Origin of the sequence: Pinisolibacter sp., assembly GCF_036782435.1 — a bacterium.
Lineage (GTDB): Bacteria > Pseudomonadota > Alphaproteobacteria > Rhizobiales > Ancalomicrobiaceae > CALBKH01.
Window position 1 is genome coordinate 1 of the sequence record NZ_DAIPZB010000041.1, and the last position, 43,213, is coordinate 43,213.

A 43,213-nucleotide genomic window follows, 5' to 3' on the forward strand; every position below is an offset into this window, starting at 1 on the left:
GTGAATCACGTCAGTAGACGGTCGTCGAGGGCTATCCGCGCACAGGTCTCATCACACGTGGATCTGCTGACCGAGCTCGACCACGCGGCCCGACGGTATGCGATAGAAGTCGGTCGCGTCGGAGGCCTCGCGGGCGAGACGGACGAAGAGGCGATCCTGCCACGCCGGCATGTCGGAGCGGGTCGAGGTCTTGAACGACCGCCGGCCGACGAAGAAGGTCGTCTTCATGATGTCGTACCTGAACCCCTCCTTGCGCAGCAGCATCAGCGCCAGCGGGATGTCGGGCGTCTCGGCGTAGCCGAAGGTCACCAGCACCAGCGTGAAGTCGTCGCTCAGCGGACGGATCTGCAGCCGCTCCTCGTCGGAGACGTAAGGGGTTCTGGCGGTGCGGACGTTGAGGACGAGATTGTGCCGGTGGAGCACCTGATTGTGTTTCAGATTGTGGAGCGCGGCTGTCGGCGCGGTCTCCGGGTCGAGGGTGAGGAAGACCGCCGTGCCCTCGGGCCGGAACGGATGGCTACGGCCGATCATGCGGACGAAATCGGTGAGCGGCACGCTCTCGCGACGGATCCGGTCGATGACGATGGCGCTGCCGCGCGACCAGGTCCACATCACCACCATCATCGTCGCCGCCAGACCGATCGGGAGCCAACCGCCGTCGACGAACTTGGTGAGATTGGCGACGAGGAAGACCGCCTCGATGGCGATGAACGGCAGGACGAGGGCGAGCGAGCCCAACCACGGCCAGTTCCAGACGTGGCGCAGCATGAAGAAGGCGAGCGCCGAGGTGGCGATCATCGAGCCGGTGACGGCGATGCCGTAGGCGGAAGCGAGGTCGGAGGAGGTGCGGAAGGTCACCACCAGCAGCACCACGCCGAAGAACAGCATGCGGTTGATACGCGGCATGTAGATCTGGCCGCGCTGGGTCTCGGAGGTGTGGCGCACCTCGAAACGCGGCAAGAGACCGAGGCGGATCGCCTGCCGGGTGAGAGAATATGCGCCGGAGATCACCGCCTGGGAGGCGATCACCGTGGCCAGCGTGGCCAGCACCACCATAGGCACCAGCGCCCAGGCCGGCATCATCAGGAACAGCGGATTGTCGATCGCCTGCGGGTTGGCGAGCAGGAAGGCGCCCTGTCCGAGATAGTGGACGGTGAGCGCCGGGAAGACGACGACGAGCCAGGCGAAGCGGATCGGCCGGCGACCGAAATGGCCCATGTCGGCGTAGAGCGCCTCGGCGCCGGTGACCGCCAGGAAGACCGAGCCGAGGACGATCAAGGCGAGGCCGCGGGCATCGGCGAGGAAGCGCAGGGCGAAGCGCGGATCGAGGGCATGGAGCACGCCGGGATCGTCGGCGAGGTGGACGATGCCGCTCACCGCCAGCACGACGAACCACACCGCGGTGATCGGCCCGAACCACGCCGCGACCGAGGCGGTGCCGCTCGCCTGCACCGAAAAGAGGACGGCGAGGACGAGGACCGTCACCGGGATCACCCAGGGGGTGACCGCCGGGGTCGCCACCTCGAGGCCCTCGACGGCCGACAGCACCGAGATCGCCGGGGTGATGATGGCGTCGCCGAAGAACATCGCCGCACCGGCGGCGGCGAGAGCGAAGACGAAGGGGGTGCGCCGGCCCATGGCGCCTTCGACGAGGGCGAGGAGCGACAGGGTGCCGCCCTCGCCGCGGTTGTCGGCGCGCAGCAGGAAGAGGACGTATTTGAGGGTGACGACGACGATCAGCGCCCAGATCAGCAGCGACACGACGCCGAGCACCTCGGGACGGTCGAAGCCGCCACCGTGGAGATGGCGCAGGGATTCGCGCAACGCATAGAGCGGCGAGGTGCCGATGTCGCCGTAGACGACGCCGATCGAGCCGAGGGTGAGGGCGAAGAAGCGACTCTGCTCCTGCGGTGCGGAGGGGTCGGCCGACGCCTGCGGCGCGGTGTCGCCCGTGGTCGGCTCTCGCATCCCACATGCCTCCGACCCGAGCGCCGGCCCGACGCCGGACGGCCCCGTCTTCCCGCGCATCGCTCATTGGTCGCGTGCGTCGAAGCGGCCTTCGAGCCGCGCCTCGTCTACGCGCACTTCGCCCGTCCCGAAAGTCGCACGAATGCGGATCGTGGTCCATCCAAGCTCGCAACCGAGACCGGCTCGGTCGGCCACATCTCCACCACGATCGGGGGCGAAGTGGACAGGCATCGCGGGAGGGCCTATCGCCGACGGATCCGATCCGCCCATCGATTCGGAGTGGAAGCACGATGAGAAGAACGACGGTGGCAGGCCTCGCGGCGAGCGCGATCACGGCGGGGCTGGTCGCAGCCTGTTCCGGTCCGACCGGCGACGGATTCCGCGCCGGGCCTTCCACCCGCGCCTTTCAGGCGACCGGCGACACCTTCCTCCAGATCACCGCCCAGGGCGCCGGGCCGATCTCGGCGGCGACGCCGTTCTCGTCGAAGGCGATCCTCGCCCAGATGCCGGGCTATACCACCGGCAACGTCACCATCGGGCTCGAGAACACCACCACCGACGCGACGGTGCTGTTCAAGGAGGCCTACGGCGGACGCATCCAGGTGCTGCACATCCTCGGCTCGGGCGGGCGCATCCAGCAGATCCACGGCGTCACCCACCATGTCGTCGGCCCGGCCGGCGAGCGACCGGGCATGAGCCTCGCCGAGACCGGCACCGATCCGTCGTCGTGCCGCATCGGCACCAACCTGTGGCTCGGCATGGCGATCTGCCGATCACGCGGCGCCGCCAACGTGACGCTGACCTTCTCGTTCCAGGGCGAAGCGGCGATGACCTCGAGCCTGCCGCCGCGCGACGTCCTCGCCAACGGCATGCTCCAGAGGATCATCTGGACTCCGCCGTCGTGACGGTGGCAAGACACGGCGGAACATCTCGGCGCGCCGTCCGGCGGTGGGCCGAGGCCGCGGAGCGCCGCCGATGACCCCTTCCCCCTTCAAAGACCCGACCGCCGGTCTCGCCCATGTCTCGGTCGATGCGGCCGGCGATCTTCCCGCCACTCCGCCGAGCGTCGCACCGCAGGTCGCTGCGGCGCGCGACGTGTCGATCGAGGATCTCGCGGCGAAGATCCGCGCCGGCGACCGCTCGACGCTCGCCCGCGCCATCACCCTCGTCGAATCGAAGAAGCCGGAGCATCAGGCCAAGGCGCGGGCGCTGGTTCAGGCGCTGTTGCCGGCGACCGGTGGAGCGCTGCGCGTCGGCATCACCGGCGTGCCCGGGGTGGGCAAGTCCACCACCATCGATCAGCTGGGCGCCAATCTCACTGCGGCGGGGCACAAGGTGGCGGTTCTCGCCGTCGATCCGTCGTCGACACGGACCGGCGGCTCGATCCTCGGCGACAAGACGCGCATGGCGCGGCTCGCGGTCGATCGCAACGCCTTCATCCGCCCCTCGCCGTCGTCGGGCACGCTCGGCGGCGTCGCCGCCAAGACGCGCGAGACGATGCTGCTCTGCGAGGCCGCCGGCTTCGACGTCATCCTGGTCGAGACCGTCGGCGTCGGCCAATCGGAGACCACCGTCGCCGGCATGGTCGACTTCTTCCTGGTGCTGATGCTGCCCGGCGCCGGCGACGAGCTGCAGGGCATCAAGAAGGGCGTGCTCGAGATCGCCGACATGATCGCCGTCAACAAGTCGGACGGCGACAACGCGGTACGCGCTCGGGCGGCGGCGTCCGAATATCGCGCGGCGCTCAACATCCTGACGGCGAAATCGTCGAGCTGGACACCGCCGGTGGTGCTGATCTCCGGCCTCGCCAACCAGGGCCTCGACGAGATGTGGCGGCAGGTCGAGACCCATCGCGAGAAACTCGGCGCCACCGGCGAATTCGCCGAGCGGCGGCGGGTGCAGCAGGTGGCGTGGATGTGGTCGATGCTGGAGGAGCGGCTGATGCAGGCGCTGCGCCACGACCCGCGCGTCGCCGATCGCCTCGCGACCCTCGAGAGCGGGGTGCGCGACGGCACGGTTTCGGCCTCGCTGGCGGTCGACGAGATCGCCGGGGCGCTGGGGATCTGACGACCGGGAGGCCGCGATGGTTCGGTACTCGACCGCATCCGGCCGCCCGTCCCGCCCGCGCCTGCTCCTCACCGGTTTCGGCCCTTTCCCGGGCGCGCCGCGCAATCCGACGGCGGAGGTGGTGGCGCGGCTCGCCGAACGCGGCGTCGGCGACCGGCTCGGCGTCGACATCGTGCCGCACGTCTTTTCGACCACCTGGAGCGCACTCGACGATCTCGCCGGACTTCTCGCCGAGGCGCGGCCGGACATCGTCCTCCATCTCGGGCTGAAACGACGAGCGAGGTCGATCGCGGTGGAGACCTTCGGCCGCAATCGCGTGTCGATGGCGGCGGTCGACGCCGAGGGACGGCGGCCGCGAGGGTCGGTGCTCGACGGCGATGCGCCGCCACGGCTCGCCTCGACCCTGCCGGTCCGACGGATCGCCATACGCATCGCCGGGCTCGGGTTGCCGGTCGAGGTCTCGACCGACGCCGGGCGCTATCTCTGCAACGGGCTGCTGTGGCGGTCGCTGCGGCTTTCCGGCGAACGCCCGACCGGGTTCCTGCACCTGCCGCCGACGCGCGAGACCACCGTGGTGGCGCAGGGCGTCTTCACCCTCGACGCGTTGACACGGGCGACCGCGGCGGCGATCAGCATCGCCGCGGGTCGCGGCGCGCTGCAACCATGACCGCGAGTTTTCCTCGCCTCGTGCCACCGCACCGGGCATGATCGGGCCTCGATCCTCCGAGAACCCGACCCATGCCCTCTCGCCGCACCTTTCTCGTCTCGTCCCTCGCCTTCGCCGTGATCCCGCCTGCGGCAGCGGCGGTCGTCGGGGCGGACCTCGAACCGGCGAACGGCGACCGCACGGAGGCGTTCCGGGCGGGGCTCGCCAAGGCGGTGGCGGAGAAGCGACCCTTCGTGCTGGCGCCGGGGGTCTATCGGATCGGCGCGATCGAGATTCCCGACGGGGCGCAGATCCACGGCACCGCCGGGATGACGACGCTGATCGCGGCGTGCGACGGATCCTTCATGACGGCGCGCAACGCCAAGCGCATCGTGCTCTCCGGCCTCGCTTTCGACGGCCAGAACCGCAAGGGCGACCCGACTGCGGCGATCCTCGTCCTCACCGACGTCGCCGATCTGCGTCTCGTCGATTGCGTCGTCGGCCGCGGCAGCGGGATGGGCGTGTATCTGGAGCGTTGCGGCGGGCGGATCGAGAAATGCACGATCGCCTCGATCGGCAGCTACGGCATTCTCGCCCGCGACAGCCGCGCCCTGACCATCGCCGACAACACCGTCGCGGACTGCGGCGAGGGCGGCATCCTGGTGCATCGTGGTGCGCCCGGCGAAGACGGTAGCGTGGTGCGTGGCAACCGCGTCGAGCGCATCCGCGCCACGTCGGGCGGCACCGGCCAGGTCGGCAACGGCATCAACATCCATCGCGCCCACGACGTCGCCATCGTCGACAACCGCATCACCGACTGCGCCTTTTCGGGCATCCGGGTGAACTCCGGCTCGAACGCCCGCATCATCGGCAACGAGATCCAGCGGTCGGGCGAAACGGCGCTCTACGTCGAATTCGAGTTCCAGGGCGCGGTGATCGCCAACAACCTGATCGACGGCGCCGCCAACGGCATCTCGGTGGTCAACTTCAACGACGGCGGGCGGCTGGCCACCGTCACCGGCAACGTCGTGCGCAACCTGCGACCGTCGCCGGCGACGGATCCGAACTTCCCCTCCTTCGGCCTCGCGGTCGAGGCCGACACCACCGTCACCGGCAACGTCGTCGAGGAGGGGGCGCAGATCGGCATGCTGGTCGGCTGGGGCGAATACCTGCGCAACGTCACCATCACCGGCAATGTCGTGCGCAAGGTCGGTGTGGGTATCGCCGTCACCGTCCAGGAGCGCGCCGGAACCACGGTGATCGCCTCGAACATCTTCCAGGCGACGGAGAAGGGCGCGATCGTCGGCTATCACCACACGCGACCGGTGACCGGCGACCTCGTCGCCGCCGACCGAGGAATCCCGGCGCATCTCCGGATCGAGGGAAATCGCGCGTCTCGCTGAAATGCCCAGGAAACATAGAATTAATTTTTACTGCAGATATTGCCCATGTCGGTTTTACGACGATTTTACGAGGCGAAGGGTAATGTGACCCGGTCGGAGTGGCGGCTCCTGCATCGGTAACCGATCGGACAGACGACATGGATCTCCGGATACAATCGCCAATTGCAACATTTCGTCGGATCAAGTCTCGATTGACCGACATCTTCGAGGACCGTTCGGGCAACATCGCGATCATCGCGGCACTCGGGGCCATTCCATTCGTTCTGGCGATCGGCATCGCGATCGACTACTCGCGCGCCTCCTCGGCGAAGTCCGATCTACAGGAAGCGGTCGATGCCGCGGTCCTCGCCGGTGCCCGCGACGGAACCTCGAGTTGGACGACCGTCGCGGCGAAGATGCTGTCGTCCTCGGTCAAGACCAAGGACTTCACCGTCGCCAGCTCGAGCTTCACCACCGATGCTTCGGGCAACTACGTCGGCACCGCCGCCGGATCGATCAAGACGACTTTCGCGAGCGTCGTTTCGGTGCAGTCCATTTCGATCGGCGCCACCGCGACGGTCGCGGTCAAGGCGGCGAGCGACAAGGCCTGCATCCTGCTGCTGAACACGTCGGCGTCGCCCGGCCTGCTGCTCAACAGCGGCGCCATCATCAACGCGCCGAACTGTCAGGTCCACATCAAGTCGACCGGCAACCCGGCGGCCACCTTCAATGCATCGACGACGTTGTCGACGAAGAAGATCTGCCTCGCCGGAACCAACGTGCTCGACAACGGCGGTACGCACCCCAACCTGACGAAGGGATGCACGACCGTCTCCGATCCCTTCGCGGGGACGCTACCGACGCCGTCGTCGTCGACCTGCACCTATTCGAACTACAACGTCAACAGTTCGACCACGCTGTCGCCCGGCGTCTATTGCGGCTGGACGAACTTCAACGGTTCGCCGACGGTGACACTGTCGGCCGGCGTCTACGTCATCAAAGGCGGTGGCTGGAACTTCTCCTGAACGCTGACCGGGACCGGCGTCACCTTCTACTTCCCCGACACGTCCTACATCCAGTTCAACGGCACCTCGAAGCTCAACCTGACGGCGCCGACCAGCGGCACCTATTCCGGTCTGCTGATGTACGAGGCGAGCGGGCTGTCGCAGAGCAGCTTCACCATGAACGCCACCGCCGGCGCCAACCTGACGGGGCTCATCTACCTGCCGAAACGCGGCCTGACGCTCAACAGCGGCGCCAGCGTCACCTCCAACAATCTCACCATGGTGCTCGACACGCTGATCGTGAACCAGGTGAACTGGACCCTCGACAGCGCCGACAAGTCGATCCCCGTCTCGGGCTCCTCCAGCGCGGCGGCCGGCGTCTATCTCAAGAAGTGACGCCGTCGGCGCCGCGACCGCGGCTCAGGCGGAAAGACCGTCCGCCCAGCCCGCCGCGGCGCGCAGGCCGCCGACGACCACGCCGTTCCAGTCGCGGATCGACGGCCCGAGGAACCGATCGAAGATCGGGTCGTCGCGGCGACGGAGGAGCCGGATCACGACTTCCGCCGTCACCACTTCCGCCGCCCGCGCGGCGCCGTCGTCGCATTTGACGGCGACGCCGAGACCGAGCGCGGGGATCGCCGCGCAGAACACCCCCTCGGCGCCGGTCTTGACGTAGACGTCGCCGCCGCAGGCCTCGATGAAGTCGGTGCAGAAGCGGCCGGTTCCGGCGATCATGAAGGGCTCGGCGATCGCCGCCGCGATCAGGCGCTTCGCCGCCGCGGCGCGGGTCGGAGAAAGCCCCTCCCCCGTCGCCAGACGGGCGAAGCCGCGCGCCATCGCCGAGACCGGGATCGCCCAGGTGGGGATCGAGCAGCCGTCCTGGCCACGCGGCGCGTGGGCGACGTCGGCGCCGGTGACGTCGGCGATCGCGGCGGCGATCTCGCGCTGAACCGGATGTTCGGGCGCGCCGTAATCGGTCGGATCGAGGCCCGCGTGAACGGCGAAACAGACGAAGCCGGCGTGTTTGCCCGAGCAGTTGTTGTGGAGACGAGTCGGCCGCAGGCCGCCGCGATGCAACTGGCCGCGGTCGTCTTCACGGCCCGGCCACTGGGCGCCGCAGACCAGACAGGTCTCGTCGCGGCCGGCCTTGGCCAACATGGCGCGGGCGCCGGCGACATGGACGGCCTCGCCGTTGTGGGAGGCGGTGGCGAGCGCCAGTTCCGCCTGTGAGAAGTCGTAGGCGTCGGCCGCCCCCGACTCCACCAGCGGCAGGGCCTGGATCACCTTGATCGCCGAACGGGGAAAGACCGGCCGCTCGACGTCGCCGAGGGAGAGGAGCAGGCGCCCGCACGCATCTGCGACGGCGACGGCGCCGCGATGGCGGCTCTCCACCGCACCTCCGCGCAGGACTTCGACCAGTAGGGGTTCGGCGTTCAAGGATACCTCCCGAGATGTTTCGCGGTCGTCGACGTATGTTATCCGACGGATCGAGACGTCATTCCGATCACATGGTAAAATATTCAACAACTAAAATATTTCCGGGAGGACGATCCATGATTTCCAAGGATGACATCCTCGACATGTGCGAACTCGACAGGGACGAGATCGAGGCGATCGCGGAGCACGAACACATCCCGGATGTCGCCGCTGCCGCCCTCGGTGACTATCTCGTTCATCAGGTCCACGGTGCAGAGACCGTGCGCGACATGATCATCGACGATATTCGTTCGGCGATCGATCGCAACGACGGGGCTCATGCGTCGACGCTCTACATGGCGCTTCGGCATTTCCTGACCGAGCATCCTTGTGCCTGAGATCTCGGTGGCGGTCCATCGCGCCGCAACGGCTCGCACACCGAAAACACGCCGACACCGATCGATTTCGAGCCGAAGCGGCCGCCCCACCGGGCGCGTTCGGCGACGAGCGGGGCATGCCGAACATTCGGGCGCTCATGGCCCGAAGAACCGGCAGCGCGGGGCGGACGCCCCGGCCCAGAACCTTGGTCCGAGACGCACCGCAACAGATCGCCGCATGGACCCCGCCGGCTCCCGCCGGTAGGGACAGCGTCGAGGGCCGGCCGATCGCCATCGACCGGCCGGTCGAATGCCGTTCGCCGAGGGACTCGGTCCTTCGTTTCAATCGATTGAAGGGCCACCTCCCGTGCCGCGCATCAAGAAGATTCTCGTCGCCAACCGTTCCGAGATCGCCATCCGGGTGTTCCGCGCCGCCAACGAGTTGGGGCTGGCGACGGTGGCGGTGTTCGCCGAGGAAGACAAGCTGGCGCTGCACCGCTTCAAGGCGGACGAGGCCTATCAGATCGGCAAGGGGATGGGACCGATCGAGGCCTATCTGTCGGTCGACGAGATCCTGCGCGTGGCGAAGCTCTCCGGTGCGGATGCGATCCATCCGGGCTACGGTTTCCTGTCGGAGAGCCCGGAATTCGCCGAAGCCTGCGCCGAAGCCGGCATCACCTTCATCGGTCCGTCGCCGGAGACGATGCGGCGGCTCGGCAACAAGGTGGCGGCGCGCAACCTCGCCATCTCCTGCGGCGTGCCGGTGATGCCGGCGACCGATCCGCTGCCCGACGACATGGCCGCGGTGAAGAGGCTCGCAGCGGCGATCGGCTATCCGGTGATGCTCAAGGCGTCGTGGGGCGGCGGCGGGCGCGGCATGCGGGTCATCCGCGACGAGGCGCAGTTGATGCGCGACGTCGTCGCGGCGAAGCGCGAGGCCAAGGCCGCCTTCGGCAAGGACGAGGTCTATCTGGAGAAGCTGGTGGAGCGCGCCCGTCACGTCGAGGTGCAGATCCTCGGCGACACCGAGGGCCGAGTCGTCCACCTGTTCGAGCGCGACTGCACGGTACAGCGGCGGCACCAGAAGGTGGTGGAGCGGGCGCCGGCCCCCTACCTCGACGAGGCGCGGCGGGCGGAACTGTGCGGCCACGCCGTGAAGATCGCGCGAGCCACGAACTACGTCGCCGCCGGCACGGTCGAGTTCCTGATGGATGCCGATACGGGCGCCTTCTACTTCATCGAAGTGAACCCGCGCATCCAGGTCGAGCACACCGTCACCGAGCAGGTGACCGGCATCGACATCGTCAAGGCGCAGATCCACCTGACCGAGGGCGCGGCGATCGGCTCGCCGGAGAGCGGCGTGCCGGCGCAAGGCGAGATCCGGCTCAACGGCCACGCTCTGCAATGCCGCATCACCACCGAGGATCCGGAGAACAACTTCGTTCCCGACTACGGCCGCATCACCGCCTATCGCGGCGCCATGGGCTTCGGCATCCGGCTCGACGGCGGCACCGCCTATTCCGGCGCGGTGATCACCCGCTGGTACGACCCGATGCTGGAGAAGGTGACCGCCTGGGCACCGACACCGACGGAAGCCATCCGGCGGATGGACCGAGCGCTGCGCGAATTCCGCATCCGTGGCGTGGCGACGAACCTGACCTTCCTCGAGAACGTCATCGGCCACCCCGATTTCCAGGACGCGAGCTACACCACGCGCTTCATCGACGAGACACCGGAGCTGTTCCGCGGGCAGAAGCGCAAGGACCGGGCGACCAAGCTCCTCACCTTCATCGCCGACGTCACCGTCAACGGCCATCCGGAGGTGCGCGGTCGCGCCGTGCCGCCGCCGGACGCGCCGAAGCCGGTGGTGCCGAAGTTCGCCGGACCGATCCTGCCGGGCACCAAGCAGATCCTCGACGAGAAGGGCCCGAAGGGTCTGGCGTCGTGGATGCTGGCGCAGCAACGGGTGCTGATCACCGACACGACCATGCGCGACGGCCACCAGTCGCTGCTCGCCACCCGCATGCGCACCCACGACATCGTCCGCATCGCCGACGCCTACGCCAAGGGTCTGCCGGACCTGTTCTCCCTCGAATGCTGGGGCGGCGCGACCTTCGACGTCGCCATGCGCTTCCTCACCGAGGATCCGTGGGAGCGCCTCGCGCTCGTCCGCGAGAAGGCGCCGAACATCCTGTTGCAGATGCTGCTGCGCGGCGCGAACGGCGTCGGTTACGCCAACTACCCCGACAACGTGGTGAAGTTCTTCGTGCGCGAAGCGGCTCGAGGAGGCGTCGACGTCTTCCGCATCTTCGATGCGCTCAACTGGATGGAGAACATCCGTCCGGCGATCGATGCGGTGGCGAGCGAGAACAAGGTGGCCGAGGCCGCCGTCTGCTACACCGGCGACATCCTCGATCCCGACCGGTCGAAGTACTCGCTGAAGTACTACGTCGATCTGGCCAAGGAGATGGAGAAGGCCGGCGCCCACGTGCTCGGCGTCAAGGACATGGCGGGGTTGTTGAAGCCCGCCGCCGCCAAGGCGCTGTTCGCGGCGCTGCGCCAGGAGATCGCCATCCCGATCCACTTCCACACCCACGACACCTCGGGCATTTCGGCGGCGAGCGTGCTGGCGGCGGTCGATGCCGGGGTGGACGCGGTCGACGGGGCGGTGGACGCCTTCTCCGGCCTCACCTCGCAGCCCTGCCTCGGGTCGATCGTCTCGGCGCTGAAGGGGACGGAGCGGGATTCGGGGCTCGATCCGGCGGTGATCCGCAAGCTGTCGTTCTATTGGGAGGCGGTGCGCACCCAATATCGCGCCTTCGAGAGCGACCTCAGGTCGGGCGCTTCGGAGGTCTATCTCCACGAGATGCCGGGCGGGCAGTTCACCAACCTCAAGGAACAGGCGCGAGCGCTCGGCCTCGAGGCGAAGTGGCACGAGGTCGCCCAGGCCTATTCGGACGTCAACCGGATGTTCGGCGACATCGTCAAGGTGACGCCGACCTCCAAGGTGGTCGGCGACATGGCTCTGGCCATGGTGGCGGCCGGCCTCACGGCGGCCGAGGTCGAGGATCCGGGAAAGGACGTCGCGTTCCCGGAATCCGTCGTCCAGCTCTTCCGCGGCGATCTCGGTCAGCCGCCGGGCGGCTGGCCGAAGGCGTTGCAGACGAAGATCCTCAAGGGCCAGGCGGCCTATACCGAACGGCCGGGGTCGCTGATGGCGCCGGCCGAGCTCGAGAGCGTCCGCGCCGATGCGGCCAAGAAGACCGGGCGCGAACCGGAGGAGATCGGCGACACCGACCTCGCCAGCTTCGTCATGTACCCCAAGGTCACCGCCGACTTCTTCCGCATGCAGGACCTCTACGGGCCGACCTCGGCGCTGCCCACCCCCACCTACTTCTACGGGCTCCAGCCCGGCGACGAGGTGATGGTGGAGATCGAGAAGGGCAAGACGCTGGTGATCCTCGCCCAGGCGATCGGCGAGACCGACGACGGCGGCATGGTCAAGGTATTCTTCGAGCTCAACGGCCAGCCGCGCATCGTCAAGGTGCCGAACCGCTCGGCCGCCGCCAAGGTCGTCGCCCGCCGCAAGGGCGAGGAGGGCAACGAAAACCACGTCGCCGCGCCGATGCCGGGCGTGGTCTCCACCGTGGTGGTCCGGGCCGGCCAGGAGGTCCGAGCCGGCGACGTGCTCTTGTCGATCGAGGCGATGAAGATGGAGACGGCGCTGCACGCCGAGCGCGACGGCACCATCGCCGAGGTGCTGGTGGCGACCGGTACGCCGATCGACGCCAAGGACCTGCTCGTCGTCTACGGCTGAGGCGACGACCGATCCGACGACGCGTGACGCGGAAACCGCGCGTCACGCCGCCGCCGACGGTGACGGAGCTTGCCACACTTTCGCCATCCCGCAGCCACATTCACGAGCCTCCCTTGACGCAGATGAGTTGCTCGACACGGCCGGCACGGTCCGTGGCGGGACCGCGGTCGGGGGGCACGCGGGCAGCTCGCCAAGGGAGCCGACCGTCCTGCGGTCGATCGTTCCGCCGACCGGTGGAGGTGCGTCGCCGGGACTCGGGTCATCCGCGAAGAAAGCACGAGGACACCATGATCCGCCGCCCCCATTGGCTTCCGTCTCTCATCTTCGCCGCCGCGATCGTCGCCGGCGCGCCCGCCGCTTCGGCGATGGATACGGCGGCCAAGAAGACCGAAATTCCGGCGCTCAAGACGCAGGCGCAGACTCAGGCGAACGGGCGGCTCCGGGTGGTGGTCGAGCTGAAGGTCGGCCCGCGGGCGTCACGGCGCGTGATCAACGGCATACAGCGCAGCGTCGTGGCCGGCGCCCTGGGAACCGCGGCATGGCGCCAGCGCGGCGACGGCACCGAGGTGCACGCCGTGCCGGAGATGACGGCCGCGCCGCTGTTCGTCGCCGACGTCACCCCGGCCGAGATCGACAAGCTGGCGGCCAATCCGCGGGTCAAGCGGATCGTCCCGGAGGCGACCTGGACGCCGAAGCCGAAGAAGGCCCGTCCGGCGGCGAAATGATCGGCGGCGCAGGGATCGGCGGAGGAATGACCGGGGTGCATCGAACGGTGCTTACCTCGAACGATTCCCTCTTTCCCAAAACGTGATCCTGCTCCAGTCTGCGGCAAACCCTCCCGACACCCCCGGGGCGGCGGCCGTCGACGTGCGCGCCGCGCCCGCCCGAGAAGGAAGCCTCGCATGAGCAACACGGTCGTCGTCGCCGGCGTCGGCATGACGCGCTTCTTCAAGCCGAGCGAGTCGCCGCGCTACACCGAACTCGGCGCCGACGCGGTGCGCATGGCGCTCGCCGACGCCCATCTCGACTACGCCGCGGTGCAACAGGCCTATGTCGGCTACGTCTACGGCGACAGTACCTGCGGCCAGCGCGCCCTCTACGGCGTCGGGATGAGCGGCATCCCGATCGTCAACGTCAACAACAACTGCTCGACCGGCTCGACGGCGCTGTGGCTCGCCCGTAACGCCATCCGCGCCGGTCAGGCGGAGTGCGTCCTCGCCCTCGGCTTCGAGCAGATGCAACCCGGCGCCCTGGTCGAGCACTGGCAGGATCGCCCCGGCCCGCTCGACGAGTTCGTCCGCGCCGCGACCGAGGCGGCCTTCGACCCCGGTGCGCCGATGGCGCCGATGATGTTCGGCGGCGCCGGCATCGAGCACCAGAAGCGCTGGGGCACCAAGGACGAGACCTTCGCGATGATCCGCGCCAAGGCCTCGCGCCACGCCGTGCACAACGAGCGCGCCATCTTCCGCAAGGAGGTCTCGGTCGACGACGTCATGGCCTCGCCGCACGTGACCAAACTCCTCACCCGGCTGCAGTGCTGTCCGCCGACCTGCGGCGCGGCGGCGGCGATCCTGTGCACGCCGGAGTTCGCCCGTCGCCACGGCATCGACGCCCGCGTCACCATCGCCGCCCAGGCGATGACCACCGACATGCCCTCGACCTTCGAGGCGCACGATCTGATGCGGGTGGTCGGCTACGACATGACCGCGGCGGCGGCGCGAGCCGTCTACGCGGAGGCCGGTATCGGCCCCGACGATGTCGACGTCGCCGAGATGCACGACTGCTTCACCGCCAACGAGCTGATCTCCTACGAAGGCCTCGGCTTCTGCCCGGAGGGCGGGGCGGAGAAGTTCATCGTCGACGGCGACAACAGCTACGGCGGCAAGGTCGTCACCAATCCCTCCGGCGGGCTCCTCTCCAAGGGCCACCCGCTCGGCGCCACCGGCCTCGCCCAGTGTTTCGAGCTGACCGGGCAGTTGCGCGGCCAGATGGGCCCGCGGCAGGTCGAGGGTGCGCGGGTGGCGCTGCAACACAACCTCGGCCTCGGCGGCGCCTGTGTCGTGACGCTCTATCGGGCGGGATGAGGTCGCCATGCGCAAGCTCGAGGGCAAGGTCGCCTATGTCACCGGTTCGGGGCGCGGTATCGGCCGCGCCGTGGCGCTGAAGCTCGCCCAGGAGGGTGCGCGGCTGGTCGTCAACGATCTCGACGCGGAGCCGGCCGAGGCGATCGTCGCCGAGATCCGGGCGATGGGCGGCGAGGCGGTGGCGGTCGTCGGATCGGTGACCGAGGAGGGCTTCGCCGAGCGCTTCGTCGCGAGCGGCCTCGAGGCCTTCGGCGAGATCGACATCCTCGTCAACAACGCCGGCTATACCTGGGACGCGCTGATCGGAAAGATGAGCGACGCCCAGTTCGACGCGATGCTCGACGTCCATCTCAAGGCGCCGTTCCGCATTCTGCGCGCCGCCGCCGAGCCGATCCGCATCCGCGCCGGAAGGGAAGCGGCCGAGGGACGCGAGGTGTTCCGCAAGGTGGTGAACATCTCGTCCGTCGCGGGCACCGGCGGCAACGTCGGGCAGGCCAACTATTCCTCGGCCAAGTCCGGCGTCATCGGCCTCACCAAGTCGCTGGCGAAGGAGTGGGGCCGCTTCAAGGTCAACGTCAACTGCGTCGCCTTCGGGCTGATCGAGACGCGTCTCACGCAAGTTTCCGACGAGAAGAAGACCATCACGGTCGAGGGCCACGAGGTGGGCGTCGGCATGCCGGGCAAGGTCGTCGACATGATCCGCGGAATGATCCCGCTCGGCCGCGCCGGCACACCGGAAGAGGCGGCGGACGGCGTCTATCTCTTCTGCGCACCGGAATCGAATTACGTCAGCGGTCAGGTGCTGATCGTCGGCGGCGGCATGTCGCTCTGATCCAATCGAGAACAGCGGCCGGATCGCACGCATCCCGCCGCGGGAGGAAATCATGGTCGATCGTCCGATGTGGTGGAGCGAGGAACTGTCGATCCTCGAGGACAGCCTGACGAAGTTCTTCGAGGCCGAATATCTGCCGCACGAGGCGGAGTGGGAGAAGGCGCACATCGTGCCGCGGGCCTTCTGGGAGAAGGCGGGCGAGGCCGGCATCCTCGGCATCTCGCTGCCGGAGGACCACGGCGGCATGGGCGGCACCATCCACCACGACGCGGTGCTGTTCGATGTGCTCGGCAAGCTCGGCATCACCGGCTTCGGCGTCCACGTCCACCTGATCGCCGCCCACTACGTGCTCGCCTACGGCAACGAGGAGCAGAAGGCGCGCTGGCTGCCGAAGCTGGCGAGCGGTGAACTGATCGGCGCCATCGCCATGACCGAGCCGGGCACCGGCTCCGACCTCAAGGCGGTGAAGACACGGGCGGTGCGCGACGGCGACGACTATCGCCTCACCGGCTCGAAGATCTTCATCTCCAACGGCATCAACGCCAATTTCCTGATGACCGTCACCAAGACCGGCGGCGAGGGCTCGAAGGGCGTGTCGCTGCTCTGCGTCGAGACGGACGGCCTCGACGGTTTCCGCCGTGGCCGCAACCTCGACAAACTCGGTCAGAAGGCGCAGGACACCGCCGAGCTGTTCTTCGACGAGGCGCGCGTGCCGGTCGCCAACCTGCTCGGCTCAGACGAGGGGCGCGGCTTCTATCAGCTGATGGAGCAGTTGCCCTACGAGCGGCTGATGCTGGCGATCGGTGCGGTCGGCTTCATCGACCGGGCGGTCGATCTGGCCCGGGTCTACACCAAGGAGCGCACCGCCTTCGGCCAGCCGATCGCCGCCTTCCAGAACACCGCCTTCAAGCTCGCCGAATGCGCAACGGAAGCGCGGATCGGCCGGGTGTTCGTCGAGGATTGCGTGGCGAAATACGCCGCCGGCCGGCTCGACGTGCCGACGGTGTCGATGGCCAAGTGGTGGACCACCGAGAAGCAGTGCGAGATCGTCGACACCTGCCTGCAGATGTTCGGCGGCTACGGCTACATGATGGAATATCCGATCACCCGCCTCCACGCCGACAGCCGCGTGCAGAAGATCTACGGCGGGACGAACGAGATCATGAAGGAGCTGATCGCGCGGAGCCTGTGAGGGGACGAGGCCGTTCGCCCCGGGCGACCCCTTCTCCCCTTGCGGGAGAAGGTGGCCGAAGGCCGGATGAGGGGTATGAGCCTCTCGGCCGGTTCGGAGCCCGCCGCAACGCTCGGATGCCGCTTCGTGGCGCCCCCTCATCCGCCCCTTCGGGGCACCTTCTCCCGCGAGGGGAGAAGGGTGGAGCGAGCGGCGCGGCGCCCACGCCATCGCTCCACCGTCATCCCCGGCCGAGCGGAGCGAGGGGAAGGGGATCCAGCGGCCGTGCGCCGATCACGTCGGATGCTTTCCTCCGTGGACTCTTCGATGGATCCCCTTCCCTCGCCCTTTCGGCTCGCCGGGATGACGGTGGAGGGGGATGTCGACGACAGCGACGGGAGCCGGAGCCCCTCGACCGCGCCTTTCGCCGATTGCGCCGACGCCCGAAACCGGCGACCGTATCCGCCTCGCCCCATCGCCCCCGGAGCCCCCGATGATCCTGACCGAAGAGCAGACCCAGATCCGCGACATGGCCCGCGACTTCGCCACCCGGCGGTTGAAACCGCACGGAGCGCTGTGGGACCGCGAGCACAAGTATCCGGCCAAGGCGATCGCGGCGATGGGCGAGACCGGGTTCTTCGGCATGCTGCTGCCCGAAGAGTGGGGCGGCTCGAACGCCGGCCAACTCGCCTATGCGGTGGCGCTCGAGGAGATCGCGGCGGGTAACGGCGCGGTGTCGACGATCATGAGCGTGCACAATTCGGTCGGGTGCATGCCGATCCTGAAGTTCGGCAGCGAGGCGCAAAAGGCGCGGTTCCTGCCGAAGATGGCATCGGGGACATGGATCGGCGGCTTCGCCCTGACCGAGCCGCAGGCCGGTTCCGACGCCTCGGCGCTGAAGACCCGGGCGCGGCGCGACGGCGACGACTGGATCCTCGACGGCACCAAGCAGTTCATCACCTCGGGGTCGACCGCCAAGGTGGTGATCGTCTTCGCCGTCACCGATGCGGCGGCGGGCAAGCGCGGCATCACCGCCTTCATCGTACCGACCGATACGCCCGGCTACGTCGTCGGCACGGTCGAGAGGAAGCTCGGCCAGCACGCCTCCGACACCTGCCAGATCCACTTCGAGGGAATGCGGCTCTCCGACGACCTGCGCCTCGGGCGCGAGGGCGAGGGCTACAAGATCGCACTCTCCAACCTCGAGGGCGGGCGCATCGGCATCGCGGCGCAGTCGGTGGGCATGGCGCGGGCGGCCTTCGAGGCGGCGCGCGACTACGCGCAAGAGCGCGAGAGCTTCGGCAAGAAGATCGTCGAGCATCAGGCCGTCGCCTTCCGGCTCGCCGACATGGCGACGCAGATCGAGGTGGCGCGGCAGATGGTGCATCACGCCGCCGCCCTGCGCGAGGCGGGGCTGCCGTGCCTGACGGAAGCGTCGATGGCCAAGCTCTTCGCTTCCGAGATGGCGGAACGCGTGTGCTCCGACGCCATCCAGATCCACGGCGGCTACGGCTATCTCGCCGACTATCCCGTCGAACGGATCTATCGCGACGTGCGCGTCTGCCAGATCTACGAGGGCGCCAGCGACATCCAGCGGCTGGTCATCGCCCGAGCGGTGGCCGGCGCCGGCGGGTGAGGACCGCCCGTTCACGATCGAACGGGGGGTGCGATTTATTGCTATTGACAATCACTCGCAAAAACTCTTTCTGGTGGGATCGCCCAACCACCGGAAAGAGATCATGTCTCGATCGCGTCTCCTCGCCCCCCTCGCCCTCTGTGCCACCGTCCTCGCCATGCCGGCCGCGGCCGAAGAAGTGAACGTCTACACGACGCGCGAGCCGGGCCTGTTCGCTCCGCTCGCCGCCGCCTTCACCGCCGAGACAGGCATCAAGGTCAACACCGTCTTCGTCAAGGACGGGCTCGCCGAGCGCGTCGCGACGGAAGGTGCGGCCTCTCCGGCGGACGTGCTGATGACCGTCGACGTCGGCAATCTGGTCGAACTGGTGAACAAGGGCGTCACCAAGCCGATGAAGTCGGCGGCGGTCGAGGCGGCGGTGCCGGCGAACCTGCGCAGCCCCGACGGGGCGTGGACGGCGTTGTCGTTGCGCGCCCGCCTGGTGTGGGTCGACAAGGCGGCCGCTCCGGCGGCGATCACCTACGAGGAACTCGCCGACCCGAAGTGGAAGGGCAAGATCTGCATCCGCTCGGGTCAGCATCCCTACAACACCGCCCTGATCGCGGCGATGATCGCCCGGGCGGGCGAGGCGAAGACCGAGGCGTGGCTCGCCGGCCTCAAGGCCAATCTCGCCAAGAAGCCCGGCGGCGGCGACCGCGACGTCGCCCGCGACATCCTCGGCGGGCTCTGCACCCTCGGCGTCGGCAATTCCTATTACGTCGGGCTGATGCGCTCGGGCGCCGGCGGACCGGACCAGAAGACCTGGGGCGACGGTGTCGCCGTGGTGCTGCCGACCTTCGCCGACGGCGGCACTCACGTGAACGCCACCGGCGCCGCGCTCGCCAAGAACGCCCCCAACGAGGCGGCGGCGCGCAAGCTCATCGAGTATCTGGTCTCGCCGGCCGGCCAGAAGATCTACGCCGAACAGAACTTCGAGTACCCGGTCGACGCGTCGGCCTCGGTCACCGCGACCATCGCGGCGCTGGGAACGCTGAAGCCGGACACGGTGCCGCTCGCCGAGATCGCCCGACATCGCAAGGCGACGAGCCTGCTCGTCGACAAGGTGCGGTTCGACCAGTAATCTCGAGAACGATACTCGTTCGCATCGGCGCATCCGTCGCGCCGATGCCTCGCCCGAGAAGGGTCGATGTTGCGCCGTTCGATCTCCGCCTTCGCCGTTCCCGACGGCTTCGCCCTCGCGGGCCTCGCGGCGGCGTTGGTCGTGGTGGCGCCGATTCTGGCGTTGGCGGCGATCGCAACGCGGGGCAGCGGTGATCTCTGGCTCCATCTCTTCACCACGGTCGTTCCCGCCGCGACGGTGGAGACGACACTTCTCGCCGCCGGGGTGGGGATCTTCGTGATCGTGGTCGGAACCGCCACTGCCTGGCTGGTGGCGGCCTACGATTTTCCCGGCCGGCGGCTGCTCGAAGTGGCGCTGCTGCTCCCCCTCGCCTTCCCGGCCTATGTGCTCGCCTACTCCTGGCTCGATCTCCTGCATCCGATCGGCCCGGTGCAGTCGACACTGCGCGCGTTGCTCGGTTACGCGAAGCCGGCCGACTTTCGTCTGCCCGATCCGCGTTCGCTGCCCGGCGCGGTGATGATCTTCGGGTTGGCGCTCTACCCTTACGTCTACGTCGCGGTGCGCACCGTGTTCCTGTCCCAGATGACGCGGCTCACCGAGGCGGCGCGGATGCTCGGGGCGGACGGTCGCTCGGTGTTCTTCCGCGTCGCACTGCCGCTCGCCCGACCGGCGATCGCGGCGGGGGCGGCGCTGGCGATCATGGAAACGCTCAACGACGTCGGCGCGGCGGAATTCCTGTCGATCAACACCCTGACCGCGGCGGTCTATTCGACCTGGGTCAATCGCTCCGATCTCGCTGGCGCGGCGCAGATCGCCCTCGCCATGTTGGCCTTCGTCCTGACGCTGCTGCTCGTCGAGCGGCTGGCGCGAGGAAACCGGGGCTATGCGGTGATCGGCCGGGCGAGCCGGCCGATGACGCCGCGGCGGATCGGCGGGGCGGCCGGGATCGGGCTCTTCCTCCTCGGCTTCCTGCCGGCCTTCCTCGGCTTCGTCGCTCCCGCCCTTCATCTCGCCCGGCAGGCGGCGAACCGGCTCGCCTTCGCCGGCGTGCCGATGGAGATCGTCGTGGAGATCGGCAACACGCTGCTCGTCGCCGGGCTCGCCACGGTGATCGCGGTCGGGACGGCGCTGGCGGTCGTCGCCGGGCGGCGGCTCCATGCAGGGTCACGACTTCACGGAGCGGTGCTCCGCGTGTCGAGCCTCGGCTATGCGGTGCCCGGCACCGTGCTCGCCATCGGCCTCCTCGCGGTCCTCGGCGGGCTCGACGGGTTGGTCCGCGACGCGGCCGTCGCCCTGGGTCTCGCGCCGACGGGACTCGTCTTCTCGGCCTCGATCGGCGCGGTGGTGCTCGCCTATGTGGTGCGCTTCTTCCGCCTCGCCGCCTCGAAGATCGAGACCGGGCTCGAGCGGATCTCGCCGTCGCTCGACCAGTCGGCGCGGACACTGGGGCGAACGCCTTTCGGCGTGTTGCGCGGGGTGCTGCTGCCGCTGACGACGCCGACGCTCGCCGGGGCGGCGCTGCTCGTCTTCGTCGACTGCATGAAGGAGTTGCCGGCGACGCTGCTCCTCAGGCCGCTCAACTTCGAAACCCTCGCCACCCACCTCTACGGTGAGGCGGCGCGCGGCACCTACGAGAACGGCGGGCTCGCGGCCCTTCTGATCGTCGCCTTCGGCCTGCTGCCGATCGTCCTCCTCACCGGGCTCGGTCGCCGCGCGCCCACCGGCGGCCAGCCTCAGGGAGAGCCCGCGTGAGAGCTCCGGATCCGATGCCCGCCCTCACCTTCTCCGGTATCCGCCACGACTATCGCGGCAAGCGTGCCCTCGACGGCGTCGATCTCGAGGTTCGCGCGAACGAGATCGTGGCCCTGCTCGGGCCGTCGGGTTGCGGCAAGACGACGCTTCTGCGGATCGCCGCCGGGCTCGAACGGCCGACCGGCGGGCGCGTGACGGTCGCGGGCCGGATCCTCGCCGACGCCGGCGTCTTCGTGCCGCCCGAGCAGCGCGGTATCGGCCTGATGTTCCAGGACTATGCGCTCTTCCCGCATCTCGACGTCGCCGCCAATGTCGCCTTCGGTCTGGGGCGCAGACCGGGTCCGCTGGCCGGCGCGATCGTCACCGATCTCCTCGATCGCGTCGGGCTCGCCGATCGGGCCCGGGCCTATCCGCACATGCTGTCGGGCGGCGAGCAGCAACGGGTGGCGCTGGCGCGCGCCATGGCGCCGCGCCCGTCGGTCCTGCTGATGGACGAGCCCTTCTCCAATCTCGATCAGAGGCTGCGGCGCGGGATGCGCACCCAGCTCCTCGGTCTCCTGCGGGTCACCGGCGCGGCGGCGATGATGGTCACCCACGATCCCGACGACGCCATGGCGGTCGCCGATCGGATCGCGTTGATGCGGGCCGGACGGCTGGTGCAGGTCGGCACGCCGGAGGAGATCTTCCGAAACCCGGTCGATCTCTTCGCGGCCAAATTCTTCACCGACCTCGAAGAGATTCCGGCCGAGGTGCGGGAGGGACGGGCGGAGACGCCGCTCGGACCCTTCGCGGCCGGCGGGGTGCGCGACGGGGCGGCGCTCGTCTGCATCCGCCGCGACGCGTTCGTCCTCGAGACGGAGCAAGCCGAGTTCGCGGCACGGGTGGTCACCACCCGGTTCCTCGGCGAGCATCGCTCGGTCGGCCTCGCCATCGACGGGATGGAGCGACCGATCGAAGCGATCGTCGATGCGCGCCGCGCGGTCGCCTGCGGCGATCGGGTCGGCGTGTCGCTCGACCGTTCGGAAGTCTTCGTCTTCCCGACCTGATCGCGCCGGTCACGCCGATCGGCGAGCCATTCCGCGAGACGACGGGCGTCTCGGGGCGCCCTCGCTTCTTCGAGGAAGAAGCGAGGGAAGGAGGCGATTGCGAGCGGTGGAGCCGCCCGCCTCGGTTCAAGCGGCATTCGGCCGACCGCTGCGCGGCGCCGAATTCGACTCGTCGAAGAAGCCTTTGTTCGGACAGGACTTCTTCGACGAACGGAATACGCAGTTCGGATGTGTTCATCCGAGCTGCGTATCACAACCCGGCTTTCGCCGCCTCGTATTCGGCCTTCAGCCGCGCCGCCAGCTCGGCGACGGTGGGGACGTCGTCGATCGAGCCGACGCCCTGACCGGCGGACCAGATGTCCTTCCAGGCCTTGGCCTCGCCCTCCATGTCCATCTTGCCGTGGGCCGGCAGGTTGTCCGGGTCGTGGCCGGCGGCGACGATCGAGGGGCGCAGGAAGTTGGCGTTCACGCCGCTGATCGCCGAGGTGTAGAAGATGTCGGCGGCCTTGGAGCCGACGATCATGTCCTTGAAGCCGGCGCTCGCCCGGCTCTCCTGCGTGGCGATGAAACGGGTGCCCATGTAGGCGAGGTCGGCGCCCATGGCGCGAGCGGCGAGCACGTGGGCGCCGGTGGAGATGGCCCCGGCGGCGAGGATGGTGCCGGAGAAGACCTGACGGATCTCCGAGATCAGGGCGAAGGGGCTCATGGTGCCGGCGTGACCGCCGGCGCCGGCCGACACCGCGATGATGCCGTCGACCCCGGCTTCCGCCGCCTTCTCGGCGTGGCGGCGGTTGATGACGTCGTGGAAGACGAGGCCGCCGTAGGAATGGACCGCGTCGACCACGTCCTTGACCGCGCCGAGCGAGGTGATGACCAGCGGCACCTTCTTGGCCACCGTCACCTGGAGGTCGGGCATCAGCCGCTTGTTGGAACCGTGGACGATGAGATTGACGCCGTAGGGCGCATCGCTCGGCGCGAGGCGGCCGGCGATCTCGTCGAGCCAGTCGGCGTAGCCCTCGGTCGAGCGCTGGTTCAGTGCCGGGAAGGTGCCGACGAGGCCGGCCTTGCACGAGGCGACGACGAGATCGGGGCCGGAGACGATGAACATCGGCGACACGATCACCGGCAGGGAGAGGCGACCGGCGAAGAGAGCGGGCACGGGCATGGGGCATCCTTCTGATCTGGCCGGCACGCGGCGCGTTCGGCGCCGGCGGAACGGGTGAGCGGCGATCGGCCGCGGGTCCCCATCTTCCCCTATTCCGCGCCGGAAGCAATTCTCTCGTATACGTCAATTTTGATACGTCGACTGCTGTTCGCTCTCCGACCACGCGTCACCGCCGTGCGCGTGCCGCATGGCCAAGCGCGCCGAGGACGCTATGCTCGCCGGCGAACCGTCCGCAGAAGGCACCGTCCGGGAGAATTCACCCCATGTCGTCCGATCCGATCGTCGTCGTCTCCGCCGCCCGCACGCCGATGGGCGGCTTCCAGGGCGATTTCGCATCCAAAGCCGCGCCCGAGCTCGGCGCGGTGGCGATCCGCGAGGCGGTGGCGCGGGCCGGGCTCACCGGTGACGACGTCGACGAGGCCTTCGTCGGTTGCGTGCTGCCGGCCGGCGTCGGTCAGGCGCCGGCGCGTCAGGCGGTGCTCGGCGCCGGGCTGCCGATCTCGGTGCCCTGCACCACCGTCGGCAAGGTCTGCGGCTCGGGCATGAAGGCGGCGATGCTCGCCCACGACACCATCCTCGCCGGCAACGCGGCGATCGCGGTGGCCGGCGGCATGGAGAGCATGTCGAACGCCCCCTATCTCCTCGACAAGGCACGCGGCGGCTATCGGCTCGGCCACGGCCGGGTGATCGACCACATGTTCTTCGACGGGCTCGAGGACGCCTACGCCAAGGGTCGGCTGATGGGCACCTTCGCCGAGGACACGGCGGCGCATTTCCAGTTCACCCGCGACATGCAGGACGACTACGCGCTCGCCTCGCTCGACCGCGCGCTGAAGGCGATCGGCTCCGGCGCCTTCGCCGGCGAGGTCGTTTCGGTGACGACGAAGGCCGGCGAGATCGCGATCGACGAGCAGCCGGGCAAGGCGAAGCGCGACAAGATCCGGGCGCTCAAGCCCGCCTTCCGCGACGGCGGCACGGTGACGGCGGCGAATTCCTCGTCGATCTCCGACGGCGCGGCGGCGCTGGTACTGATGCGGATGTCGGAAGCCGAGACGCGCGGGATGACGCCGCTGGCGGTGATCAAGGGCCATGCGGGACATGCCCAGGAGCCGGCGTGGTTCACCACCGCCCCGGTCGGGGCGATGCAGAAGCTGCTCGCGCGGATCGGCTGGACGACGAAAGACGTCGATCTCTGGGAGATCAACGAGGCCTTCGCGGTGGTGGCGCTCGCCGCCATGCACGAGATGGATCTGCCGCACGACGCGGTCAACGTTCACGGTGGCGCCTGCGCGCTCGGTCATCCGATCGGCGCCTCGGGGGCGCGGATCATCGTGACGCTGCTGGCTGCTCTGAAGACCCACGGGTTGAAGCGCGGCGTCGCATCCTTGTGCATCGGTGGCGGCGAAGCCACCGCCATGGCGTTCGAACTGGTGTGAGGATTTTCGGCTGAAGGCCGGCACCTTCTCCCGCGAGGGGAGAAGGGTTCCGCGCCTGCGGCGCAGGCGAACACGAGACGACAACGAGAAGAGGAAACTTCCATGCAGGTACAGGGACAGGCGGCGATCGTCACCGGTGGCGGATCGGGACTCGGCGAGGCGACGGCGCGGGCGCTGGCCGCGGCGGGCGCCCGGGTCACGGTTCTCGACTTCAATCTCGAAGCGGCCGAAGCGGTGGCGAAGGACATCGGCGGGTTCGCCGTGAAGTGCGACGTCGCCTCGGCCGAGAGCGCCGAAGTGGCGGTCGAACTCGCGGCGGCGGCGCACGGGGCGGCGCGCATCCTGGTCAACTGCGCCGGCATCGCGCCGGGCGGTCGCGTCGTCGGGCGCAACGGACCGCTGCCCCTCGACGATTTCCGCCGCGGCGTCGAGGTCAATCTCGTCGGCACCTTCAACCTGCTGCGGCTGGTGGCCGCCGGCGCCTCGACGCTCGAGCCCGACGCCGACGGCGAGCGCGGCGTGGTGATCAACACCGCTTCGGTCGCCGCCTTCGACGGCCAGATCGGCCAAGCTTCCTATGCCGCCTCCAAGGCCGGCGTGGTCGGCATGACCCTGCCGATCGCCCGTGAACTCGCCCAGTTCGGCATCCGCGTGAACACCATCGCGCCGGGCATCTTCGAGACGGCGATGCTGCGCGGTCTGCCGCAGGCGGTGCAGGACAGCCTCGGCGCTTCGGTGCCCTTCCCCTCGCGCCTCGGCCGGCCGGAGGAATACGCCAAGCTGGTGATGGCGATCATCGACAACGCCATGCTCAACGGCGAGGTCATTCGCCTCGACGGCGCGCTGCGCATGGCACCGAAGTGAGGTGAAACGCCGGGGCGACGACGTCGACCGCGACGATCCGCCCCGGCATCGCCCTTGAACGGGCACGAGGGAATGCCGATGTCAGGCGCGACCCGCGCCGCGATGCTCGCGGCCGACCGCGTTCCTCACGAGGACATCCCATGCCCGTTCACGTCGTCTGCCCCGGCTGCGGGGCCGTCAACCGCCTGCCGGACGACAAGCTCGCCGGCCAGTTCCACGCCGCTCACTGCCCGTCGTGCAAGTCGGCGCTGTTCCCGGGCAAGCCGATCGAGGTCGACGGCTCCGGTCTCGCCCGTCAGATCGAGCGCTCCGACCTGCCGCTGCTGGTCGACTTCTGGGCGCCGTGGTGCGGCCCGTGCCGGATGATGGCGCCGAGCTTCGCCGAAGCCGCGGCCGCGCTCGAGCCGCGGGTGCGGGCGTTGAAGCTCGACACCGAGGCCGACCAGGCAGCGGGCGCCCGCCACGGCATCCGCTCGATCCCGACCCTCGCCCTCTTCGTCGGCGGGCGCGAAGTGGCGCGGCAGCCCGGCGCCATGTCGACGCCGCAGATCCTGCGCTGGGTCGAGAGCCACCTCGGCTGAGCCGGTCGACGGTTTCGTCGGATCAGGCCGCCCCGCCCTCCGCCCGCCACGGCGTGAACCAGCCGAGGCCGGCCTCCGTACCGGCGGCCGGTCGGTATTCGCAGCCGACGAAACCGGTATAGCCGAGGCGGTCGAGCTCGGCGAAGATCCGGGCGTCGTTCAACTCGCCGGTCCCGGGCTCGTGGCGTTCCGGCACCGCGGCGATCTGGACGTGGCCGACGATCGGCAGGAAGCTGCGCAGCGCCGTGACGACGTCGCCGGCGAGGATCTGGCGATGGTAGACGTCGAACTGCAGTTTGAGGTTCGGCCGGGCGAGCGTCGCGATCAGATCGGCGGCGAAGTCGAAGTCGTCGAGGAAATAGCCCGGCATGTCGCGGCGATTGATCGGCTCGATCAACACGTCGACGCCATCCGCGGCCAGACGGTCGGCGACGGCGGTGACCGAGCGCGTATAGGCGGCGACGTGATCGGGGTTCGAGCGGTCGCCGATTCCGGCCATCAGATGTATGCGACACACGTTCGTGACGCGCATCCAGGGGCGTGCGTGGTCGACGCCGGCGAGGACGTCGGCGAAGCGATCGGGGCGACAGGCGAGACCGCGTTCGCCCGCCGCCCAGTCGCCCGGCGGCAGGTTGAACAGCGCCTGGGTGAGGCCGTGGCGTTCGAGTTCGGCGGCGATCGCCTCGGGGGCGACCTCGTAGGGGAAGAGGTACTCGACCGCCGTGAACCCGGCCGCCGCGGCGCGGGCGAAGCGCTCGAGGAACGGCACTTCGGTGAACATCATCGTCAGGTTGGCGGCGAAGCGGGGCATGAGACGGCCTCGAGGGAAGGGATCGGCGCGCCGTGATCGGCGTGGCGGCGGACACTCGCCCGCCCGAGATATCCCGTATCCGCATCCGCCCTGTCCAGAGCGGCGGGGCGTCGCGCTCGACGACGAGCGGACGACCGACGGGCGTCGGAGAAGGGCGACCCTGCTCTCGGTCCGCGGTCGCGGTACACGGTCCGGTGCGGCTCGGGCGGCCTTCAGCCTCGAAAAACGGGGGCGGCAGGACCGGCGCCCGGTCGGCAAAGATCGCCGGCGGAGGGGGAACATTCTGCCCCCCGGTACCGCGCGGTTCGCGGACGCCCCCGCCAACGCGCTGATATCGATACCGGAATTCTCTCTGTTTCCATGGCATTTCGCTTGCTTCGCGGACCGTGGGGCGCTCGTGCCCCGGTCGAACCGTGCTCGCAGGTCGCCGTGACTTCCATCTCGTCCCTCACCTCCCTCTCGTCCTATACGGCGACGCAGATCGCGGGGCTGAGCACGACCGACATCACGGACCTTTCGACCAGCGCCATCCAGTCGCTGTCGACCACCCAGGTCGAGGCGCTGACCTCGACCCAGATCGCCGCGCTGGTTCCCACCCAGATCGTATTCTCCGCGGTCCAGCTCAGCGTCTTCAGCGAGATCCAGCTCTCGGCGTTGGAGCCGGAGGACATCGCGGTCCTGACGACGACGCAGTTGCGCGGGTTGACGGCGACCGATTTCGCCGAGCTGAGCGCGGAGCAATTCGCCGCGCTCACTTCGACGCAGCTCGGGTCGCTCAACTCGATCCAGTTGCGCGGCCTGACGACGACCGAGGTCGCCGCGCTCACCGCCACCCAGATCTCGGGGATCGGCTCCACCCAGATCGCCGCCCTCACTTCGACGCAGATCGGGGCGCTGACCACCACCGGCATCGGCGCGCTCAGCGCCATCCAGGTCGCCGGGCTCGGCCGCGTCGCGGTGTCGGTGCTGACGAGCGAGCAACTCGCCGCCTTCGCCGACACCCAGATCGCCGGGCTGACCACCACCGCGGTCAAGGGGCTCTCCACCGAGCAGATCGGCGCGCTCACCGCGACCCAGTTCGGTGGACTGACGGCGAACCAGATCGGCGCGCTGACGACGACCCAGGTCGCCGCCTTCACCACCGACGAGATCACCGCGCTCACCGCGACGCAGATCCTCGGCCTCACCTCGGCCGACGTCGGTGCTCTGAGCGCCACCCAGATCGCCGCCTTCTCGACCGAGCAGATCGCCGCTTTCGGCACCACCCAGATCAAGGGCCTGAGCGCGACCCAGATCGACGGGCTCTCCGCCACCCAATTCGAAGCGCTCTCCGCATCCCAGTTCGCGGCGCTGACCTCGCCGCAGATCGCCGGCTTCGGCACGGAAGATCTGGCGGCGATGACCATCGACGAGTTCCGCGCCCTGACCTCGACGGCGCTCGCCGGGCTCTCCGCGTCGCAGCTCGCCGGCCTCGGCGTCGACAAGATCGCGGCGCTCGGCACCACCCAGATCAGCGGCCTCACCCGCGCCAATCTCGTCGCGCTCACCGAGACGCAGTTCGCCGCGCTGTCGTCGACCCAGATCGGTGCGCTCACCACCACCCAGTTCTCGGGCCTGTCGAACGCCGAGATCGCGGCCCTGACCGCCGAGCAGGTCGCCGGCCTCTCGTCGTTCCACATCGCGGCGCTGACCACCCTCCAGGTCGAAGCGCTGACCGCCACGGCGCTGCAGGCGCTGACCACCCTGCAGGTACGCGGCTTCCAGACCACCGATCTGGCACTGCTCGCCACCGAGCAGGTGCGGGCGCTGACCGAGACTCAGATCGCGACCCTCAGCACCACCCAGATCCGCTCGCTGACCACGTCCCAGATCGCCGGGCTCACCGACACGCAGTTCGCCGGCCTCACCTCGAGCCAGCTGTCGCTGCTGACGGTGAACCAGATCCAGGCGCTGACCACCGGCGAGCTCGCCGCGCTCGTCGATACGCGGCTGGCGGCACTGACCTCCACCGAGGTCGGCGCCCTCACCGCCACCCAGTTCGCCGCACTCACGACGGCACAGATCGCGGCCCTCTCCACCACCCAGATCGGTGGGCTCGACCGCTCCGACATGGCGGCGCTGTCGGCGGAGCAACTCGGCGCCCTCACCTCGACCCAGATCGGCTCGATCACCATCACCGGTCTCACCGGCCTGTCGACCACCGACATCGCCGGGCTCGGGGTCGAGCAGATCGCCGGGTTGAACGCCAACCAGATGGTGTCGCTCTCCTCGACCCAGGCGACGGCGCTGACCACCACGCAGCTGGCGTCGATGACGACGACCCAGATCCGCGGCCTGTCGGCGAGCGCCGTCGCGGTGCTGACCGACACCCAGATCGACGCGCTGTCGACGACCCAGATCGCCGCCATCTCGGCGCGACAGGTGGTCGGACTGACCGCCGATCTCCTCTCCGGGTTCGACACCACCCAGCTCGGCGCGCTGACCTCGACGGCGCTCACCGGGCTCTCCGCCGCGCAACTGGACCAACTGACGACGACCCGGTTCGCGACCTTGTCGACGACCCAGTTCCTCGGCTTCACCTCGACCCAGATCGCCACGCTCGACGCCGATCACGTCGCGGCGCTGACCAGCGAACAGGTGGGCGCGCTCACCTCGACGCAACTTTCCGGTCTGCGCTCGACCCAGATGGCGGCAATGGCCTCGACCCAGATCGCCGCGCTGAGCGTCACCCAGATGGCGGCGCTGCCGAGCCTCGCCGTCTCCGGCATCACCGAGACGCAGATCCGTGACCTCGACCTCGCCCATCTCGCCGCGTTGAGCGGAACGGCGATGGCGGCGCTGACGTCCACGGCGGTCGGCGCGCTGTCGGCGACGCAACTGGCGGCGCTCACCACCACCCAGTTCGTCTCGCTCGACGGCGGCGATCTCAAGGCCCTCGGCGCCGACGCCTTCGCGGCGCTCTCGACCACGCTGATCGCGTCGCTCGGCTCCGGCCCGATCCGCGGCCTGACGGCGGAGCAGTTCGACGCACTCTCGGCCGAACAGATCGCCGCCCTCACCTCGACGGCGATCTCCGGGCTCAACGCCACGCAGATCGGCGCGCTGTCGTCCGACACCCTCGCCGCCCTCACCACGACCCAGCTGCGCGGCCTCACCACCACCCAGATCGGCCAGCTCTCCGAGGGTCAGATCTCGACGCTGAGCGTCACCCAGGTCGCCGGCCTCGCCTCCACCCAGATCGCCGGCCTCGGCTCGACGGCGCTGTCGGCGCTCGGCACAGAGGCGATCGCCGCTCTGTCGCAGGCGCAGATCTCGGCGCTGCGCGCCACCGCACTGATCGGTCTCGCCGAGACCCGCATCCAAGCGCTGACCACCACCCAGATCGACGCGCTGACCACCACCCAGCTCGGCGTCCTGACCGGCGACGAGGTGACGGCGCTGACCGCGACACAGATCGCCGCGCTGTCGACGCCGCAGCTCGGCGCCCTCTCGTCGACCGCGATCGGCGCCCTCTCCTCGACCCAGCTCGCCGCTCTCACCACCACGCGCATCGCCTCGCTCACCGCGACGCAGATGCAGGGGATGAGCGCCGAACAGATCTCGGACCTCTCCTCGACCGCCTTCGCGGCGCTGACCGCCACCGAGATCGGCGGCCTCACCGCCACCGTCCTCTCCGAACTGCCGGCGACGCTGATCGAGGCGATGTCGACGACGCAGCTCCGCGGCATGTCGGCGGCTCAGGTCGCGGCGCTGACCGGCGAGCAGATCGACGTACTCGACGCGCCCCGCCTCTCGTCGCTCGCCGCCGGCCAGATCCGCGGCCTGACGGCGGACGAGGTGAGCGGGCTGACGACGACCCAGGCGGCGGCTCTCACCTCGTCGCAGATCGGCTGGCTGAGCACCTCGGCGATCGCCGGCCTGAGCGAAACGCAGATCGCGAGCCTCTCCACCACCCAGATCGCCGGTCTGAACACCACTCAGTTGACATCGCTGGCGACGACGGCGATCGCGGCGATGACCGAGGCGGAACTCGCGGCGCTCACCACCACGCAGCTCCGGGCGCTGACCAGTTCCGCCATCGGCGCGCTCGACGCCACGCAGATCGCGGCGTTGACCGACACGCAGCTCGCGGCGCTGACGCCGACCCAGATGAAGGGCTTCGGCGAGGACGTCCTCACGACCCTCACCGGCACGCGTCTCGGCGTGCTGACCGCCACCGAGATCGGTGGTCTCTCGTCCACCCAGATGGCCTGGTTGACCGAGACCCAGATCGCCTCGCTCACCACCACGCAGGCGCGCGGCCTGTCGGCGGTGGCGCTCGCCGCCCTCGGCTCGACCCAGGTGGCGGCGCTGACCACCACCCAACTCGCGGCGCTGACCACCACCCAGATCGGCGGGTTGCGCTCGACCACCGTCGCGGCGCTGACCACCGAGCAGATCGGCGCGCTCGCCACGTCGCAGATCGCCGCTCTGTCGATCGCCGGCGTCGCCGGCCTCACCGCCGAACAGGTCGCGGCGCTCGGTGCGACGGCGGTGGCGGCGCTGACGGCGACCGAACTCGGGGCGATGACCACCACGGCGCTGGCCGGGCTCGACGCCACCGACATCGCCTCGCTCTCCACCCGCCAGCTGCGCGGTCTGACCAGCACGTCGATCGGCTCGCTCGAGGTCACGCGGTTCTCCGCGCTCGACACGAGCCAACTCGCGGCGCTGACCACGACGCAGGTGACCGGGCTCACCGCCGAGCAGCTCGCCTCGCTCGACGCGACGCGTTTCGCCGCGCTCACCGCGACGGAGGTCGGGGCGCTCACCACGACGCAGCTCGACGACCTCTCGGCCGAAGCGATCACCGGCCTCTCCACCACCCAGGCCAAGGGACTGAACGCCACCCAGGTGGCCTCGCTCTCCACCGCCCAGGTGGCGGCGATGGAGGCGGAGGATCTCTCGACGCTGACCACCACGGCGATCGCCGGGCTCGGCGCCGATCAGGTGGAAGCCTTGTCGGCGACCCAGCTCGCGGCGCTCTCCAACGGGCAACTGGCGGCGCTGACAACCACGGCGATCGGCGGGCTCGCCTCGGCGCAGCTCGCGTCGATGAGCACCACCCAGATCCGCGCCCTGACCGCCACCCAGGTGGCGGCACTGGCCGAGGATCAGGTCTCGGCGCTGACCACCACGCAGCTCGCATCGCTGACCGCGACCGAACTCAGGGCGCTGAACTCGACCCAGGCGACCGCGCTCGGGACGACCGGGCTCGGTGCGCTCGACACCCGCCAGATCGCCACCCTGACGTCGACCGCCGCCTCGGGGCTGACCGCGACGCAGATCGCCGCCCTCGACACCGCCTCGTTCACGGCGTTCTCCGCCACGGCCGTTTCCGGCTTCGGTACGGCGCAGATCGCCGGCCTGACGACGACCCGGCTCGCCGAACTCACCACCACCCAGGTCGGCGGCCTGACCGCCACCCAGGTCGCCGCGATCACGACCTCGCAGATCGAGGCGCTCACCACCCGTCAGGTGTCGAGCCTGACCGCGACCCAGCTCTCCGGTCTGACCGCCGATCAGATCTCGGCGCTGAGCGTGACCCAGCTCGGCGCGCTCACCACCACGCAGATGGCGGCGCTCACCACCACGGCGCTCGCCGGGTTGACCGCCGTCGAGCTGGTGTCGTTGGCCGCCACCCAGCTGCGCGCGCTCACCGCGACCCAGCTCGGGTCCTTCGCCGACACCCAGATCGCCGCCCTCGACGTCGCCCAGCTCGCGTCGCTGACCACCACCGGTCTCGCCGGGCTCGGCGCGTCGCAGGTGGCGGCCTTCACTTCGACGCAGTTCGCCGCGCTCGCCGCCGACCAGATCGCGGCGATCTCGACCACCGGCCTCGCCGGTCTCGCCCCGACCCGGATGGCGGAACTGACCTCGACCCAGCTCGCGGCGCTGACCACCACCCAGATCGCCGGCCTCGTCGACACCCAGATCGCCGGCCTCGACGCGGCGCAGATGGCGGCACTGACGACGACGCAGGCCGCCGCCCTGTCGGTGACCGGTCTCGACGGCCTGACCGCGGCTCAGGCCCAGGCGCTGACCACCACCGAACTGAGGGCCTTGTCCGCCACCCAGATCGGCTCGCTCAGCGAGACCCAGCTCGCGGCACTCTCCGCCGGGCAGGTGGCGTCGCTCACCACCACGGCGTTGCGCGGCCTCGATGCGACCGGGGTCGGCGCTCTCACCGCCACTCAGATCGCCTCGCTCGACACCGGTCAGCTGGCGGCGCTCACCGCGGCGGCCTTCGCCGGGCTGACCCAGACCGGCATCGCGGCGCTGACCACCGAACAGTTGCGCTCGATCCCGGCGACCGAGATCGGCGGCCTCGCCTCGACCCAGGCGGCGGCGTTGACCACCGAGCAGATCGCCGGGCTGACCACCACCCAGGTGGCGGCGCTGTCGGCGACCGCCCTCGACGGCCTGAGCGCGTCCCAGCTCGAAGCCCTCTCCGCCACGCAGGTGGCGACGATCGGCTCCGCCCAGCTCGGCTCGCTCGACACCACCCAGGTCGCGGCGCTGTCGACCGACCAGATCGCGGCGCTGACCACCACGGCGCTCGCCGGCCTGAGCGCGACGCAAGTGGGTGACCTGTCGCTCGCCCAGCTCGCCCGGCTCACCGGCACGCAGATCGCCGCTCTCACCGCCACCGCGGCGAGCGGCTTCACCGAGACCGAACTCGCGGCACTCACCACAGCCCAGCTCACGGCGCTCACCGCCACCGAGATCGGCGGCCTCACCACCGGCCAGATCGGCGCGCTCTCGGCGACGCAGATCTCGGCGCTGTCGACCACCCAGTTGAAGGGCCTGACCCCGACCGGGATCGCGGCGCTCGGCGCGACCCAGGTGGCGGCGCTCACCACCACCCAGCTCGCCGGGCTCTCCTCCACCCAGGTGCGCAGCCTGACCTCGGCGCAGACCGCGGTGCTCGACGCGCCCCGCCTCGCCGCGCTCACGACCACCCAGATCGCCGCGATCTCCGCCGCCGGCATCGACGGGCTGACCACCACGGCGATCGGTTCGCTTTCGACGACGCAAGCCGCGGCACTCGCCTCGAGCCAGATCGCGGCGCTCGACGCCACGGCGCTGGCGGCGCTCACCACCACCCAGATCGGGGTGCTGACCACCACCGGCATCAAAGGCCTGACCGAGACGCAGGTTTCCGAACTGGCGCTCGATCAATTGGCGGCGCTGGCCACCACCCAGATCGCAGCGTTGACGACCAGCGCCGTGCGCGGCCTGACCGCGATCGAGCTCGCGGCGCTGACCTCCACCCAGCTCGGCGCCCTGGCGACGACCGAGGTCGCGGCGCTCACCGCCGGTCAGGTCGAGGCGCTCGGCACCGCGCAGCTCGGACGCCTCACCACCACGCAGATCTCGGCGCTGTCGACGACCGGCATCGCCGGCCTGACGACGACGCAGATCGCGTCGCTCGCCACCTCGCAGGTGGCGGCGCTGACCACCACCGAGCTGCGGGCGCTCACCGAGACGCAGATCGCCGCCTTCTCGACCGGCCAGATCGATCGCCTCGCCGCGACCCAGATCGCCGGGCTCGACGGCACCCAGCTCGCGGCACTGACCGAGAGCCAGTTCGACGAATTCTCCACCACCCAGGTCGCCGCCATCTCGGCGTCGGCGATCGGGGCGTTGACGACGACGCAGGTCGCCGGCCTCGCCGATACCCAGCTCGCCGCGTTGACCGCTGCCGAGATGGCCGGGCTCGCCGACACCCAGGTGGCGGCGCTGGCGGCGACGCAGATCGCCTCGCTCTCGACCACCCAGATCCGTGGCCTCGGCGCCGACGGCATCGAGGCCTTCTCGACGAGCCAGATCGCCGCGCTGTCCACCACGCAGCTCGCCGCCCTGGTCTCGACCCAGCTCGCGGCGCTGGCCGACACCCAGGTCGCGGCGCTCGGGTCGGCCGGCATCGCCGCCTTGTCGACGAGCCAGCTCGCGGCTCTCTCGACCACCGGGATCGAGGCGCTGACCACGGCGGAGATCGAGGCGCTCTCGACCACCCGCATCACCGGCCTCACCGCGACGCAACTCGGGGCGCTGGCGACCGCCCAAGTGGCGGCACTGACGACGACCCAGCTCGGGGCGCTGACCACCACCCAGATCGGCGGTCTCGGCGAGACCCAGGTGGCGGGGCTCTCGGCGACGCAGCTTTCGGCCTTCTCGACGACCCAGCTCGCCGCTCTCGACGGCGAGGGCGTTCGCGGCCTGACGTCCACGGCGATCGCGGCGATGACCACGTCGCAGCTCGGGGCGCTGTCGGCGACGGCGATCGCCGGGCTCACCACCACGCAGATCCGGGCGCTCACCGAGACCGGCATCGCCTCGCTCTCGACCACCCAGATCCGCTCACTGACCGCCACCGAGGCGGGGGCGCTGACCGCGACCCAACTCGCCGCCCTCGGCACCCGTCAGATCTCGGCGCTCGCCACCGCGGCGGTCGGCGGCCTGACCTCGACCGGTCTCGCCGATCTGACGACGACGCAACTCGGGGCGATGACCACCACCCAGCTGGCGGCGATCTCGACCACGGCGATCGCCGGGCTCGGCCTCGACGATCTGGCGGTGCTCACCACCCGCCAGCTCGCCGCCTTCGGCTCGGAACAGATCGGCGCGCTGACGACGACCCAGATCGCCGGCCTCGACACGACGCGGCTCGCAGCGCTCACCTCGACCGAGATCGCCGGCCTGACCTCGACCCAGGTCGCGACCCTCGATGCCACCCAGCTCGCCGGGTTGGCGACGACCCAGATCGCGGCGCTGTCGACGACGGCATTGCACGGTCTCGACGCCACCGATCTCGCCGGTCTCTCGGCGGCGCAGTTCGCGGCGTTGACGGCGGGCCAGGTCGGCGGCCTCGCCACCACGCAGATCGCCGCCCTCTCCGAGACCCGCCTCGGCGAGCTGACCACCACGCAGATCGGCGGCCTGACTTCGACCGAGATCGGCGCGCTCTCCGAGACCCAGATCGGCGCCCTCGGCACCCGCCAGATCGCGGCGCTGACCACCACGGCGCTGCAGGGCCTCACCGCGAGCCGGATCGACGACCTCACCACGACGCAACTCGCGGCGCTCACCACCACCCAGATCGCCGGTATCGGCACAGACGCGGTCATCGGCCTCACCGCGACCGAGCTGGCGGCGCTCACCACCACGCAGCTGCGGGCGCTGACCTCGACACGTATCGGCGCACTCACCACGACGCAGATCGCCTCGCTCACGACGAACCGCATCGCCGATCTGACGACGACCCAACTCGCCGGGCTGGTCGACACCCAGGTCGCCGCGCTCTCGGCCCCGCAGCTCGCGGCGCTGACCACGACGGCGGTCGCGGCGCTGTCGGCGACCGGCCTCGAGGGGTTGAGCGTCACCCAATACGCGGCGCTCACCGACGCCCAGGCGACGGCGTTGACGGCGGATCAGATCGGTGCGCTCGCCTCGACGACGATCGCCGGTCTTTCGGCGACCGAACTCGCGGCGCTCACCTCCACCCAGTTCACGGCGCTGACGGGGACGCAGCTCGGCGCATTGACCACGACGCAGATCGCCGGGTTCGACACGACGCGCCTCGGTCAGCTGTCGGCGACCGCGATCGCAGGCCTCGCCTCGACCCAGGTGGCGGCACTGACGACGACGCAGCTCGCGGCGCTCTCGACCACCCAGGTCGCCGCGCTCTCCGCGGCGGGCGCTTCCGGGTTGACCGCCGATCAGGTGGCGGCGCTCAGCGACGAACAGGTCGCGGCGCTGACCGCGACCGAACTGTCCGGCCTCACCGCGACCGGCGTCGCCGGGCTTTCGACCTGGGATCTGGCGGCGCTGAGCGAAGACCAGTTCGCGGCGCTCTCTGCCTCCGGCATCACCGGCCTCACCGCCACCCAGATCGCCTCGCTCGGCACCACGCGTATCGCCGAACTGAGCGAGACGGCGCTCTCCGGCCTCTCGGCGACGCAGATCGCCTCGCTGACCGATCGCCAGTTCGGCGCGCTGACCTCGACGATGATCGGATCGCTGTCGACCGCGGCGGTCGCCGGGCTCACGCCGACCCAGATCGATCTTTTGACCGCCACCCAGATCGCCGGCCTCTCGTCGGCCCAGATCGGCGCGATCTCGCTCACCGGCATCGCCGAACTCGAGGGCGACGACATCGCGGCGATGACTCTCGAGCAGCTGACCGGCCTCGTCCGTATGCAGCTCAGGGCGCTGACCTCGACCCAGCTCGCCGCCTTCACGTCGACGCAGCTCGCGGCGATGACCTCGACGCAGATCTCGAGCCTCACCTCGACCGAGATCAACCAGCTGAGCCTCGCCCAGTTCGCGGCGCTGAGCTCGGCACAGGTCGCGGCGCTGTCGCCGATCCAGCTCGACCTCCTCGACGCCACCCACATGGCGGCGCTCTCCGCCGTCCAGCTCTCAGGTCTGACGACCACGACCATCTCGGCACTGCCGACGTCCTTCGTAGTGGAGCTGTCGACGAACCAGATCGAGGCGCTGAACGCCACGCAAATTGACGCCTTCACCACGACTCAGATAGCCAGCATGACGGCCGAGCAGATCGACGCGATGGTGACGGCGATCTCGTGATCGCGATGATTTCTCTTCTGTTTCGGCCCTGACGCGAGATCCGACGGATGGTTCGGATCTCCGACCCGTCATCTCGGGCGGCGCGACGTCGCCCCGACGACCACGGACGAGGGCGCCATGTCGAACGAAACCGCCTCCCCGACCGGCCCGAGCGGCGGACGCGGCTTCGGCGTGATGGAACTCATCCGCGCCGCCGAGACGCTGAAACGCAGCGGCCAGACCGCCGCGGTTTCGGCTCTCTACGGCTCGTGGATCGAGGCCAACCCGGACGATCCGCTGCTGCACGCGGTGCTCTTCAACTATTCGGTGGTGCTGTCCGACGACGGCGATCTCGTGCGCGCCCGCGATTGCCTGGAGCGGGCGATCGCCCGGGCGCCGGATTTCATGCCGGCGCAGATCAACCTCGGCCGGATCCTCGAGCGCCAGGGAGCGATCGGCGATGCGGTGACGCGGTGGTCGCAGGTGGTGGCGGCGCTTGCCCCGGTCAACGGCACGACCATCGCCCACAAGACGACGGCGCTCAATCAGATCGCCCGCACCCTCGAGGCGGCCGGCCGCGACGAGGCGGCCGAGGAGATGTTGCGCCAGAGTCTCGACATCGATCCGCGCCAGCGCGAGGTCGCCCAGCACTTCACGGCGCTGCGCCAGCGCACCTGCGAATGGCCGGTGATCCAACCGACCGAGCGGGTGAGCCGACGCGATCTGATGCTCGGCCTGTCGCCGCTCTCGGCAGCCGCCTACACCGACGATCCGCTGTTCCAGCTGGCGCTCGCCGCCCATTACAACGCCGTCGACGTCGGTCTGCCGGCGCGCGTGACGACGAGTTGGCCGCGCGCCGCCGTCCGCGACGGGCGCCTGCGCATCGGCTATCTCTCCTCGGACCTGCGCGAACACGCCGTCGGGCATCTGATGGCCGAGGTCTTCGGCCTCCACGATCGCTCGAAGGTCGAGATCTTCGCCTACTACTGCGGGCCGAAGGCCGCCGATCCGCTGCATCTGGCCTATCGCGCCGCCGCAGACCACTGGGTCGACGTCTCGGAGATGGACGACACCACCGCGGCGGACCGCATCGCCGAGGACGGCGTCCACATCCTCGTCGACGTCAACGGCTACACCCGCGAGGGGCGGACGAAGCTCCTGGCGATGCGGCCGGCGCCGATCATCGTCAACTGGCTCGGCTATCCCGGCACCGTGGCGAGCCCCTATCACCACTACATCGTCGCCGACGACTGGATCATCCCGCCCGACCACGAGATCTTCTATTCGGAGAAGGTGTTGCGGCTGCCGTGCTATCAGCCCAACAACCGCGTCCGGGTGATCGCCGAGACGCGCCCGACGCGCGCCGAGGCCGGTCTGCCGGAGGATGCGGTCGTCTACTGCTCGTTCAACGGCACCCACAAGATCACCCGCTTCACCTTCGATCGCTGGCTCGACGTGCTGACACGGGTGCCCGGGTCGGTGCTGTGGCTGCTGACCGGCGCCGACGGCACCAACGATCGGCTGAAAGCCCATGCTGCGGCCCGCGGCATCGCGCCGGAGCGCATCGTCTTCGCCCCGAAGCTCGCCAATCCGCTGCATCTCGCCCGCTATCCGCTCGCCGATCTCTTCCTCGACAACACCCCCTACGGCGCACACACGACCGCCTCGGACGCGCTGTGGATGGGCGTGCCGGTGCTCACCTGGTCGGGGCGCTGCTTCGCCGCCCGGGTCTGCGGCTCGCTGGTGCGCTCCGCCGGCCTGCCCGAACTCGTCGTCGAGACGCCCGAGGCCTATGTCGACAAGGCCGTCGCCCTCGGGCACGACAGGGCCTTCCTCGCTCACCTGCGTCAGCGGCTCGAAGAGGGGCGCGACGGCTGCACGCTCTTCGACATGGCTCTCCTCGTCGAGCGGCTCGAAGGGCTCTACGAGGAGATGTGGGCGGATCTCGCCGCCGGACGGCTGCCGAAACCCGATCTCGCCGACCTCGACGCCTATCTCGACGTCGGCCTCGACTTCGATCACGAGGCGGTCGAAGTCGGCGCCGTCGCCGACTATCGTGGCTGGTGGCGCGATCGCCTCGCCGCGCGCCATCGGCTGCGGCCGCTGCACGCCGACCGCCGTCTCCTCGGCGCCTGAGCCGACCGGCGGACCGCAACGACCGGGAAGAAACTACCGATCCGGCTCTCTCGGGGAAGATCGTGCCGGCCGCGGCGGATCGCCGGCACCGGGACGGCGCGTCGACCGCGAGACTCCGAGGCGGATCGACGGAAACACTTCCCCCGCCGACGCTCTCTTCGCGTATCCGGCCGGTATCCGCTCCGTTTCTGCGCAACCCATCTGTATCGATCGGCCAACGGCTCCTACGGCAGCCGACAGGGTGCCCTTCGACCGCATGTCGCGCAGACAATAGGGATCCTGTCGGGTGAAGCGGAGGCCCCGGTCGCACAGGGTCTGGCGATCCATCCAGCCGATCCGGGCCGCTTGCACCCGGTCCATGCCATCGGGCGCAGCCGCCGGCGACAGCGACCGTCCGGTCCGATCGGCGTGCCACGCCGCGGTGGCTCGTCGTCGTAGGCCCCAAGTCGCGTGGTCCATCCGAAGTTTCGCCGCAGCGGCCGTGGCGCGAATCCTCACCGCGCCATGGCGTCAACGATCCGAACCGTCGCGAAGCCCCTGCGAGTCGGCCTCGGAGCCCGCCGGTATCAGCCGCGACGGAGCGACGGTCAGAACCGCTTCTTGATCTTCAGGCCGACCGACTGGGTCTCCGAGGAAGAGCCGAACGTGTTCCGATACTCGAGGCCGAGCAGATAGCCGTACCAATCGAGGTCGAGACCGGCGCCGAGCATGATCCGGTTCTGGTCGAGGCCGGTCACCGGGACCGTATAGGTGGTGCCGCCGATCAGATCGGCCCAGGAGACCGTGGCGTTCGCCGAGGTCTGCAGGTCGTGTTGGAGCTCGGCGCGGAAATGCGGCGAGATCGACCCGAAGTCGGTCCTGATGTCGATCTTGCCCCGGATACCGAGGTCGACGGAGACGTCGCCGAAGGACTGCGCGCCGTAGCGCAACGCCGTTCCGGTGACCGGCGATGTCTCGGCGAATTCGGCGAGCCGGCCGGAGATCACGTCGAGACGCGCGTAGGGCGACAGGAGCCAGCGGGCGCCTTCGAGCGTCCCGCGATATTCCTCGCCGGCGGTCAGGGAGCCGAAGAACTCCTGACCGCCACGCCGGCCCGTCGCCATGGCGGAGGAACCGGCGAGTGCGCGGGCGGAGGTGTAGTCGATGCGGCCGAAGCCGGCGACGCCGTCGACGAACATCGTCCTGGTGGGCCGGTACGACGCATAGATCGCCGCCGCATACTGATCGGCCACGGTGCGCGAGCCTTCGGTGCCGATGTCGGTCGCGATCCGACCGTAGCCGACGCCGACGCCGACCGTGAGGCGCGGGTCGAAGCGATAGTCGACGCCCGCGGTCACGCCCGAGGTCGAGAAGGTGTTGCCCGTGGTCCGTTGGTTGCTCGACACGTTGCCGATGGTGAGCGCGCCGGCGGTCCAGAAGGAGAAGGCACGATCAACCCGGCCATCGTCGCGGACCGGCGTCCGTCGACGCTCCGCGGACAAGCGATCACCGCGAACGCCGGACCCGTCGGTCATGCGCCCGATGGCGGCGAGGCCGCGCCCTTCCGGATCGATGCCGCGGTTGCGGTCGATCTCGGGATCGGTGCGATCGTAGCCGAGCACGGTGCGATCGTCGGTGGGCGTGTCCGCGATGCTGATGCCGAAGGAATCACCGGCGGGGTTGTCGCCGTGCAGGCTCTCCAGGCGCTGTTGGAAATTGTGGAGCTGAGTGTCGGCGAGTTGGCGGGCCGCCTGGTTCTGGGCGCTGATCAGCCCGGAGACGCTCGCGTCCAGATCCGGTCGAGCCCGCGCCGCGACGGTGACCCGAACGGTCGCCTCCGATGAACGGTCCGAGCCCTTCACCGCCCGATAGGTGAAGCTGTCCACACCGGTGAACCCGACGGTCGGCACATAGGTCACGGCGAGGCCGGACACGGTGGCGGTGCCGTGCGACGGTGCACCGGCCACGGCGACGGCGGTGAAGGGGCCGCCCGCATCGTTGGCCGTCACGTCGATGGTGACCGGGAGCCCTTCCTTGGTCTCGGCGGTGTCGTCCTCGGCGCTGATGGCGGTGAGGACGGTGAGCGAGAAGGAGGCGCGCGCCTGCGAGCGGGCCGCATCCGTCACCGTGACCTCGTAGCCCGTCGCGGCGCTCGTCGCGGTCGGCGTGCCGGAGATCGCACCGGTCGCGGCGGCCAAGGCGAGGCCGGCGGGCAGGCCCGGCGAGACCGAATAGGTGAGCGTGCCGACGCCGCCCGATCCGACCACCGGGACGAAGCTCCCGGCCGCCGTGCCGACACGCAGCGTCTTCGCCGCGACCGCGGTTCGTGCGGCGAGCGTCGAGCGGACCGTCACCGCCACGTCGACGGCGGCGCGCTGGCCGGCGGCGTCGACCACCGAGAGGGTCAACACCGTCGAGCCCGCGGCGGCCGCGGTGACGGTGACGCGATTGGTGCCGGCGACACAGGAACCGAAGGAGACGCCGGCTGCGTCGATCACGCTGCTCGAAGACCGCACCGTGCAGCTGAGCGTCCCCACGCCCCCGCCGATCATCATGTCGAAGCTCACCGTGGTGCCGAGGTTCATGGTCTGCGCCGCGATCGAACCGATCGACGGTCCGGCCACCCAGGTGAAGCGATCGGCGGCTGCGGTGGCCGACGTTCCCACGGGCGTGGTGACGGTGATGTCGACGGTGCCCGTGCCGGCGGGAGCGGTGGCGTCGATGCGCGTGGCGGAGGCGACGGTGAAGGTGGTCGCCGGAGTCGAGCCGAAGCGGACGGCCGTCGCGCCGGTGAAGCCGGAGCCGGTGATGGCGACCGACGTGCCGCCGGACGCCGCTCCGGTCGACGGCGCCACCCCGGAGACGACCGGCCCGGCCGCAGTGCGGGTGACGGTGACCGTGTATGTGGTCGTGGTCGCGCCGTCCTGGGCGGTGACGACGACGGAGACGGTGTTCGTGCCCACGGCGAGCGAGATCGCCCCCGAGGCGGAGCCGGAGGTGACGGCGGTGCCGTTCACCTTGATGGTGGCGTTCGCATCGCTCGCGGTCGGGGTCACCGTGACGGAGCCGACGGCGTTGGCGACCGACGCGGTGTAGGCGGTCGTCCCGGAGGCGAAGCTCGGCGACAGGGTGCCGGAGCTGAGGCTCAGCGCCGAGAGGCTCGACACCGACGAGCCGGCGCGGGTGACGGTCACCGTGTAGGTGGTCGTGGTCGCGCCGTCCTGGGCCGTGACGACGACGGAGACGGTGTTCGTGCCCACGGCGAGCGAGATCGCCCCCGAGGCGGAGCCGGAGCCGACGGTGGCGCCG

The 43,213-nt window shown here is 69.8% G+C and carries 26 protein-coding genes; 21 read left to right on the plus strand and 5 right to left on the minus strand.

Going from position 1 to position 43,213, the window contains the following annotated elements; genetic code table 11:
* Positions 1-51: 51 nt before the first annotated feature.
* On the minus strand, positions 52-1,968 hold the full coding sequence (locus tag V7Q42_RS16375; RefSeq protein ID WP_333825175.1) for a potassium transporter Kup: 1,917 nt from the start codon (positions 1,966-1,968) through the stop codon (positions 52-54).
* A 290-nt stretch (positions 1,969-2,258) separates the two neighbouring features.
* On the opposite strand from V7Q42_RS16375, the gene V7Q42_RS16380 reads away from it, so the two are divergent.
* The 6 genes from V7Q42_RS16380 to V7Q42_RS16405 all read left to right on the plus strand — a co-directional run bounded on the left by V7Q42_RS16380 (position 2,259) and on the right by V7Q42_RS16405 (position 7,463).
* Complete coding sequence (locus V7Q42_RS16380) at positions 2,259-2,873, plus strand: DUF1131 family protein (protein WP_333825176.1); 615 nt, start codon at positions 2,259-2,261, stop codon at positions 2,871-2,873.
* Positions 2,874-2,943: 70 nt separating this feature from the next.
* Positions 2,944-4,035 (plus strand): methylmalonyl Co-A mutase-associated GTPase MeaB, encoded by a 1,092-nt coding sequence (meaB, locus tag V7Q42_RS16385; protein ID WP_333825177.1) that lies wholly within the window; start codon positions 2,944-2,946, stop codon positions 4,033-4,035.
* Between the two features lie 16 nt (positions 4,036-4,051).
* A complete protein-coding gene (locus V7Q42_RS16390; RefSeq protein ID WP_333825178.1) occupies positions 4,052-4,702 on the plus strand; it encodes a pyroglutamyl-peptidase I family protein in 651 nt (216 codons plus the stop codon).
* 71 nt (positions 4,703-4,773) lie between these two features.
* The gene (locus V7Q42_RS16395; protein WP_333825179.1) at positions 4,774-6,084 is read left to right on the plus strand and encodes a TIGR03808 family TAT-translocated repetitive protein; all 1,311 of its coding nucleotides are present in this window, start codon (positions 4,774-4,776) and stop codon (positions 6,082-6,084) included.
* A gap of 191 nt (positions 6,085-6,275) precedes the next feature.
* On the plus strand, positions 6,276-7,088 hold the full coding sequence (locus V7Q42_RS16400; RefSeq protein ID WP_333825180.1) for a TadE/TadG family type IV pilus assembly protein: 813 nt from the start codon (positions 6,276-6,278) through the stop codon (positions 7,086-7,088).
* A gap of 117 nt (positions 7,089-7,205) precedes the next feature.
* Positions 7,206-7,463, plus strand: a complete 258-nt coding sequence (locus tag V7Q42_RS16405) for a hypothetical protein (protein WP_333825181.1) — start codon at positions 7,206-7,208, stop codon at positions 7,461-7,463.
* A gap of 24 nt (positions 7,464-7,487) precedes the next feature.
* Here the strand turns inward: V7Q42_RS16405 and V7Q42_RS16410 are convergent, their stop codons facing one another.
* Positions 7,488-8,504: an asparaginase gene (locus V7Q42_RS16410; RefSeq protein ID WP_333825182.1), complete on the minus strand. Its 1,017-nt coding sequence runs from the start codon at positions 8,502-8,504 to the stop codon at positions 7,488-7,490.
* A 116-nt stretch (positions 8,505-8,620) separates the two neighbouring features.
* On the opposite strand from V7Q42_RS16410, the gene V7Q42_RS16415 reads away from it, so the two are divergent.
* The 10 genes from V7Q42_RS16415 to V7Q42_RS16460 all read left to right on the plus strand — a co-directional run bounded on the left by V7Q42_RS16415 (position 8,621) and on the right by V7Q42_RS16460 (position 22,318).
* Positions 8,621-8,881 (plus strand): hypothetical protein, encoded by a 261-nt coding sequence (locus V7Q42_RS16415; RefSeq protein WP_333825183.1) that lies wholly within the window; start codon positions 8,621-8,623, stop codon positions 8,879-8,881.
* 346 nt (positions 8,882-9,227) lie between these two features.
* On the plus strand, positions 9,228-12,677 hold the full coding sequence (gene pyc, locus V7Q42_RS16420; RefSeq protein WP_333825184.1) for a pyruvate carboxylase: 3,450 nt from the start codon (positions 9,228-9,230) through the stop codon (positions 12,675-12,677).
* Between the two features lie 287 nt (positions 12,678-12,964).
* On the plus strand, positions 12,965-13,402 hold the full coding sequence (locus V7Q42_RS16425) for a hypothetical protein (protein ID WP_333825185.1): 438 nt from the start codon (positions 12,965-12,967) through the stop codon (positions 13,400-13,402).
* Between the two features lie 177 nt (positions 13,403-13,579).
* Positions 13,580-14,761, plus strand: coding sequence for a lipid-transfer protein (locus V7Q42_RS16430; RefSeq protein WP_333825186.1), 1,182 nt, complete (start codon positions 13,580-13,582; stop codon positions 14,759-14,761).
* Between the two features lie 7 nt (positions 14,762-14,768).
* A complete protein-coding gene (locus V7Q42_RS16435; protein ID WP_333825187.1) occupies positions 14,769-15,593 on the plus strand; it encodes an SDR family NAD(P)-dependent oxidoreductase in 825 nt (274 codons plus the stop codon).
* Positions 15,594-15,645: 52 nt separating this feature from the next.
* The gene (locus tag V7Q42_RS16440; RefSeq protein WP_333825188.1) at positions 15,646-16,785 is read left to right on the plus strand and encodes an acyl-CoA dehydrogenase family protein; all 1,140 of its coding nucleotides are present in this window, start codon (positions 15,646-15,648) and stop codon (positions 16,783-16,785) included.
* A 472-nt stretch (positions 16,786-17,257) separates the two neighbouring features.
* Positions 17,258-18,400 (plus strand): acyl-CoA dehydrogenase family protein, encoded by a 1,143-nt coding sequence (locus V7Q42_RS16445; RefSeq protein WP_333825189.1) that lies wholly within the window; start codon positions 17,258-17,260, stop codon positions 18,398-18,400.
* Between the two features lie 103 nt (positions 18,401-18,503).
* Positions 18,504-19,520: an extracellular solute-binding protein gene (locus V7Q42_RS16450; protein WP_333825190.1), complete on the plus strand. Its 1,017-nt coding sequence runs from the start codon at positions 18,504-18,506 to the stop codon at positions 19,518-19,520.
* A 66-nt stretch (positions 19,521-19,586) separates the two neighbouring features.
* Positions 19,587-21,272: an ABC transporter permease gene (locus V7Q42_RS16455; RefSeq protein WP_333825191.1), complete on the plus strand. Its 1,686-nt coding sequence runs from the start codon at positions 19,587-19,589 to the stop codon at positions 21,270-21,272.
* Complete coding sequence (locus tag V7Q42_RS16460; protein ID WP_333825192.1) at positions 21,269-22,318, plus strand: ABC transporter ATP-binding protein; 1,050 nt, start codon at positions 21,269-21,271, stop codon at positions 22,316-22,318. The genes V7Q42_RS16455 and V7Q42_RS16460 overlap by 4 nt, the downstream gene beginning before the upstream one ends.
* A 250-nt stretch (positions 22,319-22,568) precedes the next feature.
* Here V7Q42_RS16460 and V7Q42_RS16465 read toward each other — a convergent pair whose 3' ends face one another.
* On the minus strand, positions 22,569-23,483 hold the full coding sequence (locus V7Q42_RS16465; protein WP_333825193.1) for an NAD(P)H-dependent flavin oxidoreductase: 915 nt from the start codon (positions 23,481-23,483) through the stop codon (positions 22,569-22,571).
* Between the two features lie 263 nt (positions 23,484-23,746).
* Here V7Q42_RS16465 and V7Q42_RS16470 point away from each other — a divergent pair, with 263 nt between their 5' ends.
* From V7Q42_RS16470 to trxC, 3 genes are all read left to right on the plus strand, one after another.
* A complete protein-coding gene (locus V7Q42_RS16470; RefSeq protein ID WP_333825194.1) occupies positions 23,747-24,919 on the plus strand; it encodes an acetyl-CoA C-acyltransferase in 1,173 nt (390 codons plus the stop codon).
* Between the two features lie 102 nt (positions 24,920-25,021).
* The gene (locus V7Q42_RS16475) at positions 25,022-25,783 is read left to right on the plus strand and encodes an SDR family NAD(P)-dependent oxidoreductase (RefSeq protein ID WP_333825195.1); all 762 of its coding nucleotides are present in this window, start codon (positions 25,022-25,024) and stop codon (positions 25,781-25,783) included.
* A gap of 140 nt (positions 25,784-25,923) precedes the next feature.
* Positions 25,924-26,364: a thioredoxin TrxC gene (gene trxC, locus V7Q42_RS16480; RefSeq protein WP_333825196.1), complete on the plus strand. Its 441-nt coding sequence runs from the start codon at positions 25,924-25,926 to the stop codon at positions 26,362-26,364.
* Between the two features lie 22 nt (positions 26,365-26,386).
* Here trxC and otnI read toward each other — a convergent pair whose 3' ends face one another.
* A complete protein-coding gene (gene otnI, locus V7Q42_RS16485; RefSeq protein WP_333825197.1) occupies positions 26,387-27,175 on the minus strand; it encodes a 2-oxo-tetronate isomerase in 789 nt (262 codons plus the stop codon).
* Positions 27,176-27,604: 429 nt separating this feature from the next.
* On the opposite strand from otnI, the gene V7Q42_RS16490 reads away from it, so the two are divergent.
* The gene (locus V7Q42_RS16490) at positions 27,605-37,810 is read left to right on the plus strand and encodes a beta strand repeat-containing protein (protein WP_333825198.1); all 10,206 of its coding nucleotides are present in this window, start codon (positions 27,605-27,607) and stop codon (positions 37,808-37,810) included.
* A gap of 117 nt (positions 37,811-37,927) precedes the next feature.
* Positions 37,928-39,925 carry an O-linked N-acetylglucosamine transferase, SPINDLY family protein gene (locus V7Q42_RS16495; RefSeq protein ID WP_333825199.1) on the plus strand — a complete coding sequence of 666 codons (1,998 nt, stop codon included), beginning with the start codon at positions 37,928-37,930 and terminating at the stop codon, positions 39,923-39,925.
* A 587-nt stretch (positions 39,926-40,512) separates the two neighbouring features.
* On the opposite strand, the gene V7Q42_RS16500 is transcribed toward V7Q42_RS16495, so the two are convergent.
* Positions 40,513-43,213, minus strand: a 2,701-nt coding sequence (locus V7Q42_RS16500) for an autotransporter family protein (protein ID WP_333825200.1), incomplete at its 5' end; no start/stop codon positions are given.

Coding starts and splice junctions, on each gene's coding strand:
- V7Q42_RS16425 (WP_333825185.1), top strand. CDS start 12,965: ATGATCCGCCGCCCCCATTGGCTTCCGTCTCTCATCTTCGCCGCCGCG.
- V7Q42_RS16435 (WP_333825187.1), top strand. CDS start 14,769: ATGCGCAAGCTCGAGGGCAAGGTCGCCTATGTCACCGGTTCGGGGCGC.
- V7Q42_RS16390 (WP_333825178.1), top strand. CDS start 4,052: ATGGTTCGGTACTCGACCGCATCCGGCCGCCCGTCCCGCCCGCGCCTG.
- V7Q42_RS16475 (WP_333825195.1), top strand. CDS start 25,022: ATGCAGGTACAGGGACAGGCGGCGATCGTCACCGGTGGCGGATCGGGA.
- V7Q42_RS16440 (WP_333825188.1), top strand. CDS start 15,646: ATGGTCGATCGTCCGATGTGGTGGAGCGAGGAACTGTCGATCCTCGAG.
- V7Q42_RS16470 (WP_333825194.1), top strand. CDS start 23,747: ATGTCGTCCGATCCGATCGTCGTCGTCTCCGCCGCCCGCACGCCGATG.
- otnI (WP_333825197.1), bottom strand. CDS start 27,175: ATGCCCCGCTTCGCCGCCAACCTGACGATGATGTTCACCGAAGTGCCG.
- V7Q42_RS16405 (WP_333825181.1), top strand. CDS start 7,206: ATGTACGAGGCGAGCGGGCTGTCGCAGAGCAGCTTCACCATGAACGCC.
- V7Q42_RS16450 (WP_333825190.1), top strand. CDS start 18,504: ATGTCTCGATCGCGTCTCCTCGCCCCCCTCGCCCTCTGTGCCACCGTC.
- V7Q42_RS16445 (WP_333825189.1), top strand. CDS start 17,258: ATGATCCTGACCGAAGAGCAGACCCAGATCCGCGACATGGCCCGCGAC.
- V7Q42_RS16465 (WP_333825193.1), bottom strand. CDS start 23,483: ATGCCCGTGCCCGCTCTCTTCGCCGGTCGCCTCTCCCTGCCGGTGATC.
- V7Q42_RS16395 (WP_333825179.1), top strand. CDS start 4,774: ATGCCCTCTCGCCGCACCTTTCTCGTCTCGTCCCTCGCCTTCGCCGTG.
- trxC (WP_333825196.1), top strand. CDS start 25,924: ATGCCCGTTCACGTCGTCTGCCCCGGCTGCGGGGCCGTCAACCGCCTG.
- V7Q42_RS16455 (WP_333825191.1), top strand. CDS start 19,587: ATGTTGCGCCGTTCGATCTCCGCCTTCGCCGTTCCCGACGGCTTCGCC.
- V7Q42_RS16380 (WP_333825176.1), top strand. CDS start 2,259: ATGAGAAGAACGACGGTGGCAGGCCTCGCGGCGAGCGCGATCACGGCG.
- meaB (WP_333825177.1), top strand. CDS start 2,944: ATGACCCCTTCCCCCTTCAAAGACCCGACCGCCGGTCTCGCCCATGTC.
- V7Q42_RS16375 (WP_333825175.1), bottom strand. CDS start 1,968: ATGCGAGAGCCGACCACGGGCGACACCGCGCCGCAGGCGTCGGCCGAC.
- V7Q42_RS16495 (WP_333825199.1), top strand. CDS start 37,928: ATGTCGAACGAAACCGCCTCCCCGACCGGCCCGAGCGGCGGACGCGGC.
- V7Q42_RS16430 (WP_333825186.1), top strand. CDS start 13,580: ATGAGCAACACGGTCGTCGTCGCCGGCGTCGGCATGACGCGCTTCTTC.
- V7Q42_RS16415 (WP_333825183.1), top strand. CDS start 8,621: ATGATTTCCAAGGATGACATCCTCGACATGTGCGAACTCGACAGGGAC.